Annotated in this window: 53 protein-coding genes and 2 pseudogenes (2 of these 55 only partly in view); 36 read left to right on the top strand and 19 right to left on the bottom strand. The window is 70.9% G+C overall.

Going from position 1 to position 56,635, the window contains the following annotated elements:
• The 3 genes from ACQEV1_RS37685 to ACQEV1_RS37675 all read left to right on the top strand — a co-directional run.
• Positions 1-863, top strand: partial view of an L-lactate permease gene (locus tag ACQEV1_RS37685; RefSeq protein WP_433400840.1) — the 3' portion only. The gene continues 763 nt to the left of window position 1, outside the view; 863 of the gene's 1,626 nt are visible here — the last part of the coding sequence; the start codon falls outside the window, past its left edge; its stop codon occupies positions 861-863.
• Positions 864-934: 71 nt separating this feature from the next.
• Entirely contained in the window at positions 935-2,164 is a 1,230-nt protein-coding gene (locus ACQEV1_RS37680; protein ID WP_433400837.1) for an amidohydrolase family protein, read from the top strand.
• A gap of 163 nt (positions 2,165-2,327) precedes the next feature.
• Positions 2,328-2,990, top strand: a complete 663-nt coding sequence (locus tag ACQEV1_RS37675; RefSeq protein WP_433400834.1) for a MaoC/PaaZ C-terminal domain-containing protein — start codon at positions 2,328-2,330, stop codon at positions 2,988-2,990.
• Here the strand turns inward: ACQEV1_RS37675 and ACQEV1_RS37670 are convergent.
• The 5 genes from ACQEV1_RS37670 to ACQEV1_RS37650 all read right to left on the bottom strand — a co-directional run bounded on the left by ACQEV1_RS37670 (position 2,923) and on the right by ACQEV1_RS37650 (position 7,341).
• Entirely contained in the window at positions 2,923-3,870 is a 948-nt protein-coding gene (locus tag ACQEV1_RS37670; protein WP_433400831.1) for a hypothetical protein, read from the bottom strand. The two genes, ACQEV1_RS37675 and ACQEV1_RS37670, sit on opposite strands and share 68 nt — an antisense overlap.
• 73 nt (positions 3,871-3,943) lie before the next feature.
• On the bottom strand, positions 3,944-4,636 hold the full coding sequence (locus tag ACQEV1_RS37665; RefSeq protein WP_433400828.1) for a GntR family transcriptional regulator: 693 nt from the start codon (positions 4,634-4,636) through the stop codon (positions 3,944-3,946).
• A complete protein-coding gene (locus ACQEV1_RS37660) occupies positions 4,633-5,337 on the bottom strand; it encodes an N-acetylmannosamine-6-phosphate 2-epimerase (RefSeq protein ID WP_433400825.1) in 705 nt (234 codons plus the stop codon). The genes ACQEV1_RS37665 and ACQEV1_RS37660 overlap by 4 nt, the downstream gene beginning before the upstream one ends.
• Entirely contained in the window at positions 5,334-6,248 is a 915-nt protein-coding gene (locus ACQEV1_RS37655; protein ID WP_433400822.1) for an N-acetylglucosamine kinase, read from the bottom strand. Before ACQEV1_RS37655 ends, ACQEV1_RS37660 begins: the two co-directional genes overlap by 4 nt.
• 655 nt (positions 6,249-6,903) lie before the next feature.
• The gene (locus ACQEV1_RS37650) at positions 6,904-7,341 is read right to left on the bottom strand and encodes a VOC family protein (RefSeq protein ID WP_433400819.1); all 438 of its coding nucleotides are present in this window, start codon (positions 7,339-7,341) and stop codon (positions 6,904-6,906) included.
• 307 nt (positions 7,342-7,648) lie between these two features.
• Here ACQEV1_RS37650 and ACQEV1_RS37645 point away from each other — a divergent pair, with 307 nt between their 5' ends.
• The gene (locus ACQEV1_RS37645) at positions 7,649-8,374 is read left to right on the top strand and encodes a GIDE domain-containing protein (protein ID WP_433400816.1); all 726 of its coding nucleotides are present in this window, start codon (positions 7,649-7,651) and stop codon (positions 8,372-8,374) included.
• A gap of 15 nt (positions 8,375-8,389) precedes the next feature.
• Here ACQEV1_RS37645 and ACQEV1_RS37640 read toward each other — a convergent pair whose 3' ends face one another.
• Genes ACQEV1_RS37640 through ACQEV1_RS37630 form a run of 3 tightly spaced genes read right to left on the bottom strand, consistent with a single transcriptional unit; the run spans position 8,390 to position 11,556 of the window.
• Positions 8,390-9,382, bottom strand: a complete 993-nt coding sequence (locus ACQEV1_RS37640; RefSeq protein ID WP_433400813.1) for a tetratricopeptide repeat protein — start codon at positions 9,380-9,382, stop codon at positions 8,390-8,392.
• A gap of 27 nt (positions 9,383-9,409) precedes the next feature.
• Positions 9,410-10,525: a M20 family metallopeptidase gene (locus ACQEV1_RS37635; protein WP_433400810.1), complete on the bottom strand. Its 1,116-nt coding sequence runs from the start codon at positions 10,523-10,525 to the stop codon at positions 9,410-9,412.
• Between the two features lie 11 nt (positions 10,526-10,536).
• Entirely contained in the window at positions 10,537-11,556 is a 1,020-nt protein-coding gene (locus tag ACQEV1_RS37630; protein ID WP_433400807.1) for a LacI family DNA-binding transcriptional regulator, read from the bottom strand.
• A 141-nt stretch (positions 11,557-11,697) separates the two neighbouring features.
• Here ACQEV1_RS37630 and ACQEV1_RS37625 point away from each other — a divergent pair, with 141 nt between their 5' ends.
• The 8 genes from ACQEV1_RS37625 to ACQEV1_RS37590 are packed head-to-tail and all read left to right on the top strand — an operon-like array spanning position 11,698 to position 18,757.
• Positions 11,698-12,585, top strand: a complete 888-nt coding sequence (locus tag ACQEV1_RS37625) for a BtpA/SgcQ family protein (protein ID WP_285636467.1) — start codon at positions 11,698-11,700, stop codon at positions 12,583-12,585.
• A complete protein-coding gene (locus ACQEV1_RS37620) occupies positions 12,582-13,502 on the top strand; it encodes a carbohydrate kinase family protein (RefSeq protein ID WP_433400803.1) in 921 nt (306 codons plus the stop codon). The genes ACQEV1_RS37625 and ACQEV1_RS37620 overlap by 4 nt, the downstream gene beginning before the upstream one ends.
• On the top strand, positions 13,502-14,512 hold the full coding sequence (locus ACQEV1_RS37615; RefSeq protein ID WP_285581919.1) for a substrate-binding domain-containing protein: 1,011 nt from the start codon (positions 13,502-13,504) through the stop codon (positions 14,510-14,512). Before ACQEV1_RS37620 ends, ACQEV1_RS37615 begins: the two co-directional genes overlap by 1 nt.
• Entirely contained in the window at positions 14,512-15,258 is a 747-nt protein-coding gene (locus ACQEV1_RS37610; protein WP_433400800.1) for an ATP-binding cassette domain-containing protein, read from the top strand. Before ACQEV1_RS37615 ends, ACQEV1_RS37610 begins: the two co-directional genes overlap by 1 nt.
• 1 nt (position 15,259) lies before the next feature.
• Positions 15,260-16,276, top strand: a complete 1,017-nt coding sequence (locus ACQEV1_RS37605; RefSeq protein WP_433400797.1) for an ABC transporter permease — start codon at positions 15,260-15,262, stop codon at positions 16,274-16,276.
• The gene (locus ACQEV1_RS37600; protein WP_433400794.1) at positions 16,273-17,319 is read left to right on the top strand and encodes a phosphotriesterase family protein; all 1,047 of its coding nucleotides are present in this window, start codon (positions 16,273-16,275) and stop codon (positions 17,317-17,319) included. The genes ACQEV1_RS37605 and ACQEV1_RS37600 overlap by 4 nt, the downstream gene beginning before the upstream one ends.
• 35 nt (positions 17,320-17,354) lie before the next feature.
• Entirely contained in the window at positions 17,355-18,101 is a 747-nt protein-coding gene (locus tag ACQEV1_RS37595) for a glutamine amidotransferase (RefSeq protein WP_433400792.1), read from the top strand.
• The gene (locus tag ACQEV1_RS37590; RefSeq protein WP_433400789.1) at positions 18,098-18,757 is read left to right on the top strand and encodes a TenA family protein; all 660 of its coding nucleotides are present in this window, start codon (positions 18,098-18,100) and stop codon (positions 18,755-18,757) included. Before ACQEV1_RS37595 ends, ACQEV1_RS37590 begins: the two co-directional genes overlap by 4 nt.
• A gap of 122 nt (positions 18,758-18,879) precedes the next feature.
• Here ACQEV1_RS37590 and ACQEV1_RS37585 read toward each other — a convergent pair.
• Positions 18,880-19,287, bottom strand: a pseudogene (locus tag ACQEV1_RS37585) (alpha/beta hydrolase fold domain-containing protein); the annotation flags it as partial.
• A 174-nt stretch (positions 19,288-19,461) separates the two neighbouring features.
• Here ACQEV1_RS37585 and ACQEV1_RS37580 point away from each other — a divergent pair.
• The 7 genes from ACQEV1_RS37580 to ACQEV1_RS37550 all read left to right on the top strand — a co-directional run bounded on the left by ACQEV1_RS37580 (position 19,462) and on the right by ACQEV1_RS37550 (position 30,141).
• Complete coding sequence (locus ACQEV1_RS37580) at positions 19,462-19,977, top strand: EF-hand domain-containing protein (protein ID WP_285636481.1); 516 nt, start codon at positions 19,462-19,464, stop codon at positions 19,975-19,977.
• Between the two features lie 104 nt (positions 19,978-20,081).
• Positions 20,082-20,963 (top strand): class I SAM-dependent methyltransferase, encoded by an 882-nt coding sequence (locus tag ACQEV1_RS37575; RefSeq protein WP_285636484.1) that lies wholly within the window; start codon positions 20,082-20,084, stop codon positions 20,961-20,963.
• Between the two features lie 260 nt (positions 20,964-21,223).
• Complete coding sequence (locus tag ACQEV1_RS37570; protein WP_285581938.1) at positions 21,224-22,234, top strand: LacI family DNA-binding transcriptional regulator; 1,011 nt, start codon at positions 21,224-21,226, stop codon at positions 22,232-22,234.
• Between the two features lie 40 nt (positions 22,235-22,274).
• Positions 22,275-25,196 (top strand): glycoside hydrolase family 48 protein, encoded by a 2,922-nt coding sequence (locus ACQEV1_RS37565; protein ID WP_433400784.1) that lies wholly within the window; start codon positions 22,275-22,277, stop codon positions 25,194-25,196.
• A 71-nt stretch (positions 25,197-25,267) separates the two neighbouring features.
• Complete coding sequence (locus ACQEV1_RS37560; RefSeq protein WP_433400781.1) at positions 25,268-26,365, top strand: GH12 family glycosyl hydrolase domain-containing protein; 1,098 nt, start codon at positions 25,268-25,270, stop codon at positions 26,363-26,365.
• A gap of 66 nt (positions 26,366-26,431) precedes the next feature.
• Positions 26,432-28,129: a glycoside hydrolase family 6 protein gene (locus ACQEV1_RS37555; RefSeq protein WP_433400778.1), complete on the top strand. Its 1,698-nt coding sequence runs from the start codon at positions 26,432-26,434 to the stop codon at positions 28,127-28,129.
• A 206-nt stretch (positions 28,130-28,335) separates the two neighbouring features.
• Entirely contained in the window at positions 28,336-30,141 is a 1,806-nt protein-coding gene (locus tag ACQEV1_RS37550; protein ID WP_433400775.1) for a serine/threonine protein kinase, read from the top strand.
• Positions 30,142-30,449: 308 nt separating this feature from the next.
• Here the strand turns inward: ACQEV1_RS37550 and ACQEV1_RS37545 are convergent, their stop codons facing one another.
• Positions 30,450-31,460 carry a LacI family DNA-binding transcriptional regulator gene (locus tag ACQEV1_RS37545; protein ID WP_285636537.1) on the bottom strand — a complete coding sequence of 337 codons (1,011 nt, stop codon included), beginning with the start codon at positions 31,458-31,460 and terminating at the stop codon, positions 30,450-30,452.
• 302 nt (positions 31,461-31,762) lie between these two features.
• Here ACQEV1_RS37545 and ACQEV1_RS37540 point away from each other — a divergent pair, with 302 nt between their 5' ends.
• From ACQEV1_RS37540 to ACQEV1_RS37505, 8 genes are all read left to right on the top strand, one after another.
• Positions 31,763-32,623: an ABC transporter permease gene (locus ACQEV1_RS37540; RefSeq protein WP_285584029.1), complete on the top strand. Its 861-nt coding sequence runs from the start codon at positions 31,763-31,765 to the stop codon at positions 32,621-32,623.
• 62 nt (positions 32,624-32,685) lie between these two features.
• Positions 32,686-33,702 carry an ABC transporter substrate-binding protein gene (locus ACQEV1_RS37535; protein WP_433400772.1) on the top strand — a complete coding sequence of 339 codons (1,017 nt, stop codon included), beginning with the start codon at positions 32,686-32,688 and terminating at the stop codon, positions 33,700-33,702.
• 56 nt (positions 33,703-33,758) lie between these two features.
• Entirely contained in the window at positions 33,759-34,571 is an 813-nt protein-coding gene (locus ACQEV1_RS37530) for an ABC transporter ATP-binding protein (protein WP_433400769.1), read from the top strand.
• A gap of 54 nt (positions 34,572-34,625) precedes the next feature.
• Complete coding sequence (locus ACQEV1_RS37525) at positions 34,626-35,777, top strand: Gfo/Idh/MocA family protein (RefSeq protein ID WP_285636502.1); 1,152 nt, start codon at positions 34,626-34,628, stop codon at positions 35,775-35,777.
• Positions 35,774-36,916, top strand: coding sequence for a dihydrodipicolinate synthase family protein (locus tag ACQEV1_RS37520; RefSeq protein WP_433400765.1), 1,143 nt, complete (start codon positions 35,774-35,776; stop codon positions 36,914-36,916). Before ACQEV1_RS37525 ends, ACQEV1_RS37520 begins: the two co-directional genes overlap by 4 nt.
• Positions 36,913-37,722 (top strand): sugar phosphate isomerase/epimerase family protein, encoded by an 810-nt coding sequence (locus ACQEV1_RS37515; protein WP_433400762.1) that lies wholly within the window; start codon positions 36,913-36,915, stop codon positions 37,720-37,722. Before ACQEV1_RS37520 ends, ACQEV1_RS37515 begins: the two co-directional genes overlap by 4 nt.
• 155 nt (positions 37,723-37,877) lie before the next feature.
• Entirely contained in the window at positions 37,878-39,950 is a 2,073-nt protein-coding gene (locus ACQEV1_RS37510; protein WP_433400759.1) for a PQQ-dependent sugar dehydrogenase, read from the top strand.
• Between the two features lie 104 nt (positions 39,951-40,054).
• Positions 40,055-41,059: a LamG-like jellyroll fold domain-containing protein gene (locus tag ACQEV1_RS37505; protein WP_433400756.1), complete on the top strand. Its 1,005-nt coding sequence runs from the start codon at positions 40,055-40,057 to the stop codon at positions 41,057-41,059.
• A gap of 216 nt (positions 41,060-41,275) precedes the next feature.
• Here the strand turns inward: ACQEV1_RS37505 and ACQEV1_RS37500 are convergent, their stop codons facing one another.
• From ACQEV1_RS37500 to ACQEV1_RS37485, 4 genes and pseudogenes are all read right to left on the bottom strand, one after another.
• The gene (locus ACQEV1_RS37500; RefSeq protein WP_433400753.1) at positions 41,276-42,124 is read right to left on the bottom strand and encodes an LLM class F420-dependent oxidoreductase; all 849 of its coding nucleotides are present in this window, start codon (positions 42,122-42,124) and stop codon (positions 41,276-41,278) included.
• Positions 42,125-42,213: 89 nt separating this feature from the next.
• Positions 42,214-42,474 carry a helix-turn-helix domain-containing protein gene (locus ACQEV1_RS37495; RefSeq protein ID WP_433406047.1) on the bottom strand — a complete coding sequence of 87 codons (261 nt, stop codon included), beginning with the start codon at positions 42,472-42,474 and terminating at the stop codon, positions 42,214-42,216.
• Positions 42,423-42,566, bottom strand: a pseudogene (locus ACQEV1_RS37490) (hypothetical protein); the annotation flags it as partial. The pseudogene ACQEV1_RS37490 and the gene ACQEV1_RS37495, both read right to left, overlap by 52 nt.
• 53 nt (positions 42,567-42,619) lie before the next feature.
• Positions 42,620-43,129: an ATP-binding protein gene (locus tag ACQEV1_RS37485; protein WP_433400750.1), complete on the bottom strand. Its 510-nt coding sequence runs from the start codon at positions 43,127-43,129 to the stop codon at positions 42,620-42,622.
• Between the two features lie 106 nt (positions 43,130-43,235).
• Between ACQEV1_RS37485 and ACQEV1_RS37480 the strand changes: the two genes are divergently transcribed.
• Positions 43,236-44,048: a helix-turn-helix domain-containing protein gene (locus tag ACQEV1_RS37480; protein WP_433400747.1), complete on the top strand. Its 813-nt coding sequence runs from the start codon at positions 43,236-43,238 to the stop codon at positions 44,046-44,048.
• Complete coding sequence (locus ACQEV1_RS37475) at positions 44,045-44,170, top strand: DUF397 domain-containing protein (protein ID WP_432705682.1); 126 nt, start codon at positions 44,045-44,047, stop codon at positions 44,168-44,170. The genes ACQEV1_RS37480 and ACQEV1_RS37475 overlap by 4 nt, the downstream gene beginning before the upstream one ends.
• Positions 44,171-44,211: 41 nt before the next feature.
• Here the strand turns inward: ACQEV1_RS37475 and ACQEV1_RS37470 are convergent, their stop codons facing one another.
• The 5 genes from ACQEV1_RS37470 to ACQEV1_RS37450 form a co-directional block, all read right to left on the bottom strand.
• Positions 44,212-45,639: a rhamnulokinase gene (locus tag ACQEV1_RS37470; protein ID WP_285636526.1), complete on the bottom strand. Its 1,428-nt coding sequence runs from the start codon at positions 45,637-45,639 to the stop codon at positions 44,212-44,214.
• 74 nt (positions 45,640-45,713) lie between these two features.
• A complete protein-coding gene (locus tag ACQEV1_RS37465; RefSeq protein WP_433400743.1) occupies positions 45,714-46,304 on the bottom strand; it encodes a LutC/YkgG family protein in 591 nt (196 codons plus the stop codon).
• Entirely contained in the window at positions 46,301-47,674 is a 1,374-nt protein-coding gene (locus ACQEV1_RS37460) for a lactate utilization protein B (RefSeq protein WP_433406045.1), read from the bottom strand. Before ACQEV1_RS37460 ends, ACQEV1_RS37465 begins: the two co-directional genes overlap by 4 nt.
• A 98-nt stretch (positions 47,675-47,772) precedes the next feature.
• Positions 47,773-48,501, bottom strand: coding sequence for a (Fe-S)-binding protein (locus ACQEV1_RS37455; RefSeq protein ID WP_285584019.1), 729 nt, complete (start codon positions 48,499-48,501; stop codon positions 47,773-47,775).
• A 1-nt stretch (position 48,502) separates the two neighbouring features.
• Positions 48,503-49,501, bottom strand: coding sequence for a LacI family DNA-binding transcriptional regulator (locus ACQEV1_RS37450; protein WP_433400739.1), 999 nt, complete (start codon positions 49,499-49,501; stop codon positions 48,503-48,505).
• A 274-nt stretch (positions 49,502-49,775) separates the two neighbouring features.
• Here ACQEV1_RS37450 and ACQEV1_RS37445 point away from each other — a divergent pair, with 274 nt between their 5' ends.
• The 7 genes in view from ACQEV1_RS37445 to ACQEV1_RS37415 are tightly spaced (at most 56 nt apart) and all read left to right on the top strand, a layout consistent with a single transcriptional unit that may run on beyond the window.
• Positions 49,776-51,287 carry a sugar ABC transporter ATP-binding protein gene (locus tag ACQEV1_RS37445; RefSeq protein ID WP_433400736.1) on the top strand — a complete coding sequence of 504 codons (1,512 nt, stop codon included), beginning with the start codon at positions 49,776-49,778 and terminating at the stop codon, positions 51,285-51,287.
• Entirely contained in the window at positions 51,287-52,306 is a 1,020-nt protein-coding gene (locus tag ACQEV1_RS37440) for an ABC transporter permease (RefSeq protein WP_433400734.1), read from the top strand. The genes ACQEV1_RS37445 and ACQEV1_RS37440 overlap by 1 nt, the downstream gene beginning before the upstream one ends.
• The gene (locus ACQEV1_RS37435) at positions 52,296-53,336 is read left to right on the top strand and encodes an ABC transporter permease (RefSeq protein ID WP_285584013.1); all 1,041 of its coding nucleotides are present in this window, start codon (positions 52,296-52,298) and stop codon (positions 53,334-53,336) included. The genes ACQEV1_RS37440 and ACQEV1_RS37435 overlap by 11 nt, the downstream gene beginning before the upstream one ends.
• 27 nt (positions 53,337-53,363) lie before the next feature.
• A complete protein-coding gene (rhaS, locus tag ACQEV1_RS37430) occupies positions 53,364-54,437 on the top strand; it encodes a rhamnose ABC transporter substrate-binding protein (protein ID WP_433400730.1) in 1,074 nt (357 codons plus the stop codon).
• Positions 54,438-54,493: 56 nt separating this feature from the next.
• A complete protein-coding gene (locus tag ACQEV1_RS37425) occupies positions 54,494-54,814 on the top strand; it encodes an L-rhamnose mutarotase (protein WP_285635758.1) in 321 nt (106 codons plus the stop codon).
• 20 nt (positions 54,815-54,834) lie between these two features.
• Positions 54,835-55,998: an L-rhamnose isomerase gene (rhaI, locus tag ACQEV1_RS37420; protein ID WP_433400727.1), complete on the top strand. Its 1,164-nt coding sequence runs from the start codon at positions 54,835-54,837 to the stop codon at positions 55,996-55,998.
• A gap of 2 nt (positions 55,999-56,000) precedes the next feature.
• Positions 56,001-56,635 carry the 5' portion of a bifunctional aldolase/short-chain dehydrogenase gene (locus tag ACQEV1_RS37415; protein ID WP_433400724.1) on the top strand. It continues 1,405 nt past the right edge of the window, so the window shows 635 of its 2,040 coding nt (coding positions 1-635); it begins with the start codon at positions 56,001-56,003; its stop codon lies beyond the right edge, outside the window.

Below are 56,635 nucleotides of genomic sequence, written 5' to 3'. Positions count from 1 at the left end.
TGCTGGCCACCCTGGCGGCCGCCGTCCTGCTGTGGCGGTGGTCGCCCGCCGAGCCCGCGACGCCTCCCGGCTCCGGGCCGGGCCCCGGCGCACGCGCCGTCGAGGCGCCCACGCGGCACCCGCTCGCGACGAGAGTGCGGGCGTTCGTCCCGTACCTGGTGCTGGTCGTGCTCCTCGCGGCGGTCTCGGTCCACGGTCCGGCGGCGCGGTTCGCGACCGGCCTGGGAGTGCGGTTCTCCTGGCCGGGCGTGCCGGTCTCCGGCGTCAACGGCACGCCGCCGGGCCTGCACGTCTTCCGGTTCGACTGGCTGAGCGCCACCGGCACGGTGCTGCTCGTGACCGGCCTCCTCTCGCTGCCGGTGCTGCGGCTGCCGGTGCGCACCGCGCTGCGCGAGTACGGCGCGGCGGCGGCGCGGACCCGCCGTGCCGCGGTCACCGTGGTCCTGGTGCTCGGCCTGGCGTACCTGATGAACTACTCGGGCCAGGCGGTCGCCATCGGCGCCTGGCTGGCCGGCGCGGGCGGCGCGTTCGTCCTGCTGTCGCCGGCGCTCGGCTGGCTCGGCGTGGCCGCGACCGGCTCCGACACGTCGGCGAACGCGCTCTTCGGCGCCGTGCAGGTGGCGGCGGCGGGCCGGATCGGGGTGAGCCCGGTGCTGCTCGCGGCGACCAACAGCGAGGCGGGCGTGCTGGGCAAGCTGGTCAGCACGCAGAACCTCGCCATGGTCGCGGCGGTCGTGGGAATGGCGGGCCGGGAGGGGACCCTCTTCCGGCGCACCTTCCCGTGGAGCGCCGGCTGCCTCGCCGGGTTCACCGTCCTGGTGTACCTGATGGCGTACGGCCCGCTGTCCTGGATGGTCCCGTGACGGCCCCGCGGCAGACCCGAGATGATCGTCGTGCCGACGCCCGACCCGACGTCCACCGAGGAGAACCCACGATGCCCCACCGCGGATCGCTGACGATCCGGCGTGCCTCACTCGTCGATCCCGATGCCGAGAACGTCCGGGAGAACACGCGCATCCGCGTCGAGGACGGGATCGTCGTCGAGGTCGGCCCGGACCCCGGCGGTCCGGTCTCCTCCGCCGAGGTGGACGCGGCCGGGCTGTACGCACTGCCGGGCCTGATCGACTGTCACGTGCACGTCATCGCGCACACCGTCGACGAGTACGCGCTCACCATGGAGCCGCCGTCGTACGTCACCGCCCGCGCGGCCGTCGAGCTGCGGGCGATGCTCGGGCGCGGATTCACGACCGTACGCGACATGGCCGGCGCGGACCACGGCCTCGTCCGCGCGGTGGCCGAGGGAGTGCTGCCGGGTCCCCGGCTGTTCGCCGGCGGAAAGGCGCTCTCGCAGACGGGCGGCCACGGCGACCTGCGTCCGGCCGGGCAGAACGTGCACGACACCCACTACTGGACGCCCGGCCTGGGCCGGGTCTGCGACGGGGTGACGGAGGTACGGCGGGCGGTGCGCGACGAGATCCGCCGGGGCGCCGCCCACATCAAGCTGATGCTGTCCGGCGGATGCTCCAGCCCCACCGACCGGATCGGGTCGCTCCAGTTCTCCGAAGAGGAGATCGCCGCCGCCGTCGAGGAGGCGGCCGCGGCGGGCGTCTACTGCGCCGCGCACGCCTACACCTCCGCGGCGGTCGAGCGCGCGCTGCGGCTCGGCGTCCGCACCATCGAGCACGGCAACCTGATCGACGAGTCCGTGCCGGCGCTCTTCGCCGAGCACGACGCCTTCTACGTGCCCACCCTGATCACCTACACCGCCCTCGCCGAGGACGGCGCGGCGCACGGCCTGTCGCCCGAGAGCCGCGCGAAGACCCTGGAGGTGCTCGACGGCGGCCTGCACGCCCTCGAACTCGCCGACCGGGCCGGCGCGCCGATCGCGTTCGGCACCGACCTGCTGGGCCCGCTGCGGACACGCCAGTCCGAGGAGTTCCGCGTACGCGCCCAGGTGCAGACCTCCGGTGCGATCCTGCGCTCGGCGACGACGGTCGCCGCCCGCCTGCTCGGCCAGGAGGGCCGGCTGGGCGTGATCGCTCCGCAGGCGCACGCCGACATCGTTCTGACCAGGCACGATCCGCTGTCCGACATCACCCGCCTCGCCGAGCCGGCCGAGGAGATCGCCCTCGTCATCCAGTCCGGTACGCCCACCTCACGATGACGCGGGACCCTTCACGGCCGGAGCCTCTACGGGCGGCTGTCTGCCGGGGCTGCTCGCTCCGCCGGGGTTCGCCTTCGTCGTCGCCTACCCGCTGAGCGAGGCCGTACTGCGCCGCGCGGGCATCCTGCCCCAGGCCATCACGCACGTCGCCGAGACGCACCGGATGGTGCGGGCGATCACCTCGGGAGACGTCCTGGAGAGCACCGCGATCAACAAGCGGTTCCACACGTCCGCCGGCGGCCGGACGTTCCTGTCGTGGGACGTCGAGCTCACGGATGCCGGCGGTCATCTGGTGGGGACCACGTCCAGCACGGTGCTGCTGCGCGCCGGCGAGCGGTGGCCGGAACGCTCACCGGCCGGGCCCGTCGCGCCGGTCTGGGACGACCTGCGGCACCGCGCCCGCTACCACGTCACCCGCGGCCACGTGGCGAGGTACTGCGGCGTCAGCGGGGACGTGCACCCGGTGCACTGGTCGGACGCGGCGGCGCGTCGCTCCGGGCTGCCCGGAGTGATCATGCATGGCAGCCTGCTGTTCGCGGTCGTGGCACGAGCGGCGTCCTGCGCGTGCGGAGGACCGGCGAGCGTGGCCGAGCTGGGCGCGCGCTTCGCGGCACCGGTCGAGGTCCCGGACGACGAGGGCACCGTCGTGGAGGTGGCGGCCGGCGATCCGGACGCGGACGGAACGGTGGCCCTGGACGCCCGGGTCGGCGGCCGGCCCGTACTGACCTCCGCATGGGCCAGGCCGAAGGCGCCGTCGGCTACGAGACGAGCGGTGAGGTGCGCGGACGAGCGCGGCGGTGCAGCCAGGCCAGGCCCACGGCCGTGAGCACGGCGCCGGCGGTGAGGTCGTAGCGCCCGCCGAGTCCGACGAACGCGTCGAGGACGGCGAAGAAGCCGAGGATCCCGGTGACCACGCACAGCCCGTCGCGGCCGAACGGGCCCGTGGTGGCCCAGCGCCGGACGGCCAGGACACCGGCCAGGAGCGGTGCCAGGGTCAGGGCGACTCCGGCCGGCCACGGCAGGCCCGTCGACGGGACCGCGTAGACGAGCACGAAGTGCGCGCCGGTACAGGCGAAGGCCGTGACCACGAGCAGCCGCGGCCGAGGGCGGCGTGACGGAGCGCGGGCCGGGCGCGGCAGGTGCCGGGAGAGGTACGCGCCCACCACGAACAGGACGCCGATCCCGAGCGCCACGAGCGCCGGACCGAGCGGTGGCCGCACGTAGCTCTCGTAGGTGAGGAACAGGACCAGCGGCATCCCGGCCGCGGCGACGAGCAGGCCGCGCGGGCGGACCCAGGCGCGGTCGCGGTCGCCGGGGAACAGCCGGGTGACGATGATGACCGACGAGCAGACGCTCACCGCGGCGTGGAAGGCCGTGAGATGCGTGGCGAGCAACAGGTTCGTGTGCCAGATTCGGGCGTAGTCGCCGACGCCGCTGTGCCGCGCGTACGCCGGGTCGAACCAGAACCGGTCGACCAGCGCCTCCTCGTAGACCCCGTACGCCATGCCGAGCAGGATCAGCCCGGGCAGGCCGAGCCCCCACCGGTGCGCCAGCTCGCGGCACAGCAGCGCCCCGCAGCCGTACAGCGCGACGAACAGCGCGAGGTTCCACGGCAGCAACAGATCGAGTGGAGGGGTCGCGGTCGAGAGCACTTCACCCAGGTATGGGGCCGACAGCAGCAGCACGAGGACGGGACGCCAGGCCATGCACCGATCCTGGGCCCGGCCAGGTGGCGTCCACTACCGACTTGGGTAGCCGTGCGCGTGACCGAAGTTCACGTCAGCGGTGGACGGTCATCTCGAAGTCGTAGCGGTCGGCCCGGTACAGCGACCGGGCGAACTCCACGACCCGTCCGCGCGCGTCGATGCCGCGCCGGCGTACGTAGAGGGCGGGGGAGCGGAGGGGCACGCCCAGCAGGTCCGCGTGGCGGCGGTTCAGCGTCGTCGCGGAGAAGCGCTGTTCGGCGTTGGCGAGGACCGTCCGGTAGCGCCCGGCGAGCAGCTGGTAGAGCGAGCCCTCCAGGTCCTGGTCCAGCAGCCGGGGGAACGGCGCGGCCGGGAGGTCGACCCGCTCGAAGCACATGGGGAAGCCGTCGGCGAGCCGCAGCCGTTCGAGGTGGAAGACGGGGTCCCCGGGCTTGATCTCCAGGGTGCGGGCGAGCTCGGGTTCGGCGTCCCGCCGCTCGGCGGTCAGCAGCCGTGAGCCCGGCTCGAGGTCGCGGGCGCGCATGTCGTCGCTGAAGGACGTCAGGGTCGGCCCCTTCGAGATCCGTCCCCGGGAGACGAACGTGCCCCGGCCGCGCACCGAGTAGATGAGGCCTTCATCGATGAGCGACTGCAGCGCCTGCCGGACGGTGGTGCGGCTGACCCCGAACGTCTCCGCCAGTTCGCGTTCCTGGGGAAGGACGTCGTCCGGGCGCATGTCCCGGATCCGGGCCAGGAGCCGTTCCCGTACCTCAAGGTGCTTGATCACGTTGCCCCCTCGGGGAGGTCGAGCGCGGTCACGAACCGGCGGGTGATCTCCATCGGGTTCGTGATCGCCGTGCCCACGACGACGGCGAACGCGCCGGCCGCGAAGGCCGCGCGGGCCTCCTCGGGGGTGCGGATCCGGCCCTCGGCGACGACGGGCAGCGGGGTGGCGGCGACGAGCGCGGCCACCAGCGCGATGTCGGGCGCGTCGGGGACGGCGCCCGGCCCGGTGTAGCCGGAGAGCGTCGAGGCCAGCAGATCCGCCCCGCACTCGTAGGCGTACCGGCCCGCCTCGACGCTGTCGACGTCGGCCATGACGGGTACGCCGAGGCGGTCGTGCACCTGCTCGATGAGGGTGGCCAGGTCACCGCCGTCCGGCCGTGGACGTGCCGTGCCGTCGGTCGCGACGATCGAGGCACCGGCGGCGACGATCGACTCCGCGTCCGCGTACGTCGGTGTGATGAAGACGCCCGGGTCGCCGGTCTTGCGGATGCCGATCACCGGCAGCCCGGTGGCCGCCTTCACGGCGGCGACGTCGTCGGCGCCCTCCGCCCGTATCCCGGTCGCGCCCGCCGCCGCGGCGGCCTGCGCCATGGCGGCCATGTGGTGCGGCCCGCGCAGCGGGTTGCCCGCGGCGGCCTGGCACGACACCACCAGCCCGGACTCGATGGCGCGGAGGGCCGCGTCGACGGGGGTGCTCTTCACGTGGACGCCTCCGAGGTCAGGGCGGTCAGCGGATGCGAGGACGGGAGGTCGATGAGGAGACGCGCGCCGTCGAGCGGCGACGCGGCCGGCGGGACGAGGCGGCAGCGTGAGGGGAGCGCGGAGGCGAACGCGTCGCGCAGCGCCCGGCTCCCGGCGAGCACCGAGCCCGACCAGGAGGCGGTGATCGTCTCGTCGTCGCCGACGCGCGCCGCCGCCGTCATGACCGTGTCGGCGAGGTGACCGGCGGCGTCGACGGTGATCCGCCCGGCGTCCGGATCGCCGCGTTCGGCGAGCCCGAGCACCTGCCGGGCGAACCCGGCGATCCGGGCGACCCGGTCGGGGTCGCGCTGCAGCGTTCCGGCGAGCAGCGCGGGGTCGCCGAAGGCCTCGGCGGCGGCGTCCAGCAGGGCCGTCGCGGCGCCGCGTCCGTCGAACGCGCGCAGCGCGGTCTCCAGGCCGGCCCGCCCGATCCAGTACGCCCCGCCGCTGTCGCCGAGCAGCGGGCCCCACCCGTCGATGCGCGCCCAGCCGCCGCGCACGCCGGTGGCCAGCGCCACGACGCCGGTGCCGACGGAGACGACGACACCCGGGCGGTCGCCGAGGGCGGCGAGGTACGCGGTCACGGAGTCGTCGGCGAGGACCACCCGCCGCGTTCCGAACGCCGACCACTCCTCGAGCAGCGCCCGTGGACGACCGCGCGTCCCCTGCAGGCCGCTGAGCCCGGCGGCGACCTGGTCCACGGGCGACCCGTGCCGGCGGAGGGCGTCGGTGACGACGCGAGCCAGGTGACGCTCCGGATCCTCCGCGGCCCGTACGCCGCCGGCCGCGTCGTCGAGGTTGCCGCCCGAGGGCCGCGTGATCCGCACTCGCGTACCTGTCTGGCCGACGTCGACCAGCAGGTAGATCTGCATCGGAGCTCCCTCTCGACGACCGCGTCGCATCCCGCCGACCGGAGGGCCGACGGCGACTGAGCCTACAGCAGGTCCATACCTGCGGGACATAGGTTGTACCTGATCGGGCGCCGAGCCGTCACGCGTCCGGACGTAAGCGACATGCGGGGACCTAACTACCGCTTACTCGAAATTGGTGACGGCCAGGCTCAACTGACGCCTGTAGCCAGTGCGCGGATAGTCCTGCTCTTCGTGTTCTCGCCGGACAGTCGCGGGACGACGTCCGAGACTCGGCGGAACTGTTCCGCGTTGCTCTCGATGAACTTGGCATCGATCTTCCCGACGCCGACAGCGCGCGATGGAACCTGGCCAGGCGAGCCGCAGGCGACATTGTGGGCCGGACGAATCGGCCTTCGTTCCGACCTCGCTCGGTGGGACGCGTATTTCGCTGCCACGTTGTCGGATTGGCCCGCGGCGGGTGGATTCGATTCCGAACACGACGTCGAGAGGTTCGTAGCCGCTGGACAGCAACTCGTCTCGCAGCTTCAAGACGAACTCGGCGCGAGCTACCACGTGGAGTACATGCCAGAGCCCATCCGCCCGCCGGGGGTGAAGCTGCGCAGCCGCCGCCGACCGTCCCACGACTGCTTGACGCAGCTCGCGAGCGACTGAGGGCTCAGACCACGCAGAACTCGTTCCCCTCCGGGTCGGCCATCACCACGTGGTCGAGCGGTCCCTCGAACTCATGTTCTGTGAGCACGCTGCCGCCCGCGGTGACGAGCCGCTCTACCGTGTCTCGGATCCGTCGCTCACGGAGATCCCATGGCTGGTGGCGTCCGCCGGCGACCTGGACGTCGATGTGCAGCCGATTCTTTGCGACCTTGGCCTCGGGAACCTTGAGGAAGGAGATGTTCGGACCGACGCCGTCCGGGTCGGTCAGCGCCGCACCGTCGTCCCACTCCTCATCCGGCACCTTGAAATGCGTCAGCCACTGCTCCCACGTGTCGAATCCCTCCGGTGGAGGAGCCTCGACGTACCCCAGAGCGACCTTCCAGAAGGACGCCATCCGAGGCGGGTCTGCGCAATCGAAGGTCAGGGTCCAGGGAGTAGCCACAGACGAAGACTAGTAATCCGGGACCGGGCAATCGCCGCAGGACGCTCCCGGCCGAGAAAAGGTGACGGTGTCCTCGTGTAGGCCGCCCGAGCCTCCGACACGACAACGGCGTTGCTCCCACAACTCGACACGAGTCATGGACAGCAACGCCGTGAACAAGATGGCCCCTCCTCCGACGACAACCCGCGGGGGGCTGTGGGGGGCGGAGCCCCTCACAGCGGGGGGTTCCGGGGGGTCGTCCCCCCGGGCCAGCACGAGTGGAGGAGGCGGGATAATCCCCGGGTCGCCGCGTACCCCGGAGGATGCATTGATCGCCCCCCTGATCGTCTTCATCGTCGGCCTCGCCGTCCTCGGTTGGGGGTTCCTCCAGCAGCGCAAGCGCGACGCGATGGCCGCGACGCCCACGCTCACGTGCGCCGAGATCGGCTCGGGCGCGGGGCCGGTCACCTGCGAGGTCAAGGGCGCGGCCACTCCCGGGCCGCACGGCCCGGTCACGGCGCCCTTCTCCGGCCGGGAGTGCGTCTGGTACCACGCGAAGGTCTCGGTCCGGTACGAACACCACGAGTACCGCGACGGCCGGCGGCGGACGACCACGCGGGAGAGGACCGTGCACGACGAGACCTGCCCGGTTCCGTTCGGCGTCAAGGACGCGACCGGCCAGATCCTCGTCCGGCACGAGGGCGCCTCGGTCGACGGCGCCCATCAGTCGGTGCAGCGCTTCGAGCCCGCCGGCCAGAACGTCAACCTGTTCGGGCTGAACATCCGCGTCAACTTCAGCGACGTCAAGGGTCACCGCTACGAGGAGTGGATCGTCCCGCCGGGCCAGCCGATGTACGTCCTGGGCGCGGCGGGCGTGGAGAACCGGCAGCTCACCATGCGCAGCCCGGACGGCTCGCCGTTCATCATCTCGACCAGGAGCGAGGAGCAGCTGTCGGGCCGGCTCCGGACCTCCATGTACGTCGGCTACACCGGCGGTGGCGTCGTCATCCTGGGCAGCCTGGTCTGGCTGGCGGTCAAGGCGTTCGGCGGGTGACGGACCGCGTCCCCGTCAGCCTCGTCCGGCCTGCCGGGAGCGGCGGGCCGCGGCCACGAGCTCGGCGGGCAGGCCCGGACCGGCACACGCGTGGTCGATCAGCAGCCGAAGGTAGGAGTCGTCCGGCAACTGGGGCGCCAGCTCGATGAGCTCGCTCAGGTCGGCCGGCGAGCCGGTGAGCCGCGCCCGGTAGGCGGCCCCGGCCGCGCGAAGCGTGGTCTCGGCCGGCTCATGGCGCAGGCCCTGGTCGACCAGCCGTACGGCGGCGGCGAAGTCGCCCTGCTCGGCCCGCAGGTCGGCCAGGTCGAGATACAGGGACCAGTTGGCCGGGTCCAGGGCCAGCGCGCGCTCGAACGCCGCCGCGGCCTGCTCCGGATCACCCAGCCGGCGCCAGGTGCCCGCCCGTACGACCTCCGTCAGCATGATCCGCTCAATGGAGTCGGCCCGGTCGCAGAGGGCGAACGAGTCGTCGATGAGGCCGCACGCCCGCAGCAGGATCGCCATCCTGGCCAGCGCCTCCGGCAGCGGCGACCGGGCGGTGACCACGTCGATGGCGTGGAACCAGGGCCGGAACCGTTCGCGCATGGCGTCGGTGTCCAGCTCGTGGCCGTGGTCCATCGTCCGCATCGCGGCGTCGGCCAGCGCGCCGGCGCTCACGGTGCCGAGAAACCGTTCGTCGCCGAACCACGGGGCCGTGGCCCAGGCGGTCTGGGGCCGCGCGCCCGTGACCGCCCCGATCGCCAGCGCCGCGCCGTCCATGTCGCCCTCGAGGAAGCAGATGTACGACCGCGCCAGCACCGTGCTCAGGGAGTTCGCGTCGTGAACGACCCCGGCCAGCTCCGACCGCCGGTCCTGCCACAGCTCGGCGAGCACCGCGTAGGGCTCGGGCTCCTGGGGCGCGGAGGCGACGGCGCCCGCGAGATGGCGCAAGGCATCCTCCGGCCTACCGCCGCAGTGCGCCAGCACCCGGGCAAGGCCGAGTCCTGCCGACACCTCTCGATTCGACATCGTCCGAGCGTAGCCGGACGACGATCGCTACCGGCCGGCTCGGGTGCGGAGCAGGTGGTGGTACGCGGCGGCCGATGTGGCGATGGTGGGGACCGGGCAGGTCTCGTCGGTGACGTGGGCCTGCTCCGGGTCGCCGGGGCCGTACACGATGACCGCGGGGTCGCCGAGCTTGGCGGTGAGCACGGAGGCGTCGGTGAAGTAGGTCGCGTACTCCGGTGGCCGTGTCGAGGAGCCCGGGGCGAGGAGCTCCATGACCTCGGTGACGTCCGCCGGGTCGGTGGCGACTCCCGGCAGGTCGACCAGCCGTTCGATGTCGATGCCCTCGCCGCACAGCCGGGCGATCTCCGCGACCGCGTCGTCGGAGCCGAAGCCCGGGATGGTGCGGATGTCCAGGCGCATCTCGGCGTGGTCGGGTACGAGGTTGGGCTGGGTGCCCGCGTGGAAGGTGCCGACGTTCACCGTCGCGGGGCCGTACGCCGGGCTCGCGGGCCAGTCACGGTGTTCGTGGATCCGGGACGCGGCGCCGGCGAGTGCGGCGATCGCGTTGCGGCCCAGTTCCGGACGGGAGCCGTGCGCGGAGATCCCGTGGGCGGTCACCCTGAGCCAGAGCGTGCCCTTGTGGCCCAGAACGGGCCGGTTGCTCGTCGGCTCGGCGACCAGCAGCAGGTCGGTGGGGACCAGCGACGCGGCGTCGATCAGGGCGGCGCCGTCGCAGCCGGTCTCCTCACCGAAGGTGAACACCAGCTGCACCGCCGTGTCGCCGGGACGCTCCCGCGCGGCGCGTACGGCCGCCTCGACCTGGCAGGCGACGCCCGCCTTCATGTCGCTGCCGCCGCGGCCGAGCAGGCGTCCGTCGCGGACCTCGCCGCTCATCGGGTCGAACGACCAGCCGGACTCGTCGGCGGGCACGGTGTCCAGGTGGCCGGTGAACGTGACCGGCGTCCGCGGCGTCTCGGGCCCGAAGCGCGCGACGACGTTGGCCCGGCCCGGCAGCGGTTCGTCGACGCGGACGTCGAACCCCGCGTCGTCGAGCACGTCCGCGACCAGGTCAGCGGCCGGGCGCTCGCCGCCGCCCCTGGTGTCGATGCGCACCAGCCGCCGCGCCAGCGCGAGCGCTCCGCGCTCTTCCGCCGATCCCGTCATCTCCCGCCTCCTCACGAACCGGCCCGCGTGCTGTCGCGCACCACCAGCGTCGGCACGAGCGCGATGTGGGCGGACGGGCCCCGGTCGGTCTCCTTGGTACGGCTCGCCGCGGCCAGCAGCCGTACCGCCTCCTCGGCGATACGGTCACGGGGCTGGTCCACCGTGGTCAGCGCGGGCTCGCCCAGCCGCGAGAACTCGATGTTGTCGTACCCGGTCACCTGCACCCGGCCGGGGACCTCGACGCCGTGCGCGCGGCACGCGCGCGTGACCCCCAGGGCGATCAGGTCGTCGGCGCACACGATGGCGTCCGGCAAGTCCCCGGTGTCGACGAGGCGCGCCGCGGCGGCCTCGCCCCAGTCGACGCTGTAGTCGCCGAGGAGCACCTGGTCGGGGTCGACGCTCATGCCCAGCTCCTCGGCGCGGCGCCGGAACCCGGCGAACCGCTGCTCGGTCGAGGAGTTGGTCAGCAGTGAGCCGACGAACGCCGCCGAACGCGCTCCGCCTTCGTGGAGGTGGTCCACGACCAGGCGCATCGCGGCCACGTCGTCCACGCCCACCCAGTCGGTGTTGGTGCCGCCGACGAACCGGTCGAGCTGCACCAGCGGCAGGCGGTCGGCCGTCTCCTGCACCGCGGGGCCGCTCTCGGTGCCGTGGCTCGGGCTGACGATGATGCCGTCGACGTTGCGCGCGGCCAGCGAGGCGAGCCGCCGGGCCTCGATCGCGGGGTCGGAGCGGGCGTCGGACAGGAACAGCTCCTTGCCCTCGCGTTCGAGCACGTGCTCGACGCTCTCCACCAGCGAGGTGAAGAAGGGGTTGGAGATGCTCGGCACGACCATGCCGACGGTGTCGGTCCGGCTGTTGCGCAGGGCTCGCGCGATGGTGTTGACCTGGTAGCCCAGCTCCTCGGCCGCCTGCCGCACCCGGCGCTGCACCGCGGCCGAGACCGGCCCACGGCCGGAGAGCACCCGCGACACCGTGGCGGTGGAGACCCCGGCGCGCTCGGAGACCTGGGCGATCGTGACGCGCTGCAATCGTTTACCTTTCCGAAACGCCCGGAAACAAGAGCGTTACCCGTCACCAGCGAATGAGTCGAGTCTAGACCCTTGACGGCCTGCGGTTACACCCCTACGGTTCAACGCAACTTCACTGCAATCGATTACACAGGAGGCGACATGGTGAGGGCTGCCGGGAGCGAGCAGACGCTGGGCGTGTTCCCTCCCAAGCCGAACGCGATCGAAGAGCTGTTCGGCACTTCGAAGGTCGTCATCGGCGTGATCCACCTGCCGCCGCTGCCCGGCAGCCCGAACTACGAGGGCACCCCGCTCGACGAGATCTCGGTCTTCGCGGTCGAGGAGGCGCGGGCGTACCTGGAGGGCGGCTGCCACGGGCTCATCGTGGAGAACCACTGGGACATCCCGTTCCTCAAGCCGGGGGAGCACGGCTACGAGACCGCGGCGGCGATGGCCGTGGTGACCGACCGGGTACGGCACGCGCTGCCGGCCAACGCCGGAGGCCGGCTGGGCGTCAGCGTCCTGTCCAACGCCGCCGAGTGCTCGATCGCCTCCGCCTGGTCCGGCGGCGCCGGCTTCGTCCGGGTCAACCAGTGGGCCAACGCCTACGTCGCCAATGAGGGCATCATCGAGGGTCAGGCGGCGCACGCCACCCGCTACCGCAGCCGGATCGGCGCGGGTCCGGTCAAGGTCTTCGCCGACGTGCACGTCAAGCACGGCTCGCACTCGATCGTCGCCGACCGCACGCTGGCCGAGCAGACCGAGGACGCCGAGTTCTTCGCCGCCGACGTGCTGATCGCCACCGGGTCGCGGACCGGCGACGCCGCCGCGCTGGACGAGGTCGAGGGCATCGCCGCGCACACCACGCTCCCCGTCGTGATCGGCTCCGGCATCACCGCCGGCAACATCGGCGGCCTGCTGCCCGCCTGCGACGGCGTGATCGTGGCGTCCTCGGTGAAGGACAACGGCCGCTGGTGGGGACGTGTCGACACGGCCAAGGTCCGTGAGCTGACCGCCGCGGCGGCCAGGGCGGGCGTGGTCCTTCCGTGATCGTCTTCTGTGGCTACGCCAACACCGACCTGACCGTACGGATCCCAGTGCTGCCGGGGCCCGGCGCCCGGGTGCAGGCCACCGGCGTCCAGTACGGCGAGGGCGGGATGGCGGCCAACGCGTCGGTGGCCGCGGTTCGGATGGGCGCCGACGCGCGGTTCGCGGGCGTGGTCGGCTCCGACGCGCTGAGCACGGCGTTCCTCGGCACGCTCGCGGCCGAGGGGGTCGGAACGGACTGGACCGCCCGCGACGCCGAGCTCACCACGGCCGTCGTCCTGCTCACCCCGGACGGCGAGCGCTCCATCATCAGCCAGGACGACGCGGTGGACACCGGCCACATCGCCGGGGTGCTGCGGGCCGCGCGCGAGGCGGGCGCGGACTGGCTCTACCTCGACGGCTACCGCTTCCCCGCGGCGGCCGCCGTGCTGGCCTCCCAGCCGGACCGGCCCCGCGTGGTCGTGGACCTCGACGGCTGCGACGGGCCGGGGGCGACGCGCGCCGCCCTGTCGGCCGCCGACCACGCGATCGGCGGCCGCGCGCAGCTCACCGAGTTCGTCGGCGACGACAACGCGCTGGTCAGAGCGGCCGTCGAACACCGGGTATACCTGGTGGTCACCGACGGTCCCCGCGGCTGGACCCTGCTGACGCCCGCCGGCGAACGCCACGACGGCGAGGCGATCACGGTGGACACCGTGGACGCCACGGGTGCCGGCGACTGCTTCGCCGGCACCTACTGCGCGGAGCTGGACCGGGGCACCGCACCGCTGGAGGCGGCGCGCTTCGCCGCCGTCGCGGCCGGCCTGTCGTGCACCCGGCCCGGCGCCCGCGACGGAATGCCCCGGCGCGATGCCGTCACCGCCTACCTCCAGGCCCGGTCGGGCCCCCAGCCAGCCCACTCCCAGGGAGAGGAGAGATGATGCGACGTACGGTGACGGCCGTGGTCTCGCTCGGCCTGCTGCTGACGACCATCGGCTGTGACACGGCGGCCAGGCGGGAGATCGCCGCGGAGAAGAGGGCCACCGAACAGGGACCGCCCCCACCCGCCAAGGTCGCCCAGTCGTGCCAGGTCCAGGGCCACCAGCCCAAGATCGGGATTATTCCGATCAACCTTCAGGCGCTGTTCTTCAACCAGATCAACACCGGCGCGCAGACCGTGGCGCGCAAGGCCGGCGCGCAGGTGCAGATCGTCAACGGCAACGACGACTCCAGCACCCAGGCCAACGCGATCGACGACCTGGTGGCCAACCACTACGACGCGATCATCGTGGACGCGATCGACACCGAGGGCATCAAGCCCGCGATCCGGCGGGCGAAGGCGGCCGGCGTGCCGGTCGTCGCCGTGGACGCCACCGTCGACGACCCGGCGGTCGCCGCCCAGGTCGGCACGGCCAACGCGCAGGGCGGAAAGCAACTCGGCGACGCGCTGCTCAAGATCACTGGCGGCCGGGGCGACATCGGCGTGGTCGGCGCGCTCAACAGCACCATCCAGAACGAGCGGCAGAAGGGCTTCACCGACGAGGTCACCGCCAAGGGCATGAAGATCAAGAACGTGGTCGACGGGCGCAACATCCAGGAGAACGCCCAGACCGCCGCCGAGAACCTGCTCACCGGCGCCCCCGACCTGAAGTACGCCTACGCCACCGGTGAGCCCGCCCTCATCGGGCTGGCCGCCGCCGTCGTCAGCCAGCAGCGCACCAAGGACCTCAAGGTCGTCGGCTGGGACCTGTCCTCCCAGGCGGTGGACGGGCTGCGGGCCGGCTGGATCCTCGGCGTCGTGCAGCAGAACACCTTCCAGTTCGGCTACGAGGCGATGAACGCGGCGATCGGCCTGGCCTGCCACCGGACCGTGACCAAGGACATCCCGGTGCCGACCCAGATCGTCACCCCGGCCAACGTCAAGAACTACCTCTACTACCTGGAGAAGTGATGAGCGATACCTCGCTGGTCACCCTGAGAGGGATCACCAAGTCGTTCGGCGCGGTCCAGTCGCTGCGGGGCGTCGACCTCACGCTCGGCCCCGGAGAGGTGCTCGGCCTGGTCGGCGACAACGGCGCCGGGAAGTCGACCCTGATGAAGGTCCTGGCCGGGGCCATCCAGCACGACTCCGGCCAGATCACCATCGACGGCCGCGACGTACGCTTCGCCAGCCCCGCCGACGCGCGGCGCGAGCGCATCGGGATCGTCTACCAGGACCTCGCCCTCTGCGACACCCTCGACGTCGCGAGCAACCTGTTCCTGGGCCGTGAGCCGCGCAAAGGCCCGTTCATCGACCGGCGGGCGATGCACGCGAAGGCCGCCGAGACCCTGTCCGAGCTGCACGTCCGCGTGAAGTCGACGTACCAGGAGATCGGCCGGCTGTCCGGCGGGCAGCGGCAGGCCGTGGCGATCGCGCGGGCCGTGTCCTTCCAGCCGCGCGTACTGATCCTGGACGAACCGACCGCGGCGCTCGCGGTCGCCGAGGTCCGGCAGGTGCTCCGGATGATCCGCGACGTCGCCGCCCAGGGCGTCGGCGTCATCCTGATCACCCACCGCCTCCAGGACCTGTTCGAGGTCTGCGACCGGATCACCGTGATGTACGAGGGCCGCAGCGTCGAGGACGAGCCGGTGTCCGCGCTGGACATCGAACGCATCGTCGCCATGATCACCCGTTCGAACACCGAGGAGGCGGCCTGACATGACTGTTGAGACGGCAACGGCGCCCACGGTGCTCGCGGAGACGCCGAGCTGGTGGGAACGTGCCAACAAGGCGACCCTGGCCATGCTCGGCGTCACCGTCGTGCTGTTCCTCGTCTTCGGGATCGCCGCCCCCAACTTCCTGACCTTCGGCAACATCTCCAACCTGGGCACCCAGGTGGCGATCACCCTGATCGTCGCCGTCGCCATGACCTTCGTGATCACCACCGGCCAGATCGACCTGTCGGTGGGTTCCACGGTCGCGTTCGTGGCCACCGGCACCGCCGAGATGCTGCGCGCCGGGTGGGACTCCTCCATCGTGATCATCGCGGCGCTGGTGGCCGGGCTCCTCTGGGGCGCGATCAACGGCTGGCTGTCGGCGCACCAGAAGATCCCGCCGTTCATCGTCACCCTCGCCACCATGTCGGTGATCCGGGGCATCGCGCAGATGTGGACACAGGGCTTCTCCGTGCCGATCGACCGGCGGCTGTTCGTCGCCAAGATCGGTGACGCCAAGTTCCTCGGCTTCTCCGCACTGGCCTGGATCGCGCTGGTCGCGGTCGTGCTCGGCGCCGTGCTGCTGTCCAAGATGCGTTTCGGCAACTACGTCAACGGCATCGGCTCCCAGGAGGAGTCGGTCCGCCGCGCCGGGGTGAACACCGACCGGATCAAGATGATCACGCTGATGCTGACCGGCCTGGCCGCCGGGGTGGCCGGCCTGCTCACCGCGGCCCGGCTGGGCTCCGGCTCGGCCAACTCCGGGCAGGGCTTCGAGCTCACCGTGATCGCCGCGGTCGTGCTCGGCGGCACCGACCTGTTCGGCGGCCGGGGCACGATGGTCGGCACCATCATCGGCGCGGTCATCACCGGTGTGATCGCCAACGGCCTGACGCTGCTCGGCGTCAGCCCGTTCCTCACCCCGATCGTGACCGGCCTGGTGCTGCTCATCGCGATCTGGATCAACCTGCGGGGCCGTTCGCTCGCCGACCTGTTCTCCCACCTCACGCGCAGATCATGACCGAGGCCACGGTGACCACGGTGACCGGGCCGGCGCCCAGCACGGAACTCGGTCTCACCCTCACCCACGAGCACCTGCGCAACGACGTACGGAAGGCGGTCACCGAGCCGGACGACCCGCGGCTGGGCTTCCTCCGCGAGGCGCGCACCGCACCGGACCTGGCGTGGGTGCTGCGCGAGCAGCCGTACGCCTGCCTCGACCACTGCGTCCTGGACGACGCCGACGCGATGCTGGCCGACCTGCGTGCGTTCGCCGCGTCCGGCGGCGGCACGGTCGTCGACGTCACGCCGGGCGGGCTCGGCCGCGACCCGCGGGTGCTGCGTTCGCTCGCCGAGCGCAGCGGCCTGCGGATCGTCATGGGCTCCGGCTGGTACCTGGAGCGGTTCCATCCGGCGCACCTGTCGTCGGCCGGGGAACACGCCCTCGCCGCGGAGCTGGTGGCCGAGTTCACCGACGGCGTCGACGGCACCGGGATCCGCCCGGGCGTCATCGGCGAGATCGGGGTGTCGCCGGACTTCACCGAGGACGAGCACACGGGGTTGCGCGCCGCCGCGCGCGCCCAGCGCGAGACGGGCGTCCCGCTCTACGTCCACCTGCCCGGCTGGCAGCGCCGGGCGCACGAGGTCCTCGACATCGTGCTGGGCGAGTACGGGGTGCCGCCCGGCGCCGTGGTGCTCTGCCACATGGATCCCTCCCACGACGACCCCGCCTACCAGGAGGCGGTCGCCGACCGTGGCGTCTGGATCGAGTTCGACATGGTCGGGATGCCGTTCCGGTACCCGGGGGAGGGACAGTCCCCGGGCCCGCACGAGACCGCGCGGGCGGTCGCGCGGCTCATCGGCCGCGGCCACGCCGAACGCCTGCTGCTCAGCCACGACGTGTTCCTCAAGAGCATGCTCACCGCGTACGGCGGCAACGGCTTCCGGTACGTGCCCACGCTCTTCGTGCCCAGGCTGGTCGAGCTCGGCGTCGCCCCCGGCGTCGCCGAGGACCTCCTGCGGACCAACCCCGCCCGGCTGTTCGACCAGGCCGCCGCGGCCTGACCGAGCGCCCGAATGAGAAAGAGAAGGAGTACACAGTGAGCCGCGTCCTGATCGCAGGCGAGAGCTGGGTCACCCAGTCCACCCACTTCAAGGGGGTCGACTCGTTCACCACCAGCTCGTACGTCGTCGGCGTCGAACCGCTGCGCCGGGCGCTGGAGAGCCGCGGGCACGAGGTCGTGCACCTGCCCGCCCACCTGGTGCCGGCCGGGTTCCCCGGTGACGCCGCCGCGCTGGCCGAGTACGACGTGGTCGTGCTCTCCGACATCGGCGCGAACTCCCTGCAGCTCGCCCCCGAGGTGTTCGAGCAGGCGCGGCCGGGCACCGACCGGATCGCCGCGCTGCGCGGCTGGGTCGGCGACGGCGGCGGCCTGCTCATGATCGGCGGCTACCTCTCGTTCACCGGCTTCGAGGCCAAGGCCGCCTACCGCAACACCCTGCTGCACGAGGTGTTGCCGGTCGAGCTCCTGCCCGAGGACGACCGCGTCGAGCTGCCCGCGGGCGCGCAGGCGGACGTCACCGGCCCGGACCATCCCGCGCTCGGCGGCGTCGACGCCGACTGGCCGCTGCTGCTGGGCTACAACCGCGTCCGGCCCCGTCCCGGCGCGGACGTCCTGGCCACGCTGAACGGCGACCCGCTGGTCGCCGTCGGCGGCCACGGCTCGGGACGCTCGGCGGTGTTCACCTCCGACTGCTCCCCGCACTGGGCGCCCACGCCGTTCTGCGAGGAGTGGAACGGCTACGCCAAGGTGTTCGGCGGCCTCGTCGAGTGGCTCGCCGGATGAGCGAGCGGGCCGAGGAGACGGCGCGTCCGGCGAGCCGGTCCGCGTGGCTGCTCGACGCGTGCGCCGCGACCATGGAACGGGCGCTCGGCATGCGGTTCGCCGAGGAGGTCACCGCCGGCACGATCGGGGACGCGGCCTACGCCGACTACCTGGCGATCGAGGAGTCCTTCGTCGAGACGGCCGCCCGCCTGCACGGCCTGGCCGTGTGGGACGCACCGGACCGTACGGCGCTGGAGCGCAACGCGCGGGCGGTCCACGCGCTGACGACCGAACAGGCGGACTACTTCCGCACGGCCCGCGCCGCCTGGCCCGTACCGGCCCGCCCGGACGCGGCCGGCCGGGCGGCCGTGCTGTCGGAGTTCGCGCTGGCCGCCGCGCGTGAGGGCGGTTACCGGGCGGTGATGACCGTGCTGTTCGCCGCGGAGAGCCTGTACTCCACCTGGTGCACCCGCGCGGACGAGCGGGGCGACGTCCCGGCCGGGCCGATCGCCGACTGGGTGTCCCTGCACGCCGGCGCGGAGTTCCGCGCGGGTGTGACCGCACTCGCGGCGCAGGTCGACGCGTTGCCGGCCGACATCCCGGATGAACACCTCATCCGCTGGTTCAGCGGAATGCTCGAAGCCGAGATCGCCTTCCACGACGCCGTGTACCGCTGAGTCGCGGAGCGGCCGGTCAGCGTTCGGTCTCGTCGCCGTCCAGGGCCGCCGCGAGCGCGTTGAACATGGCCTGCTGGAACGCGCGCATGGACGGAACGGTGGCCTGCAGCCGGACCTCCGGGGAAGGGGTGTTCGGGGGCCAGCCGGTAGCGCGTGCTGACCACGACGACGCCCACGTCGCGGGCGATGCGGGCGCACAGCTCGTGGTCCGCCTCGGGCCGGCCGATGATGGTGCCGCCCCCGTGGATCCACAGCAGCGCCGCGCCGGGGCGCCGCCGTTCCGGCGGTTCGTAGACGAAGACGTCCCGGCCGCCGGGGACGTCGTGCCGGGACACGGTGACCCCGGGGACCGGTTCGGTCGGGCGGTCGTACCAGCGGCGTGCGATCGTGACCGCGAGCCGGTTGCCGACGGCCAGCGGCAGCCACAGGCCGGGTGTGCGCAGGTCGGGGGCGACGGGCGCGAGGGTGCGGCGGCGGCGGACGACCGCGGTCGCCGCCGCGGTCAGCAGCCCGAGCCCGCCCACGGTCATGGCGTAGTGCTTCCCGGCCACCGGTCCGCCTCCCTCACCGAGTGTTCGCATCCTCTATACCGCCCCCGGCGCGTCTCGTGCAGGCCGCGTCCGGCCACACCTCTATCGGCGATCACCTGTCGTAGTTAGGGTGTTACCGTCCGCATCGCATACTCCTCGCCGGAGGTTCCCCCGATGGATGCACGTCTGGACCGGATCAAGGCCGCGTTCGACGCTCTCGACACCGACTCCAACGGCTACCTGGAGGCGGACGACTTCGACCGGCTCGGGCACCGGATCATCCAGGCTCTGGACGAGGCGGAGGACTCGCCCAAGGCACTGGCGATGCACGAGGGCTGCCGGCGCTACTGGGAGGGCCTGGTCGGCACCCTCGACCTGAACCACGACGGGAAGGTGTCCTGGGAGGAGTACGCCGGGGTGCACGAGCCCGCCGCGTACGAGGACAGCGTCCGCCCCTACGCCGACGCGCTGACCGCCATCTGCGACCGGGATGACGACGGCTTCGTCCAGCACGCCGATTTCGTACGGGGACTGCGGGCCGTGGGATTCCCCACGGAGAACATCGAGGCTCTCTTCCAGGCGTTCGACCCGAACGGGACCGGCCGGGTCTCCGCCCGCGAGTGGGGGACCGCCATCGAGGAGTACTTCCTCGCCCGTGGCGCCCACGCCGTCGGCGACACGCTGGTCTGACGCGCGTCCCGTAGGCCGAGGGCGGGCCGGTGTCCCACGCGGGCGCCGGCTCGGCGTTGTTCCCGTTCTGCCCGACCGTGGGGCGGGCCCGGAGAGGAGAGCCCATGGCCGGCGACACCGGCGTGGAAGAAGGCGTCGGGCTGACCGCCCTCATGGTCGCCGCGGCGCGGGCGATCGAGACGCACCGCCACGACGCCCTGGCACGCGACGTCTACGCCGAGCACTTCGTGCGCGCGGCCCGGGCGTCCGCGGACTGGCCGGTCCGCCCGCACCAGGTTCCCGACGGCGACGCCGATCCGCTGTGGGGCCGGCTGGGGCGTTACTTCGGCCTGCGGACGAGGGTGCTGGACGACTTCATCCTGCGCCAGGTGAGCGCGGGGGCCCGGCAGGTGGTGCTGCTCGGGGCCGGCCTGGACACGCGTGCGTACCGGCTCGACTGGCCGCCCGGCTGCAGGGTCTTCGAACTCGACCAGGAGGAGGTCCTCGCCTTCAAGGGCCGCGTGCTCGGCGGGCTGCGTGCCGTGCCGAAGACCGAACGCGTCCCGATCGCGGCCGACCTGCGCCTCGCATGGGCCGGGGCGCTGACCGGTGCGGGCTTCGACCCGGCCGCGCCGACCGTGTGGCTCGCCGAGGGAGTGCTGCTCTACCTGCCCCATGCCGCCGAGCGCGCCATGATCGAGGCGGTGGACGCGCTGAGCGTGGCGGGGAGCGCTCTGGCGTACGAGATCAAGCTCGCCCCGGAGTCGGCGGCCGTCCAGGAGAGCCCCATCTACACGGTGGCCAGGCGCACCGGCATCGACCTTCTCGCGATGTTCCCCCTCGAACCACGCCCCGACTCCGCCGGGGACCTGACCGCGCGGGGCTGGCGCACGTCGGTTCACACCGCGTTCGATTTCACCCGCCGCCACGGGCGCGGCCCGGAGGCCCAGCCGGGGCGGCCCGACGCGCTGGCCGCCAACCGGTGGGTGTTCGCCGACCGGCCGTGAGGGTCGCGGCCGGTGCGCCGAACGCGGTCCTCACCTCGTAGCGGCATGCGCTCGTCCGCGTCGCTCGTTTTCACTGCCTTTCACGCGATGGTCATCCGCGAGCGGGCACGTTCGTCCTGCTCGCGCAGGTAGGTGACCTGGCGGGTTACACGCGGTTAACTCGCCCGAAATTTTTCTATTGACAAGGGACCCCTGGGCTTGGATGGTGTGGGAGCGCTCCCACCGCCAGTTGAGCCCCGTGCTTGAAGGGAGTTCCCGCCTTGACCCGGACGGAGACCGCCACACCCGCCGAGGTGGCCGGGACGCCGACGCTCGCCGACGTCGCCGCGCTCGCCGGCGTCTCGCCCGCCACCGTCTCGCGCGTCATCAACGGCAGCGCCCGTGTCAGCCAGCGCGCCCGAAAACAGGTCGAACTCGCCATCGACCGGCTCGGCTACGTCCGCAACCGCGTCGCGTCGCAGGGCCGGTCGATCGCCCTGGTCATCTGCGAGGACGACGGCCGGGTGTTCACCGACGACACCTACGCCCGCCTCGTCGGCGGCGTACGGCGCGCGCTCGGCGACGAGCGTGAACTGGTCGTGATGGTCGTCGGCCGGACCGCCCACTGGTCGACGGTGCCGCGATACCTACGCGGCGGCGGGGCCGACGGCGTCCTGCTGATCAGCGCGCACGACGCGCCCTGCGGATCGCTCCGGCAGGCCGGCGTCCCGGTGCTGCTGTGCGGCCGTCCCCTCGGGCTCACCCCGCTGCCGTACGTCGGCGTGGACGACCGCGGCGGCGCGCGGGCGGCGGTGGACTACCTCGTCCGGTCCGGCCGCCGGACGATCGGGACGATCGCCGGACCGCCCGACCGGGCCACGGGAATCGACCGGCTCGACGGCTACCGGGCGGCGATGGCCGAGATCGGCGTCGCGACACCCGGCCTGATCGCCTACGGGGACCTCCGTCAGGCGTCCGGCGAGCACGCGATGAACAAGCTGCTCGACCGGCGTCCGGACATCGACGCGGTGCTCGCCGCCTCGGACCAGATGGCCGTGGGCGCCCTGCGCGCGCTGCAACGCACCGGCCGCCGCATCCCCCACGACGTCGCGGTGGTCGGGTTCGACGACGCGCCGATCGCCGGCCGCGTACGGCCGAGGCTCACCACCGTCCGCCGGCCCCTCGAAGAACTCGGTGCCCGGCTGGCGCGGGAGCTCCTCGCCCGGATCGCCGGCGCTCCCGGCCGCAACGTCGTCCTCGACACCGAACTGATCATTCGCGATTCCGCGTGACCGGCTCCCGCCGATCGGCTCCCCCGCCAGGAGGAAACCTATGAGAAGACACCCTCGATGGCGATCGTTACTGGTCGCCCTGTCGCTCCTGTCCGGCACGCTCGTCGCCGGGCAGGCCGCCCATGCCGCCGACGTCCAGTGCAAGGTCGACTACACGGCCAACGACTGGGGGTCCGGCTTCACCGCGAACCTCACGCTGACCAACCTCGGCCCGGCGATCAACGGCTGGACGCTGAAGTACTCCTACGCCGGTAACCAGCAGCTCAGCCAGGGCTGGAGCGGCGACTGGTCCCAGTCCGGCAAGGACGTCACCGTCAAGAACCTCAGCTGGAACGGCACGCTCGCCACGAACGCGAGCATCAGCCTCGGCGCCAACTTCACCTACAGCGGCACGAACACCGCGCCGACGTCGTTCTCCCTCAACGGCACGACCTGCACCGGCGCGCACCAGGCGCCCACCGTGGCCCTGACCAGCCCCGCCGCCGGCGCGACGTACTCCGCGGGCGCCACGATCCCGCTGGCCGCCACCGCGACGGCCGCCGACGGCGCGTCGATCAGCAAGGTCGAGTTCTACGACGACACCACGCTGCTCGGCACCGACACCTCGGCGCCGTACGCGTTCGACTGGACGTCCGCGCCGGCCGGCGACCACTCGCTGTACGCCAAGGCGTACGACAGCCAGGGCGCCACGGCCGAGTCGACGCCCGTGGGCGTGCACGTCGTGAGCGGGCCCGCGGTCGTCGCGAGCCCGGCCGCCCTGGCGGTCCAGCAGGGCAAGACCGGGACGTTCGGCGTGAAGCTGTCCGGGCAGCCGTCCGGCAACGTCACGGTCACCGTCACCCGCACCAGCGGGAACACCGGGCTGACCGTCTCCGGCGGCGGCACGCTGACCTTCACCCCGTCGAACTGGTCCACCGCGCAGAACGTCACGGTCAGCGCCGACGCCTCCGGCACCGGCGCGGCGGTGTTCACCGCGAAGGCCACCGGCTACGACGCCGCCACGGTCACGGTCACCGAGACCAAGTCCAACGGGGCGTACGAGGACCGCTTCCTCACCCTCTACAACAAGATCACCGACCCGGCGAACGGCTACTTCAGCAAGGAGGGCATCCCGTACCACTCGGTCGAGACGCTGATGGTCGAGGCGCCGGACCAGGGTCATGAGACCACCTCCGAGGCGTACAGCTACCTGATCTGGATGCAGGCGGTGTACGGCAAGGTCACCGGCGACTGGAGCAAGTTCAACGCCGCGTGGGCGCTGATGGAGAAGTACATGATCCCCTCGCACGCGGACCAGCCGACCAACTCCTTCTACAACGCGAGCAAGCCCGCGACGTACGCCCCCGAGCACGACCTGCCCGACCAGTACCCCGCGCAGCTCGACTCCGGCGTGACCTCCGGCCAGGACCCCATCGCCGCGGAGCTGAAGTCCGCGTACGGCACCGACGACATCTACGGCATGCACTGGCTGGAGGACGTCGACAACGTCTACGGCTACGGCGACACCCCCGGCGGCGGCTGTGAGAACGGGCCGTCGACCAACGCGCCGTCCTTCATCAACACCTACCAGCGCGGAGCCCAGGAGTCGGTGTGGGAGACCATCCCGCAGCCGACCTGCGACAAGTTCGCCTACGGCGGCAAGAACGGCTACCTGGACCTGTTCGTGGGCGACTCCTCGTACGCCAAGCAGTGGAAGTACACCGACGCGCCGGACGCCGACGCGCGCGCCATCCAGGCGGCGTACTGGGCCGACACGTGGGCCAAGGCGCAGGGCAAGAGCGCGGACGTGTCCGCGACCGTGGCCAAGGCCGGGAAGATGGGCGACTACCTGCGCTACTCGTTCTTCGACAAGTACTTCAAGAAGATCGGGAACTGCACGAGCCCGAGCTGCCCGGCCGGCACCGGCAAGGACAGCGAGCACTACCTGCTCTCCTGGTACTACGCCTGGGGCGGCGCGACCGACACCAACGCCGGCTGGGCCTGGCGCATCGGCGACGGCGCGTCCCACTCGGGCTACCAGAACCCGCTCGCGGCGTACGCGCTGGCCAACGACACCGCGATGCAGCCGAAGTCGGCCACCGGCGTGGACGACTGGAAGAAGAGCCTGCAGCGCCAGCTGGAGTTCTACCGGTGGCTGCAGTCCTCCGAGGGCGCGATCGCCGGCGGCGCGACGAACAGCTGGGGCGGCGCGTACGGCACCCCGCCCTCCGGCGACTCCACCTTCTACGGCATGGCCTACGACTGGGAGCCGGTCTACCACGACCCGCCGAGCAACCAGTGGTTCGGCTTCCAGGCGTGGTCGATGGAGCGCGTCGCCGAGTACTACTACGTCACCGGCGACACGACGGCCAAGACGCTGCTGGACAAGTGGGTCGCGTGGGCCACGGCCAACACCACGCTGAACCCGGACGGGACCTTCCAGATCCCCTCCACCCTGCACTGGAGCGGCCAGCCGGACACCTGGAACGCGTCGAGCCCCGGCGCGAACGCCGGCCTGCACGTCACGATCGCCGACTACACGAACGACGTCGGCGTGGCCGCGGCGTACGCCAAGACGCTGTCCTACTACGGCGCCAAGTCCGGTGACGCGACGGCGAAGTCCACGGCCAAGACCCTCCTGGACGACATGTGGACGAACGACCAGGACGGGATCGGCATCTCGGTGCCGGAGACCAGGACCGACTACAACCGCTTCACGCAGGCCTACAGCACGTCCAACCCGAACCATGACGGCGTGTACGTGCCGCAGGGCTGGACCGGGACGATGCCGAACGGCGACCCGATCAACTCCAGCTCGACGTTCCTGTCCATCCGGTCCTGGTACAAGCAGGACCCCGCCTGGTCGAAGGTGCAGAGCTATCTGAACGGCGGGGCCGCCCCGACGTTCAACTACCACCGCTTCTGGGCCCAGTCCGACATCGCCATGGCGATGGCGACGTACGGGCAGCTCTTCGACCAGTGACAAGCCGGTCCCGGGGACGCGAGGGAGCGCTTCCCGCGTCCCCGGGGCCCCCACCTCCGCGAGGTGCCACCATGGAATCCGCCCGAACCCGTGCCGCCCTCACCGTCTTAGGCGCGCTGTTCCTCCTGTTCGCCCTCGTGCCGGTCGCCCGTCCCGCCCGCGCCGCCACGCAGCTCTGCGGCGCGACGCAGACCGTCGCGGTGAACGGCGGAGAGTACATCGCGCAGAACAACGTGTGGGGAGCGAGCACCCCGCAGTGCATCAGCGTCTCCGGCACGTCGTTCACCGTCGACTCCTCCGGCCACGCCAACCCGACCAACGGCGCACCCGCGTCGTACCCGTCCCTCTTCAAGGGCTGCCACTGGGGCCTGTGCACCACCGGCAGCGGCCTGCCGGTCCAGGTCGGCTCGATGCCCGCGGTGACGAGCGACTGGAGCACCGTCCAGCCGGCCTCCGGCACGTACGACGTGGCGTACGACCTCTGGTACGACACCAAGCCGGCCACGACCACCGACCCGGACGGCGCCGAGGTGATGATCTGGCTGAACAGCCGCGGCGGTGTGCAGCCCGCCGGGTCCCGCATCGCGAGCGGCGTGTCCATCGGCGGCGCCACCTGGGACGTCTGGTACTCCCGCATGAACTGGAACTACATCGCGTACGTCCGTACCTCCGGCACCACGTCGGTGAGCGGCCTGGACCTGCGCGCGTTCACCCGTGACGCGGTGACCCGCGGCTACATCCAGAACTCCTGGTACCTCATCGACGCCGAGGCCGGGTTCGAGATCTGGCAGGGCGGGGCCGGGCTGGCCACCGGGTCCTTCGCCGTGACGGTGGGCGGTGGGGGAGAGACGCCGCCGCCCACGTCCGGCGCCGCGTGCGCCGCGAACCTGCGCGTCGACAACGCCTGGTCCGGCGGCTTCACCGCCACGGTGACCGTCACGAACACCGGCGATCGCGCGCTGGCCGGCTGGTCCGCGGACTGGACGCTCCCCGCCGACCAGAACGTGGCGAACGCCTGGAACGCCACCGTCACCCAGAGCGGCCGGTCGGCGCACGCGGTCAACGCCTCCTACAACGGAGCCCTCGCCCCGGGCGCGGCCACGACGTTCGGCTTCCAGGGCACCGGGTCCGCCGCCGGCGCCACCTCGCTCACCTGCACACCCGCCTGAACCCCCGTCCCGGGGGAGCCACCCCCGGGAGCGCGTCCGCCAGAGTCCCGAGGAGGACATATCCGCATGAATGTCAACGTCCATCGTCCGCGCGCGGGCCGATCGGCAGCGGTGGCGCTGGCCGCCCTGCTGCTCGGTCTCGTCTCGGCGCTCGTCGCCGCCGGGTCGGCGCACGCGGCGACCGGCTGCAAGGTCACCTACACCACCAACGACTGGGGCAGCGGTTTCACCGCCAACCTCGGCATCACCAACCTCGGCGATCCGCTCACCTCCTGGACCCTGGAGTGGGACTTCGCCGGCAACCAGCAGGTCACCCAGGGCTGGAGCGGCACCTTCACCCAGAACGCGAAGCACGTCACGGTCAAGAACGCCTCCTACAACGGCGGTCTGGCCACGAACGCCTCGACGTCGCTGGGCTTCAACGGCTCCTACTCCGGCACGAACGCCGCGCCCACGACGTTCAAGCTGAACGGCGTGACCTGCGACGGCACCACCGGCGGCGGCGACGGCGGCAACCCGACCCCGCCCCCGGGCGACGGCTCCCACGCCGACAACCCGTTCACCGGCGGCAAGGGTTACGTGGACCCTGAGTGGTCCGCCCAGGCACAGGGCGACGGCGGCAGCGCGGTGGCGAACCAGCCCACCGCCGTGTGGCTCGACCGGATCGCGGCGATCAACGGGGCGAACGGCGGGATGGGCCTGCGCGCCCACCTCGACGCCGCGGTGTCCCAGGGCGCGAGCTACGCGCAGTTCGTCATCTACGACCTGCCCGGCCGGGACTGCGCGGCGCTGGCCTCCAACGGCGAGCTCGGCCCGACAGAGCTCAGCCGCTACCAGAGCGAATACATCGACCCGATCGCCTCGATCATGGCCGACTCGAAGTACGCGAACCTGAAGATCGTCACCTACATCGAGCCGGACTCGCTGCCCAACCTGGTCACCAACGTCAGCGGCAACACCGCGACCACCGCGTGCCAGACCATGCAGCAGAACGGCAACTACGTGAAGGGCGTCCAGTACGCCCTGAACAAGCTGCACGCGATCAGCAACGTCTACACCTACCTCGACGCAGGGCACCACGGCTGGCTCGGCTGGGACAGCAACTTCGGTCCCTCCGCGCAGCTGTTCGCCACCGTCGCCCGCGGCACGACCGCCGGGGTGAACAGCGTTGACGGCTTCGTCATCAACACCGCCAACTACTCGCCCACCACCGAGCCGTACCTGCCGGTCAACGACCAGACCCGCCAGTCGAAGTGGGTGGACTGGAACTACTACGTCGACGAGTCGAGCTTCGGCGCGGCGTTCCGCCAGCAGCTCATCTCCGACGGCTTCCCGTCCGGCATCGGCATGGTCATCGACACGTCCCGCAACGGCTGGGGCGGTTCGAGCCGCCCGACCGGCCCGAGCTCGGCCAGCGACATCAACACGCAGGTCAACGCCGAGCGTGTCGACCGCCGGCCGCACGTCGGCGACTGGTGCAACCAGTCCGGCGCGGGGCTCGGCGCGCGGCCGACCGCGGCTCCGGCCGCCGGCTTCGACGCGTACGCGTGGGTGAAGCCGCCGGGCGAGTCCGACGGTGCCAGCAAGTCCATCCCCAATGACGAGGGCAAGGGCTTCGACCAGATGTGCGACCCGAACTACGGCGGCAACGTCCGCAACGGCAACAGCCCGAGCGGCGCGCTGCCGGACGCCCCGCTGTCCGGGCACTGGTTCTCCGCCCAGTTCCACCAGCTGGTGCAGAACGCCTATCCGCCACTCTCCTGAGGCACGCGACGGGCGGGGACGACTGGAGGCGTCCCCGCCCGCCGCGCTTTCGTTTGCTTTCGGCGCGATTAATGCCGAGGAGGCGTCCGTAGGCGGATTATGGATGGCCAATACACCCTGCGAGAACAAGCGTTAGGCTCGGCGCCGTCAATGGTGGGCAAAGGCGGCCTCGGGGGAAAATCGTGACGGAACATCAGCAGGAACCGGTGCGCGCAGACGAAGCGGGCGCTTCGGCAGCGGGTCCGGAGGTATTCCAGCCGCTGACCGAGGACGACCCGCGTACCGTAGCCGGATACCTGCTCAGCGCCCGGCTCGGGGTCGGTGGCATGGGCAAGGTGTACCTCGCCTACACGCCCGGCGGACGGCCCGTGGCGATCAAGGTGATCCGCCCCGAGTTCGCCGAGAACCCGGAATTTCGCCGCCGGTTCCAGCAGGAGGTGCGGGCCGCGCAGCGTGTGCAGGGCCTCTACACCGCGCCGGTGATCGACAGCGATACCGAAGGTCCGCGGCCATGGCTGGCCACCGCTTACGTCCAGGGGCCCTCCCTGCACACAGCGGTCACCACACACGGCGCGATGCCGGTGGCGACCGTTCTGCGGCTCGTCGCTGGGATCGCCGAGGCGCTGCAGGCCATCCATCACGCGGGCATCGTCCACCGCGACCTCAAGCCGTCCAATGTGCTGCTCGCGGTCGACGGGCCGCGCGTTATCGACTTCGGTATCGCGCGGGCCGTCGACACCACCGCACTCACCGGCACCGGCGTCAGTGTCGGCACCCCGTCCTTCATGGCGCCCGAGCAGGCGGCCGGGACGAGTTGCACCGAGGCAACCGACATCTTCGCGCTCGGCCAGATCGCGGCCTTCGCCGCGACGGGCGTCCCCGCCTTCGGTGACGGGTCCTCGCACGCCGTCCTCTACCGGATCGTGCATCAGGACCCGGACCTGTCCCGGCTGCCGGACGAGCTGCGGGAGATCGTCGCCGGATGTCTCAGCAAGGACCCGGCGCTACGGCCGTCCACCGCCCGGATCATCGAAATGTGCGGCCAGGCGTCCCAGGACCCGGCGCTGCGTCGCCCCGACGGCTGGTTGCCGTCCTCCTACGCCGCCGATCTCACCCAGGCGGCCGCCCCGGCCCCACCGCCGCAGCCGACGCACCCGCCGACACAGGCGGCCACGGTCGCCTGGGGCCCCGGCCGCCATCCGAACCATCCGGGTCCCGCGACAGCCGGGGGTTACCCGCCGGGGGCGGTGCCGCCTCAGCCGACGCACCCGCCGACGCAGGCGGTCCCGCACACACCGCCGACGCACCCGCCGACACAGCCGGCCACGGTCGCCTGGAGCCCCGGCCGCCATCCGAACCATCCGGGTCCCGCGACAGCCGGGGGCTACCCGCCGGGGGCGGCGCCGCCGCAGCCGTCCCGCAAGCGGAACCGTGCCGGGCTGGTCGTCGCGGGACTGGCCGTTGCCGCGCTCATCGGTGGCGGCGCGTACCTGGTGGGGCACCAGGGGGCCGACAACGGCTCACAGAGCGCCCAGGGCGGGAAGAAGGGCGATGCGCCGCGGTCCGGCGGCGCGACTTCGGGCGGCACCAGCGGAGGGAACAAGGCCCCGGCGGCACCGAAGGGTGCCGTGTACAGGAATCTCAACATTCCTGCCGGTTACTCGGTGACCTTCGCCGACGATCCGCCGCGGCCGGAGCAAGCCGACGTGCACTACGAAGGAGACTTCGGTTACCTGAGCGGCATGACCGAAGCGCCCAACGTCGCCACCAACCTGACCAAGAACACCATGGCGCTGCTGGAGGCCGGTGAGCCGGGTACGCTGGCCGGCTGTCGCGCCGACACCCGATACACCACCTCCATCGAGAGGGACAAGCTCGGCAAGGGGTCCCGGATTTGCGTGAAGACCGGCTCCGGGCACTACGGCCTGGTCACCGTGCACGGTTTCTCGCCCGAGAAGTCACCGAGCCAGTTCGTCAGCGTGGACCTCACCGTCTGGCGCAACGTGGCCTGAAGGGTGTCATTACTCGGCTTGGCTTCGTGAACCGGGCCGATGCACTGTCGGACGTCGTGCGTCCTCGACGTTTGTGGGCCATTGGTCGCTGCTGGTCGCGGGGCCGCTTGTCGGACGCGTGGGTGCGGATCGCCCGGCAGGGGAGGTCCGTTCTCGGCGTTCTTACGTGAGCGGAATTCTCTGCTGTCAGAAGAACGCTGCGATCGAACATGGTCGGCACTCCGCGGTGCCACCGCCTGATCAGCCCAGCCGGACCGCGCGGTCGCATTGTGCGGACCGCTCGCCGGTTTCGACAACAGCGCCGTCTCCTACAGCTTCGGTGGGGCGGCGGTGGTGGCGCGGAGGACCACCTCGCCGGAGATGCGTTCGACGCGGCTGCGGCGGGCCGGGGCGCGGAGGGCCAGACTCATGACGCGCTCGCCCATCCCCTCCAGGGGGAGGGCGACCGTGGTCAGCGATGGGACGAGGTCGCGGACGATCGGGATGTCGTCGAAGCCGGCCAGCGACACCTGGCTCGGCACGTCGATGCCGTGGTGGCGAAAGGCGGACAGCGCACCGATCGCCATCACGTCGGTGAGGGCGAACACGCAGGTCGCCCGCGAACCGCGGCGGACCAGCTCGGTCGCGGCGGCGAATCCGCCGTCACGGCTGAACGACCCCTCGACGACCTGGTCGTCGGGCAGTGGCACCCCGGCCTCGGCCAGGGCGTCGCGGAACCCGCCGAGCCGGTCGACGACGGTGGTGAGCGCGCGCGGGCCGGTGAGCACCGCGAAGTCGCGATGGCCGAGGGCGAGCAGGTCGCGGGCGAGCGCGGCGGCGCCCTCGCGGTTCTCCGGCTGCACAGTGTCGACGCGCAGGCCGCGGTGGCGGCTGAGCACGGCGACCCTGCCGCCGGCCCGTACGTACGGGTCGAGCTCGGCGCTCATCGAGCGTTCCCATGCGCGGTCCTCGAACCCGGATCCGACGAGCAGGATCGCCCGGGCGCGCTGCGCGCGGAGCATCGCGACATAGTCGACCTCGCGCGTCGGGTCGCGGAACGTGCTGGCCAGCATGACCAGCAGGCCGTGCTCGGCGGCCGTGCGGGTGACGCCGCGGGCGATCGCCGCGAAGTACGGGTCGCTGACGTCGTGGCAGATCAGGCCGATGGCCTGGCTGGAGGCGCGGGCGAGCGCCTGGGCGTGCGCGTTGGGCGCGTACGCGAGCTCGGACGCGGCGGCCAGCACGCGTTCGCGCAGGTCGGGGCGGACCTGCGTGGTGCCGTTGAGTACGCGGGAGGCGGTCGCGAGGGAGACCTCCGCCCGCCGTGCGACGTCCTGCAGCGTGACGTGCGCACCGCCGCCGGCGTCATCCGGGCCGTCGGCGGCGTCCGGGCGGGCCGTCTTCGCCCGGGCGTGTACGGCCGGGCGTTCCGGTCGGTGTTCCTTCAAGTTCGCGTCCTCCTGGCTCCAGCATGCCGCGTCCGTGCGGCGAAGCGGAGCGGAGGGCGGGCCGTCCACGACGGAAGTCCGGACAGTTCGCCACATAACTCCTCTTGACCGCGCCGTACGCCATCCCTACGGTAACAGAAAGCGCTTTCAGAATGCGCTTTCTGGGAGCGCAGGGTCAGAGCACGGAGGAGCTCATGGTGAGTCAGAGCACCACATCCAGTGTTCCGGTGGCGGGAGTCGCCGAGCGCGACCGGCCGGGGGCCGGCGAGCAGGTTCTGGACGCGGTCGCGCGATCCTGGCGGCCCGTCGTGCTGCTCCTCGCCTGCCTCGTCCTCTGGTGGGTGATCACCGCAGCGGAGCTGGTCGAGGCCTACCTGGTGCCGTCACCCGCCAAGACCCTCCAGGTGATGAGCGACAAGGCGGGCTACATCTGGCACCACACCTGGATCACGACGTACGAGACGCTGCTGGGCTTCGTCATCGCGGCGATCGTCGGCGTCCTCGCCGCCGTCCTCATGGTGTACTCCTCCTCGATCGAGAGGACGCTCTACCCGGTGCTTCTGTTCGCGCAGGTCATCCCGAAGGTCGCGATCGCGCCGCTGCTCGTCGTCTGGCTCGGCTTCGGCCTCGCCCCGAAGGTCGTCGTCGCGGTGCTCATCGCCTTCTTCCCCGTCGTCATCTCGATGGTCACCGGCCTGAAGGCGGTGGACCCGGAGATGATCCAGCTGTCGGCGACGATGGGCGCTGGACCGCTCCAGACGTTCTCCAAGATCCGATTCCCGGCCTCACTGCCGCATCTGTTCTCCGGCCTGAAGGTCGCCGTGACACTCGCTGTCACGGGTGCCGTCGTGGGCGAGTTCGTCGGGGCAAACGAGGGACTCGGGTACGTGATCCAGCAGGCCAACGGCAACCTCGACACCCCCATGCTCTTCGCCGGTCTGCTCGTCATGTCCCTGATCGGCGTCGTCCTGTTCGTGCTCGTGGAGTTCGCCGAGAAGCTACTGCTGCCCTGGCACGCCAGCCGTCGCGGCGCCGCCGTGACCACCACTTACTGACGGACGGCGTACCCGTCCCGCCGACCTGCTGACGCGATTCTGACCTACCGACGGAGACGATCATGAAACTGCGCAGCCTCGTCCTCACCCTGGTCCCGATCGTGGCGATCGTCGCCGCGTGCGGGGGAGGAGGTGACAAGACCACCAGTGCCTCAGGCAAGAAGCTGGACAAGGTCACGCTGACTCTCAACTGGTACCCCTACGGCGAGCACGCACCGTTCTACTACGGCAAGAAACAGGGCATCTTCGAAAAACACGGCATCGACCTGGAGATCAAGGCGGGGCAGGGCTCGCAGAAGACCGTGCAGGCGACCGGGGCGGGCCAGACCGACTTCGGCTGGGCGGACACGCCGGCGCTGCTGGCGGGGGTCGCCCAGGGCCTGCCGGTCAAGAGCATCGGTGTCTACCTGCAGACGACGCCGGCCGCCGTGCAGTTCTTCTCCGACAAGGCGTTCAAGTCGCCGGCCGACCTGAAGGGCAAACGCATCGCGGCCACCGCGGGTGACGCGCCGTCGCGGACGTTCCCGGCGTTCCTCAAGAAGAACGGCCTGGTGGAGTCGGACGTCCAGCTCCAGAACACCGACCCGGCGGGCAAGATGGCCGCGGTCATCTCCGGCAAGACGGACGGCCTGATCGGCTACGCCAACGACCAGGGCCCGACGATGGCCGCCAAGGCCGGCAAGCAGGTGTCGTACCTGAAGTTCGCCGACTTCGGCCTGAACTACTACTCCAACGGCCTGCTCGTCGGCGACCGCAAGCTCAAGAGCGATGCGGACCTGGTCAAGCGCATGTCCGCCGCGACCAGCGAGGCGTGGGCGGCGGCCGAGAAGGACCCGGCGAACGCCGTCGCCGCCATGCAGGGTGCGTCCCAGCAGCTCCCGGCGCCGACCGTGCTGACCGACCAGTTCAAGACGACGCTGAGCCTCCTGCACACCGACGCCACCAAGGGCAAGGCCCCCGGCGTCAACACCGACGCCGACTGGCAGCAGACCATCAGCGTCTTCACACAGAGCGGCCTGATCTCCAAGGCGCAGCCGCCCTCGGGGTACTGGGACTCCTCCGCCGGCCCGCAGGGCTGACCGACCGGAAGGTGACGACGATGGCCGGACCCGGGAGCACACGGGAACGAGGACAAGTGATCGAGCGAAGCGAGGGAACCGGCAAGGAAGCGGGCCGTGGCGGGAGCGTCCGGCTGGAAGACGTGGCCGTGCGGTTCCGCACGAAGAAGAAGGACGTCACGGCGCTGCGGGACGTGTCGCTCGACGTGGCCGAGGGCGAGTTCGTGGCCATCGTCGGCCCGTCGGGCTGCGGCAAGTCGACGTTGCTCAAGCTGGTCGCGGGCCTGCTCAAGCCGTCCTCCGGGAGCGTGCGGCTGCGGGATGAGCCGGTGACCGGCCCGCGCAACGACATCGGGTACGTCTTCCAGCGGGCTGCGCTGCTGGAGTGGCGCAGCGCCCGGCGCAACATCCTGTTGCAGGCCGAGATGCGCCGGATGCCCGCCGACCGGTCCCGCCGGCGCACCGCGGATCTCATCGCGATGACCGGGCTCGCCGGATTCGAGGACGCGTACCCGCACGAGCTGTCCGGCGGCATGCAGCAGCGGGTGGCGCTCTGCCGGGCGCTGCTGCACGAGCCGCCGGTCCTGCTGATGGACGAGCCGTTCGGCGCGCTGGACGCGCTCACCCGCGAGCAGCTCAACATCGAACTGAACCGCATCTGGCGGGAGACGCGGACGACCGTCCTGCTGGTCACGCACTCGATCGCGGAGGCGGCCTACCTCGCCAACCGGATCGTCGTGATGACCGACCGGCCCGGCACCATCGCCGAGGTCATCGACGTCGACCTGCCCGACGAGCGCGACTACGCCACGACCATGGCGCGTCCGGAGTTCGCCCGTGCCACCGGCCGGATCCGCGACCTGCTCGGCGCGGCCTCGGCCGCGGACTGACCGACACCCGGCACAGAGCGACGACCGACCACCCGCAGAGAGGAACACACAGGGATGGCACGCAGGTCCATTGGGATCGTTTTGAACGGCGTGACCGGCCGGATGGGGTACCGCCAGCACCTCGTCCGCTCGATTCTGGCGATCCGCGACCAGGGTGGGCTGACGACCGCCGACGGCACCGTGCTGTGGCCGGAGCCCGTCCTGGTCGGCCGCAGCGAGGCCAAGCTGCGCGCCGTCGCCGAGCGGCACGGGCTCACCGAGTGGTCCACCGACCTGGACAAGGCGCTCGCCCGGCCCGACGTCGAGGTGTACTTCGACACCCAGATCACCGGCGCCCGGGCCCCGGCGGTCCGGGCGGCGATCGAGGCGGGCAAGCACATCTACACCGAGAAGCCGCTCGCCGAGGACCTGCAGGAGGCGCTCGAACTCGCCCGGCTCGCCGACGGCGCGGGCATCCGGCACGGCGTCGTGCAGGACAAGCTGTTCCTGCCGGGGCTGCTCAAGCTCAAGCGCCTGGTCGACGGCGGCTTCTTCGGGCGCGTCCTGTCCGTACGCGGCGAGTTCGGCTACTGGGTGTTCGAGGGCGACTGGCAGGAGGCGCAGCGCCCGAGCTGGAACTACCGAGTGGAGGACGGCGGCGGGATCATCGCCGACATGTTCTGCCACTGGCGGTACGTGCTCGACAACATCATCGCGCCGGTCCGCTCGGTGCAGGCCCTCGGCGCGATCCACATCCCCGAGCGGGTCGGTGAGGACGGCCGGCCGTACGCCGCGACGGCGGACGACGCCGCGTACGGGATCTTCGAGCTCGAGGGCGGCGTGATCGCACAGATCAACTCCTCCTGGACGACCCGGGTGTTCCGCGACGAACTCGTCGAGTTCCAGGTGGACGGCACCGAGGGCAGCGCGGTCGCGGGACTGCGCCGCTGCCGGGTGCAGCACCGGTCGATGACGCCCAAGCCCGTGTGGAACCCGGACCTGCCCGCCACCGAGGACTTCCGCGCCCAGTGGCAGGAGGTGCCGGACAACGCCGAGTTCGACAACGGGTTCAAGGCGCAGTGGGAACTGTTCCTGCGGCACGTCGCCGACGACGGCGAGTTCCCGTGGGACTTCTACGCGGGCGCGCGAGGCGTCCAGCTCGCCGAGCTGGGCCTGCGCTCGTGGAAGGAGGGCCGTCGCATCGAGGTCCCGGAGCTCGCCAAGTGAAGATCGACCTTCCCCGGGCGGACGGCTCGCTCGTCCCGTACACACTGGGCGAGCCGGGCGCGCATCCGCCGCCGGCGGCCCCGGCGACGTCGCGCGTCGCGTACGCCGCCGCGCACGTGGTCGTCGACCCGCTGGCCGACCCCGAGCGCCTCGACTGGGAGACCACTCTGGCCTTCCGCCGTCACCTGTGGTCGTACGGGCTGGGCGTCGCGGAGGCCATGGACACCGCCCAGCGCGGCATGGGCCTCGACTGGCCGACGACGCGCGAGCTGATCGAGCGAAGCGGGGCGGAGGCGCGGGCCTGCGGCGGCCGGATCGTCTGCGGCGCGGGCACCGACCAGCTCCCGCCCGGACCGGCGCCGCTGGACCGGATCGTCGCGGCGTACGAGGAGCAGCTCGCCGTCATCGAGGCGGCCGGCGGGACGCCCGTCATCATGGCGAGCCGCCAGCTCGCCGCCTCGGCCACCGGGCCGGACGACTACGCCGCGGTGTACGGGCGGCTGCTCGGCCAGGTCGCGCGGCCGGCCGTGCTGCACTGGCTCGGCCCGATGTTCGACCCGGCGCTGGAGGGCTACTGGGGCTCGGCCGACCTGGACGACGCCGCCCGCAGCGTCCTGGCGATCATCGTCGACCACGCCGGCGCGGTCGACGGCATCAAGGTGTCGCTGCTGGACGCCGGGCGGGAGATCGCGCTGCGCCGCGCCCTGCCCGCCGGCGTGCGGCTCTATACCGGCGACGACTTCAACTATCCCGAGCTCATCCGCGGCGACGACCAGGGCCACAGCGACGCGCTGCTCGGCGTGTTCGACCCGATCGCGCCCGCCGCGGCGGCCGCCCTCGGCGCGCTGGACGCGGGGGACCTGGCGGCGTACGAGCGGATCTTCGCCCCGACCGTGCCACTGGCCCGGCACATCTTCACCGTCCCGACGTACTACTACAAGACGGGCGTGGTGTTCGTCGCCTGGCTGGCCGGGCACCAGGCGCACTTCAGCATGGTCGGCGGTCTGGAGAGCGCCCGCTCGGTCCCGCACCTGGTCCGGCTCTTCGAGCTCGCGGACCAGGCCGGCCTGCTGCCCGACCCGGAGCTCGCGGTGGCCCGCATGCGCGCGTGGCTCACCGTTCAGGGAGTGGCCACATGAGCCTCGAACGATTCAGCCTGAACCAGTGGACGACGCGATACTGGCCCCTGCCGGACCTGGTCGCGGGCTGCGCCGAGGCCGGGGTGACCGGCGTCGGGCTCTGGCGTGAACCGGTGGCCGAGTACGGCCTGGCCCGTACGGCGAAGCTGGTCCGCGACGCCGGGCTCACCGTGACGTCGCTGTGCCGGGGCGGGTTCTTCCAGCAGCCGGACGCGATCGCGGAGAACCGCCGGGCGATCGAGGAGACCGCCGAGCTGGGCGCGCCGGCCCTGGCGTTGGTCAGCGGCGGGCTGCCCGAGGGCTCCCGCGACGTCGACGGCGCGCGGCAGCGGGTCGCCGACGCGCTCGCCGAGCTCGCGCCGTACGCCGGGCGGCACGGCGTACGGCTGGCGATCGAGCCGCTGCACCCGATGTACTGCTCCGACCGTTGCGTGGTCTCGACGCTCGACCAGGCGCTCGACCTGGCCGCGCCGCTCCCCGCCGCGCAGGTCGGCGTCATGGTCGACACCTACCACCTGTGGTGGGACCCGGGCGCGTACGCCGCCATCGCGCGTGCCGGGGCCGAGGACCGGATCGCGCTCTTCCAGGTGGCCGACTGGATCACTCCTCTGCCCGAGGGCGTCCTGACCGGGCGCGGGATGCTCGGCGACGGCTGCGTCGAGCTGCGCCGGTTCCGTACGGCCGTGGACGAGGTCGGCTACACGGGGCCGATCGAAGTCGAAATTTTCAACGACGACCTCTGGGCGATGCCGGGGGCGGAGGCGCTGTCGCTGTGCCTCGCCCGCTTCGCCGAGCACGTGACCTGATCCGAGCTGTCTGGAGCGCGTGAGCGCATCCTCCGCCGACCACGCCCCGAAGGAGGCCGCCGAAACCCTCTCTTGACCCTGTGATCGCCCTCGCCTACGTTCGGGAAAGCGTTTACAGAAAGCGCTTTCCGCCTATCGACCCCATGGGTGGCAGAATGACGAAGTTCAGATGGTGCCTTCTGATAACCGTCGCTCTACTCGCGGCTCTGTTCACGGTGCCCCAGCAGGCCGCGCTCGCCGACGAAACTCCCGTCACCGACCCGATCCCCGAACGACCGATCACCTCCGACCTGGGGCTGGTCCTCCAGGAGTACGCGCAATTCCCCAAGTCCGAGCCCGTTCCCGCGCCCGTCGACGCCCGCCTCATGCGCTGGGCGCGGATCAACTTCATCGGTGAGGTGCCGGACGGCTCCGGGCGGATGTACGTGCCGGACCTGAACGGCAACCTCTACGTCGTCCGGAACGGACAGCCGCACGTCTACCTCGACGTCAAGGCGCAGTTCGAGCCGTACTTCTTCTCCGGGCGCGGCCTCGGCCAGGGCTTCGGCATCGTCGCCTTCGACCCGGGCTTCCGGACGAACGGGAAGTTCTACACCATCCATACCGAGCTGGCTTCCAGCACGACCAAGGTTCCCGACCTGACGCCGCAGGCGGGCACCATCTACCACGGCGTCGTCGACGAGTGGACCGCCGACGATCCGAAGGCGGACACGTTCCACGGAACGCACCGGGAGATCCTCCGGCTCGGCTTCGGCGGACAGATCCACGGCATCCAGGAAATGGGTTTCAACCCGAACGCCAAGCCGGGCGACAAGGACTACGCCAAGCTCTACATCGCCGCCGGTGACGGCGGACAGGGCCAGGCCGCCGGCAACGACGACCCGCAGAACCTCGCGGTCCCGCAGGGCAAGCTCCTGCGGATCGACCCGCACGGGAACAACAGCGCGAACGGCAAGTACGGCATCCCGGCCGACAACCCGTTCGTCGGCAAGTCCGGCGCCCTCGGGGAGATCTTCGCCCTCGGCTTCCGCGACCCGCACCGCTTCAGCTGGGACACCGGCGGCAGCCATCAGTTGTTCCTCGGCCACATCGGCGAGCACGCCATCGAGGGCGTCTGGGACATCCGCGCCGGCGACAACGCCGGCTGGCCGAACCGCGAGGGCCCGTTCACCTTCGTGAAGAACGACCGCTGCGACCTGTACCCGCTGCCCGAGGACGACGCGAAGTACAACTACGACTACCCGGTGGCCGCCTACGACCACGACCCGCCGGCCGGCTGGAACTGCAGCTCGGACATCGGTAAGGCGATCTCCGGTGGCTACGTCTACCGCGGCCACAAGCTGCCCGAGCTGTACGGCAAGTACGTCTTCGGCGACCTGGTCGACGGCGCGGTCTACTACACCGAGCAGAGCCAGATGCGCCGCGGCGCCGCGCGGGCGCCGATCCACCAGCTCCAGACGTTCGACACGAACGGCAACCGGCTGACGATGCAGCAGTTCGCCGGCGACAAGCGCGTCGACCTGCGCTTCGGCCGTGACAGCAAGGGCGAGCTCTACCTGCTCTCCAAGGCGAACGGCAAGATCTGGAAGGTCGTCGGCACGCGGCACTTCGCCGCCGGATCGGTGGGCCACACCCATGTGGGCGGCACGGCGGGCGCGAAGAACTGGGCGCCGGTCACCCCGTCGAAGTGGAAGTTCGAGGGTGACCAGACGATCCTGGCCGAGGCCGGCACCGAGCGTCCCGGCCCGCGTCGCCCGTTCGAGTACGCGGTGCTCACCAAGGGGCCGAAGTTCGGCACCGAGCGGATCGACGCCGACGTGCGGATCGACACTCCGACGGACGTCACCAACCGAGATGTGATCATCGTGTTCGGCTACCAGTCGGACACGCAGTTCTACTACGCGCATCTGTCCCAGGACAATTCGATCTACCCGCACAACGGGATCTTCGTGGTGAACAACGCCGACCGGCTGCGGCTCGAGGACCAGTGGGACCCGCTACGGTCGCGCGGCGCCGAGCCGTCGATCACCGACATGAAGTGGCATCACGTGACGGTGATCCGGCACGTCGACACCGGTGAGATCGCGGTGTACCTCGACCACGCGAAGGACCCGCGGATGACGGCGGTCGACAAGACCCTGGGAGCCGGTCGCGTCGGCTTCGGGTCGTTCGACAACACCGGACGGGTCCGCAACTTCAAGGTCACCGGCACGGCGGCCGGCGCCTGACCGCGGGCTCGGGCCGCCGGTCCGGGGCCCGAGCCCCCGCGCAATTCCGGCGGTCACCGTCCCAGGGCGGTGACCGCCGGACCCCAGACGCACGTGGAGGGAACATGAGAGATCTCAGCGCGACCCTACGGTCCCGGCGCCTGCTGGCCGCCGCCGTGGCCACCCTGGTGTGCGGGCCGCTCGCGGCGACCGCGGCCCGGGCGGACACCGGCGCGGCCTCGGCCCAGGGCAACGGCGACCACGCCCTGTCGGCGGTGATGCCGAGCCTGCGGCCCAACCTGGTCTCCTACTACGACTTCGAGCACCCCGTACGGGGCAACCCCGGGCAGGAGAGCGACCGCGGGTTCTCCGGCACGACCATCGACCTGATCAATGGCGGAGCCGCCATGCGCGTACGGGACAGCGTGTCCCCGGGCGGCGGCCACGCGATCCAGACCCGGCAGGTGAACCCCGCGACCAAGGGCAACGACGACTGGAAGGCCGGAACGTACTCGGCGACCGGCGTACCGACCCTGCGCGCCTTCAACGCCGCCAAGGAAGCCTCGATCATGGGCTGGTTCAAGGTCACCGGCTCCAACCCGGGCCTCAACTCCGAGACGTCGAACCCGTCCGACTACTACAACGCGGTCGGCCTGGCGGGCCTGCTCAGCGGCGACTCCCAAGGCCACGACGTACGGGCGCTGCTCGAAGTGATCGACGTGTCGGGCACCCTGCGCGTCGTCGCGCTCGGCCGCCGCATCGACGGCGGCAAGTCGCAGACGTTCGCCGCGAACCAGGACTGGCAGAGCATCCTGACTCCCGGCACATGGGTCTTCCTCGCGGCGTCGTTCGACTACGACCACGGCACGATGCGGCTCTACAAGAACGGCCGGCCGCTGGACGGCTTCTACACGACGGCCGGCGACCCCTGGCAGATCGACACACCGGGCACACACCGCACCACGGCGACCGACCCGCGCGGCATCAAGATCGGTGGAAGCTTCCCCCAGAACACCGCCGAGAGGAACCCCTGCGACTGCCGGATGGACGACCTGATGTTCCTGAACCGGGCCGTGACCGACAAGGAGGTCTGGCAGCAGTATCACCGGACCGTGTCGGGCCGCCACTGACCGAGACCGTAGGGTGAGCCACCCCCCGGGCTCACCCTACGGCTCATCCCGGGAGCGGCGAGCCGTCGAACGCGGAGATCGCGCGTCGGCGGACCGCCCCGCTGTCCGGGCACTGGTTTCTCCGCCCGGTTCCACCAGCTGGTGCAGAACGCCTACCCGCCACCCTCCTGAGGTACGCGACGGGCGGGGACACCTCGGTGGCCCCGCCCACCGCGCTCACGTGGACTGCCGCCACTTGGACGCGAGCGGTGCCCACTCATCGAGTCGGGCGAGCATCTGCGACTCGGTTCCGGCCGGCAGCAACAGCAGGCACCGGTCGATGCCGGCGTCGGCGAGCGTGGCCAGCAGCCGGTCGTCCGGTGGGGTGTTGAACACTGTGATCGGGATCGTTCCCCGACCGGCGTCGGTGGCACGCCGGCGCAACGCCGCGGCACGCTCGCTCAGTTCGCCGGCGTCGGCAAGCCCGTCACATTGCGGGAGCCAGCCGTCGCCGAACGCGAGGACCCGATCCTCGGCGCCGGGGCCGTTACCGCCGACCAGGACTGGCGGATGCGGCCGCTGGTGCGGCTTGGGCCAGGACCAGATCGGCTCGAAGTCGACGTACTTTCCGTGGAACTCGGCCTCGTCGTCGGTCCAGATCCGGCGCATCGCCATCACCCGTTCGGCCAGCAGCGCCATCCGGGTGCGCGGGTCGGTGCCGTGGTTGGCCAGCTCCATGCGGTTCCAGCCGGCGCCGACGCCGAAGAGGAACCGACCGCCCGACAGCTGGTCAAGGCAGGCGACCTCTTTTGCCGTCACGATCGGGTCCCGCTGAGTCAGCAGGCACACTCCGGTGCCGAGCTTGAGCGTGCGGGTGACCGCGGCGCCCGCGGACAGCGCCACGAAGGGGTCGAAGGTTTCGGCGTAGTCCCGGGTCGACCCCCCGTCGTTCCGCCGGCTGTGCACGGGGATGTGGCTGTGTTCCGGAAAGAACAGTGACTCAAAGCCGCGTTCTTCTATCGCGTGGGCCAGCTCGTGCGGCGTCATGCCGTACGAGCCGGCGAAGGTAGTGATTCCGATGTCCACGCCAGGAACCTAATACCAGCAGCGGATCATCGCAGCGCGTTCGATCGTCCGCCATGGATGAACGTGGGCGAATGCGTTGTGCGGACCGCTCAGCGATTCTCATTCCATCCGCGGCTTCGGAGTTCAGTGTTGTTCATGAGAAGCCTGCGCATCGCTCCGTAGCTCACGCCGAACTCTTCGGCGACGCGGCGGATCGACCATCCCTGCTCGTACAGCCGTACGGCGTCTCGCGCGTTTCGCTGAGGATCGGGTGAACCGGCGGACTCCAGTTTCGCGGTGATGTCGGTCGGCGGTAGCGGCGGTGGCCGCCGGGCGTCGCGAGCGCGGTGAGGATCCCGTCGCGTGCCCATCGGGCGATGGTGGTGGTGCGGACGCCGAAGATCTCGGCGACTTCGCGTGGCCGGAGGAGGTCGTCGTCGGGAGACGGGCCGTGGTAAGGCACGAGGGAGCCGTTCTAACTCGATCTGTGGGGAGAGGGGATCATGCCGAGCCGGTCTAGGTATTCGTTCGTATCTCCGCCGGAATGCGGAAGCCTGCCCGGACGACCTTGATCACCTGACCTCCGACCTCGCGAACCTTGTACTCCCAGCCATCCGACAACGCCGCCACGAGCAACATGCCGCGTCCGGATTCGGTCATGGCATCGAGATCATCCGCAGAGTGCACCACGGGCGCGTCTGGTGAATGGTCCATCACGTCGACCCGCGCGAGGCCACGCGCGACCGATATGCGAACCGCGAACTGATCATCCTCACCACGAGCGGCGTGGCGCACGGCGTTGGTGGCCAGTTCTGAGACGACCTCTTGAACCCGGTCGATCAGGTGAAGCTGTGCGCAGAGCTGTGCATCGTCGCCCGCTTGGGGATTCGTAACGAGATAAAGCCATTTCACCGCAAATCGCCGCGCCTCGCGTACCTGCGCGGCATCGGCCGCGTAGACCCGGAGTCGCCCCGGCTCGATACCGGATGGTAGCCATTCATCGGCCGGTGCATTTAGTACATCCATGATGTGCCCGATCTGTGAGTCTGGGCTCTGTGACAGGCCCCATAGTGGCCCTCCCCGTGAAAGAATGGGATTTCACAGTGAACATTGAAAAACCCAGGAGTCGCCGATGGGCAGCGTGAAGAACGTCGATCCGATGACGTCTATGTGGGCGTGGTTAGCCTACGACCTGCGAAGATATCGCCTCGCGAGAGGAGAAACGCTCGCCACCGTCGGCCGGATCATGCGGGTGGGCACGTCAAGCGTCTCGAACTACGAGGCTGGAGAACGCCGTCCTGACCTCAAGGGTGTGAAATCGCTGGATGAAGCATGGGACACATCCGGGCATTTCACTCGTATCTTTATCTACGCCCAGACCGCCCATGTTCCCGATTGGTTCCGTGAACACCTGGTGTATGAACAGCGGGCGCACACGGTGCGGATCTTCGAACCGCTCGCAGTCCCCGGCCTGTTCCAGACACCGGAGTATGCGCGTACGGCGCTCACGGCCGGCGGCGTGCAAGAGATCGAGCAGGCACTGGCGGCGCGCCTTGACCGTCAGAAGATATTCACTCGGCCGAATCCCCCGCGTGCGTGGGTACTGCTCGACGAAGGGGTCATAGATCGCCCGGTCGGCGGCAAGGCCGTCATGCGTGAGCAACTCGCGCATCTTCTGGAAATGTCTCAGCTGCCCCACGTGGTGGTGAGGATCGTCCCGCGCGCCGTCGGCTATCACATGGGGCTGGATGGGGCGTTCAAGACCATGTCCGTAATGCCGGAGGGTGACGTGGCATACACCGAAGCCTCAGAAGGGGGCAGACTGGTGCTGGACGCCCAGGGGGTCGCCCGGTTTGCACTACGGTTCGAGCAGATCGGGGCGGACGCCCTAGGTAGAACCGCTAGCCGAGAGCGGATCGCTGAAGCATTGGAGTCCATGACATGAGTACGCCTGCCGAGACGTGCGGTCCCGTATGGCGGAAGTCCAGCAGGAGCGGATCACAGGCGCAGTCAGATTGCGTTGAAGTCGCGTCTGGCATGCGCGAGGACCTCAACGCCCAGGCTTAGCCAGCACCCTTCACCTCCACCGAAGGCCGGGGTGATCGGAGCTACGACAGGCCGACGCGTCGGGCGGCGGTGTCCCAGGCGGTCTCGTCGCCGCGTGGGTGGTAGACGGTGAGGTCCTGGGTCCGGCGTACGAGGTCGCGTGGGTCGGTGGTCAGGCCGTGGGCGCGGGCCTGGACCAGGGCGTTGCCGATGGCGGTCGCCTCGACCGGGCCCGCCACGACCGGCAGTCCGCAGGCGTCGGCGGTCAGCTGGCACAGCAGGGTGTTGCGTGCTCCGCCGCCGACCACGTGCACCACCTCGACGGACCGGCCGGACAGCCGGGCGGCGTCGCGGATGGCCGCGCGATGACCCAGGGCGAGGCTCTCCAGGACGCACCGTACGACCTCGGCCCGTCCGGCCGGAGGCCGCTGGCCGGTGCGCGCGCAGTACTCGGCGATCCGCGCGGGCATGTCGCCGGGCGGGATGAAGGACTGGTCGCCCGGGTCGACGAGCGCGGCGAACGGCGGCGCGTCCGCGGCGGCGGCGAGCAGGTCGGGCAGTGACGCCTCGGCGCGCCAGGTGCGCAGCGACTCCTGGAGCAGCCACAGGCCCATGACGTTGCGCAGGTACCGGATGGTGCCGCCGACGCCGACCTCGTTCGTGAACCCCGCGACGCGGCTCTCCTCCGTCAGCACCGGCGCGGTCAGCTCCACCCCGGCCAGCGACCACGTGCCGCACGAGACGTACCCGAAGCGGTCGTGCTCCGCGGGCACCGCGAACACGGCCGAGGCGGTGTCGTGCGAGCCGACCGCCGTGACCGGCAGCGACTTCGGCAGCCCGGTCTCGGCGGCGACGTCGGCCCGCAGGGTGCCGATGACCTCGCCCGGCCGCCGCAGCGGCGGCAGGATCGTCGCGGGCAGGCCGAGGCGGTCGATGAGGGGGTACGCCCAGTCGCCGGCGCGCACGTCGTACAGCCCGGTCGTGGAGGCGTTCGTGATCTCCGCGCCGGCCTCGCCGGTCAGCCAGTACGCGAGCAGGTCGGGCACCATCAGCAGCGTGCGCGCCGCCTCCGGGACCGGCCCGGACAGCAGCTGGTAGACGGTGTTGAACGGCAGGAACTGCAGTCCGCCGACGTCGTACAGGGCCTGCGCGCCCACCTTCGCGACGACGTCGTCCATGACGCCGTCGGCCCGGCCGTCACGGTAGTGGACGGGGTTGCCGAGCAGGGCGCCGGCGGAGTCGAGCAGCCCGTAGTCGACGGCCCACGAGTCGACCCCGATCGACGCGATCCCCTCCGCGGCCCGCAGGCCGTCCAGCGCGTGCCCGTACAGGCCGAGGACGTCCCAGTACAGCGTGCCCGCCGCGCGTACGGGGCGGTTGGGGAAGCGGCGCGCCTCGCGCAGGGCCAGTTCGTCCTCGCCCACCCGGGCGATCATCACACGCCCGCTGGAGGCGCCGAGGTCCACGGCGGCGAATGAACGCGGCTGCATGTCTCCCCTAATTCGGCTCGGTGGTGTACGGCTTGGTCGTCGACGACGGGACACGGGCGGGCGGCCCGCGTCCTTCAGGCGTCGACGATCAGGATCGACAGGCGGCGCGGGCCGTGCACGCCCTCGACGCGGGACAGTTCGATGTCGCTCGTGGCCGACGGGCCGGACACGAACGTGAGGGGCCGGTCCGGCGACAGCCGCTCGATCGCCTCGGGCACGTCCGCGACGATCTGGCCGGTCTCGACGACGACCAGGTGGAAGTCGGGGACCAGCGTGAGCGCCCGCCGTCCCTGCCCGGGGCCGTGGTCGAGCACGACCGTGCCGGTCTCGGCGATGGCGACCGCGCAGCCGGTGACCACGCCGTCGAGTGCGTCGAGGTCGGCGACGGAGAGCGGCGGGTCGTCCCGTACGGCGTCGACCTCGGCCGTCCACGCGTCGGGCAGCCCGGCCGGCACGGCGAGCCGGCCGTCCGGTTCGCCCAGGACCGCCGGCAGTTCGGCGCGGGCGATCCGCCGCACCTGTGCCCGGTAGTCGGCGGCGCGCTCGGCGAACAGGTCCACGACGTCGCCGTCGTGGTGCCGGCGCAGGTAGCGGCGAGGAATGGCGTCGTAGCCGGTCACGGGCGCGTCGCCGAGCCGGCGCAGGATCTCTTCACGGGCGCTCATCGGCGGTTCCACCAGTCGCGGAAGGTCTCGGTCGCGGGGACGGGCGCGTCGCGGGTGTCGGTCCAGCGCGCCATCGGGCCGGGCAGCCGCCCGATGAAGCCTCGCCGGCCGAGCACCCGCCCGGCCGTACCGGCCAGGCGCTGCCCGAACGCCAGCCGGGTGGGCGAGCGCAGCGTCCAGGCGGCGAACCGCATGGCGGCCCGCTCGGTACGCCCGTGCACGGCGCGCGACCGCAGGTGGACCAGCACCTCAGGGATGTCGATCGCGACCGGGCACGCCTCGAAGCAGGCGCCGCACAGCGTCGAGGCGTACGGCAGCGAGTCGTCCACCGGCGACCCGGCACCGCGCAGCTGAGGCGACAGGATCGCGCCGATCGGCCCGGGGTACGGCGATCCGTACGCGTGGCCGCCCGCCCGCTGGTAGACGGGGCAGACGTTCAGGCACGCGGAGCAGCGGATGCAGCGCAGCGCCTGGCGGCCCACCTCGTCGTCGCGCGTCGCGGTACGGCCGTTGTCGACCAGGACGAGGTGGAAGGTCTGTCCCTCCGTCGCGCCCGACCAGACCGAGGTGTAGGGGTTCATCCGCTCGGCGGTGGAGGAGCGCGGCAGGAGCTGCAGGAACACCTCCAGGTCGCGCCAGGTGGGCAGCACCTTCTCGATGCCCATCACCGAGATGAGCGTCTCCGGCAGTGTGAGGCACATCCGCCCGTTGCCCTCGGACTCCACGACGACGAGCGAGCCGGTCTCGGCCACCGCGAAGTTCGCCCCGGACACCGCCACCTTCGCGGCGAGGAACCGTTCGCGCAGGTGCTCGCGGGCGGCCGCGGCGAGACGCGCGGGGTCGTCGGTGAGGTCGTCGGGCGCGCCGGGCATCTCCCGGCGGAAGATCTCGCGGATCTCCGCCCGGTTCCGGTGGATCGCCGGAACCAGGATGTGGGAGGGGCGGTCGCCGCCGAGCTGCACGATCAGTTCGGCCAGGTCGGTCTCGTACGCGTGGATCCCGGCGGCGTCGAGGGCCTCGTTCAGGCCGATCTCCTGGGTGGCCATCGACTTGACCTTGACCACCTCGGTCTCGCCGGTGGCCTTGATCAGGTCGGTGACGACCTGGTTCGCCTCGGCCGCGTCGCGGGCCCAGTGCACGGTGCCGCCGCGGGCCGTCACCTGCTCCTCCAGCAGGCGCAGGTAGTGGCCCAGGTGCTCGATCGTGTGGTCCTTGATCTGTTTCCCGGTCTCCCGCAGCTCCGCCCAGTCCGCCAGCTCGCCGACGGCGGTGACACGCTTGGCACGGATCGTGGTGGTGGCGTGCGCGAGGTTGCGGCGCAACTGCGTGTCGCGCACGGCCGCCCGAGCGGCGTCCGGGAAGGCGGGCATCCCCACATACGTCGGCATGGCCGCCCCGGCGGTGTCGTGATGCCCCGGCACGGAGTCACCTTCCTGTCTGGCCTGTCTGGCTGGTCTCGTGCGCTCGTTCACTCGGTGGCCGCCAGGATCTCGGCCAGGTGCAGCGTCCGTACGCCCGTCCGCAGCCGCGACAGCAGGCCGCCGATGTGGGCGAGGCAGGAGTTGTCCGCCGCGCAGACCACCTCGGCTCCGGTCTGCCGGATCCGGGCGACCTTGTCGGCGCCCATCGCGGCCGACACGTCGGGGTTCTTCAGCGCGAACGTTCCGCCGAAGCCGCAGCACTCGGCGGCGTCCGGGAGCTCGACGAGGTCGATCCCGCGTACGGCGCGCAGCAGCCGCAGCGGCCGGTCGCCCACGCCGAGCGCCCGCAGGGAGTGGCAGGTCGGGTGGTAGGTCACCCGGTGCGGGAAGTACGCGCCGACGTCCTCGACGCCGAGCACGTCGACGAGCAACTCGGTCAGTTCGTGGACGCGGGGCCCGAGCCGGTCCGCCTCTTCGGCCAGACCGCGGTCGCCGACGGTACGGGCGACGCGCACGTGGTTCTCGCGGATCATCCCGGCGCAGGACGCCGACGGGACGACGATCGCGTCGAACGGTTGGAACGTTTTAACAAAATCCTTGACGAGGGGTCCGCACTCCCGGTCGTACCCGGTGTTGTAGTGCATCTGGCCACAGCAGGTCTGCTCGGCGGGGAAGACGACCTCGTGCCCGAGCCGCTCCAGGAGGGTGACCACGGCCTTGCCGGTGCCCGGGTAGAGGGTGTCGTTGAAACAGGTGACGAACAGGGCGATGCGCATGTCAACGGCTCGATTCGCGGACGACGAGTTCAGGCTGGAACATGATCTGCTGATGCGCGTGGCTCTCCGGGTCGTCGCACTCGTCCAGCAGCAGCTCGGTGGCGATCTTGCCGAGCTGGTAGGTCGGCTGCCGGATCGAGCTGAGCGGCACGGTGCCGGCCGCGGAGAACTCGATGTCGTCGTAGCCGATCAGCGCCACGTCGTCGGGCACGCTCACTCCCGCCTGGGAGAGCGCGCGAAGCACGCCCAGCGCGAGCATGTCGTTGGCGCAGAAGATCGCGTCGGGTAGTCCGCCGGCCAGCAGCTTCTCGGCGGCGAGACGGCCGCCGTTCGCGTTCATCTCCGGGACGGCCAGCTCCTCCAGCGCCCGCACCGGCAGGCCGGCGGTGCGCAGCGCGCGCCGCGCGCCCTTCCGCCGCTCGCCGCACTGCCGGATGCCCATCGGCCCGGACACGTACGCCAGCCGCTCGGCGCCCCGGCTCAGCAGGTGCGTCACGGCGAGATCGCCGCCGGCCACGTCGTCGACGGACACCGAGCACAGGTCACCGGGCGAGGAGTGGTCCACGAGCACGACGGCGACGCCGCGGTCGCGCAGCGCCTCCACGCTCGTGAGATCCTCGCCCGCCGGGGTGATGAGCACTCCCCGCACCCGCTGCTCGGCCAGGACCCGCAGGTTGCGGGCCTCCTTGTCGAAGGACTCGCCGGAGTTGCACAGGATCACGGCGTGGTCGCGGTCGCTGGCGACGTCCTCGACGCCGCGGGCGACCTCGACGAAGAACGGGTTGCCGACGTCGAGCACGACCAGGCCGACCGCGCGGTTCTGCCCGGCCCGCAGCGTCGCCGCCGAACCGTTGCGCACGAAGCCCAGATCGCCGATGGCCCGCTCGACGCGGTCGCGCGTCTCGGCCCGTACCCGCTCGGGGTGGTTCAGCACGTTCGAGACCGTGCCCGGCGAGACGCCCGCGAGCCTGGCGACCTCCTTGATCCCCACGGTGCCCATGCCCAACGCCGGTACCTCTTCTCCACGATCTGATGGCGTTCACTGTGAACGACCCGATTAAAACGTGTCAACTCGTTCCGGGGTGGCGGCTCGACGGGGTCGACGGTGACCTTCTCGTTATCTGAGTACCATCACCGCAGCTCAGAGGTGTAGTGAACGTTTCGTTTCGGGAAGATCACGACGATGTGACTCTTGACCGCGCCGCGCTCCCAGATCTACGGTCCCAGGTCAATCGCGTTAAAACGTTTTTATTCCGTTCACTTCCGGAGGAAGCATGAGCGAAGCTCCGCCGATCCTGGCCCTGTCGAATGTCAGCAAGGCATTCGGCGCGGTGCGGGCTCTGCAGGACGTCTCCCTGGAGCTGTGGGGCGGAGAGATCCACGCGCTCGCCGGCGAGAACGGGGCGGGCAAGTCCACGCTCGTCAAGACCCTGGCAGGCGTGCACCGCCCCGACCAGGGACAGGTGCTGCTGGACGGCCGCCCCGTCGAGTTCCACGGCCCCGGTGACGCGCAGCAGGCGGGTGTCGCGGTGATCTATCAGGAGCCGACGTTGTTCCCCGATCTGTCGGTCGCGGAGAACATCTTCATGGGCCGTCAGCCGCGGGCGAGTTTCGGCCGCATTGACCGTCGGGCGTTGCGTGCGGAGACGGCGAGGTTGTTCGAGCGGCTGGGCGTGGCGTTGGATCCGGACCGTCCCGCGCGTGGTTTGTCGATCGCGGACCAGCAGATCGTGGAGATCGCGAAGGCGATCTCGCGTGATGCCCGGGTGTTGATCATGGATGAGCCGACGGCGGCGCTGTCGGGTAATGAGGTCGCGCGGCTGTTCACGGTCTCCCGCACCCTTCAGGACCAGGGTTGTGCGCTGCTGTTCATCTCCCACCGGTTGGAGGAGATCTTCGAGATCTGCCAGCGGGTGACGACACTGCGCGACGGCCGCTACATCTCCACCGAGATGGTCGACGCGCTCACCGCCGACGACCTCGTCCAGCGGATGGTCGGCCGCGAACTCGACACCCTCTACCCGAAGCAGGAGACCACGCCGGGGGAGACGGTGCTGACGGTCTCCCGGCTGACCCGCGAGGGCGTCTTCACCGACGTGTCCTTCGAGGTGCGCGCCGGAGAGATCGTCGCGCTCGCCGGCCTGGTCGGCGCCGGGCGCAGTGAGGTGGCTCGCGCGATCTTCGGCATCGACCGCTACGACGCGGGCGGCGTCCAGGTCGGCGAGGTTCGGCTGCCGGGTGGCAGCCCGACCGCCGCGATGTCGGCCGGGCTCGCGCTGGTGCCGGAGGATCGGCGTCAGCAGGGGCTGGTCATGGACGGTTCGATCGAGCGCAACATCGGTCTGACCCAGTTGAGCTCCCTGCGTCGCGGACCGGTGATCTCCCGGAAGGTCGAACGGGATCGGGCGGCCGACTGGGCCATCCGGCTCCAGCTCAAGTACGCCCGCCTCAGCGACACCGTCGGCGTGCTGTCCGGCGGCAACCAGCAGAAGGTGGTCCTCGCCAAGTGGCTGTCCACCGAGCCGTCGGTGCTGATCATCGATGAGCCCACGCGCGGCATCGACGTGGGCACCAAGGCCGAGGTGCACCGGCTGCTGTCCGAACTGGCCGGCCAGGGCCTCGCGGTCTTGATGATCTCCTCGGATCTGCCGGAGGTGCTCGGGATGGCCGACCGGGTGCTCGTCATGCACGAAGGCCGGCTCACCGCCGAGATCCCACGGGACGAGGCGACCGAAGAGACCGTGATGGCCGCAGCGACCGGCCAGACCCGACAGGAGGCAGCCTGATGGCGGCCGTGACCGCTGACGCCGGCGGGCGCCGGCTCGTCGACATCGTCCTACGCGCGCGCGAACTGAGCATCGTCGCGGCACTGATCGTCCTGGTGGCCGTGACGACGGCGGCGAATTCCTCGTTCCTGTCGTCGCAGGGTGTCAAGGACATCTTCCTCAACGCCTCGATCCTGGCCTTGCTCGCGGTCGGGCAGACGATGGTGGTGGTGACCCGCAACATCGATCTGTCCGTGGGGTCGGTGGTGGGGCTCGTCGCGTTCGCGTCGGGCAAGTTCGTGCTCGGTCATGACCGGAACATCGTCTTGGTGCTGGTGTTGGGCATGGCGATCGGTGCGGTGTGCGGGCTGGTCAACGGGGTGCTGGTCAGTTTCTTCAAGGTGCCGGCGCTGGTGGTGACGCTCGGGACGCTGTATGTGATCCAGGGCCTGGATTACTACTGGGCGCACGGGCAGCAGATCAACGCCGCCGACGTGCCCTCCTCCCTGCTCGAACTCGGCAGCGGCAGTGTGCTGGGGATCCCGTACCTGCCGTTGATCACGCTCGTGGTGATGGTGGGTGTGGGGTACTACCTGCGTTCGTTCCCCTCGGGCCGGGAGTTCTACGCGATCGGCTCCAACCCCGACGCCGCGCGGCTGGCGGGAATCGCGATCCGCAAGCGGATCCTGACGGCCTATGTCGTCAGCGGTGTGCTGGCCGGGTTGGCCGGGGTGTTGTGGCTGGCGCGGTTCGGCACCGTGGTGGCGGACGCGGCGCACGGCTGGGAGCTGAAGGTGGTCTCGGCGGTCGTGGTCGGTGGTGTGGCGATCGTGGGCGGGCTGGGCAGTGTGTACGGCGCGGCGTTGGGTGCGTTGTTGCTGACCACGATCGGCAGTGTCCTGGTGGTGTTGAAGGTCAATTCCTTCTGGCAGGACGCCATCGCCGGCCTGCTGCTCCTCCTGGCCATCAGCGTGGACCGTCTGCTGTCCCTGCGCGTCACCCGCGCGCTGCGAAGGAGGAACGCCCGCCATGGCGCCTGAAGCTCCCGCGAAGGCCCCCGTCGCGCGACCGCGCGCCGAGGCACCCCGCCCGCTGACCCGGTTCGTCCGCTGGGACGTCATCGTGACCGCCCTGCTGATCGTCGTCTTCCTCGGCGGTGCGTTCGGCAGTTCCGACTTCGCCACGAGCGACAACCTCTCCTTCGCCCTCGATGACCTGTCCGAGATCGCGCTGATCGCGCTGCCCATGACCCTGCTGGTCGTGGCGGCCGAGGTGGACCTGTCCGTCGCGTCGGTGCTGGGTATGTCCAGCGCGGTGTTCGGCGCGCTGTGGGACGCCGGCTGGGCGATCGAGACCATCGTCCCGGTCCTCCTGGTGATCGGCGTCGTGGCCGGGCTGGTCAACGGGCTGCTCGTCACGCGGCTGGGGTTGCCGTCGCTGGCCGTCACGATCGGCACGATGACCCTCTACCGCGGGCTCGCCTACGTCGTACTCGGCACGAAGGCGGTCGCGGAGTTCCCGCAGAACTACGCGGACCTGGCCACCAAGACCGTGCCCGGCACCCCGATCCCGTACCCCTTCGCGCTGTTCATCGTGCTCGCGGTCGTCACCGCGATCGTCCTGCACGCCACCGGCCTGGGCCGCTCGCTGTTCGCGATCGGTGCGCAGGAGGAGGCCGCGTTCTTCGCCGGCATCCGCGTGAAGCGCATCAAGCTGCTGCTCTTCGTCGTCTCCGGCGTCGTCTCCGCGTTCGCCGGCGCCGTCTACACGCTCCGCTACGGCAGTGCCCGCGCCGACAACGGCCTGGGCATGGAGCTGGCCGTCATCGCGGCGGTGCTGCTGGGCGGGGTCGACTTCGACGGCGGCAAGGGCACCCTCGGCGGCGTCGTCGCCGGCGTCCTGCTGATCGGCCTGCTCCGCAACCTGCTCATGCTCCATGACGTCGCGACCGAGATCCAGTCGATCGTCACCGGACTCCTCCTCATCGTCTCCGTACTCACGCCGCGGATCGCGGCGAAGGTCCGTGAGACCCGACGACATCACCGCGGATCCCCGTCCGCCTCCTCCTGACCAGTGACCGAAGAAAAGGAACCCTTCATGATCAAGCGTCCCCTGGTGGCCGTGGCGCTCACCGCCGCGCTCGCCGTCGGCGCCGCCGCCTGCGGCGGTACGACCAAGAACTCCTCCGGAAGCGACAACAGCGGCAACGCCGCGACGAGCGGCAAGAAGGCCGACCCGAACGCCCCGCTGAAGAAGGGCCTGAAGCTGGCGTTCCTGCCGAAGCAGGTCAACAACCCGTACGAGACGATCGTCGACAACGCCGGCATCGCGGGGGCGAAGGAGTTCGGCGGCACCGCCAAGGAGGTCGGCCCGTCCGACGCGTCGGCGTCGTCGCAGATCTCCTACCTCAACACGCTGATCCAGCAGCGGCAGGACGCGATCCTCATCGCGGCCAACGACCCGAACGCCGTATGCGGGCCGTTGAAGCAGGCGATGTCTCGCAAGATCGCGGTCGTCGCCTACGACTCGGACGCCGCGAAGGAGTGCCGGGACGTCTTCATCAACCAGGCGAGTTCCGAGGAGATCGGGCGTAGTGAGATCAAGGTGATGTCGGACCTGATCGGCGGCAAGGGCAAGATCGCGATCTTGTCGGCGACCGCGAACGCGACGAACCAGAACACCTGGATCGAGTTCATGAAGGAGGAGCTGAAGAAGCCGGAGTACTCCGGCATCCAGCTCGTCAAGGTCGCCTACGGCGATGACGATGACCAGAAGTCGTTCCAGCAGACCCAGGGTCTGCTCCAGGCCTACCCGGACCTGAAGGGCATCATCGCGCCGACCACCGTCGGCATCGCCGCCGCGGCCCGCTACATCGACAGCTCCAAGTACAAGGGCAAGGTCGCCGTGTCCGGCCTGGGCACGCCGAACCAGATGCGCAAGTTCGTCAAGGACGGCACCGTCAAGAAGTTCGAGCTGTGGGACCCGGCGAACCTCGGCTACCTCGCCTCGTACGCCGCGGCCGCCATCGCCTCCGGCCAGATCACCGGCGCCGAGGGGGAGACGTTCAAGGCCGGCAAGCTCGGCTCGCGCACGATCGGCAAGGACGGCGAGGTCATCCTCGGCCCGCCGACCGTCTTCGACAGCAGCAACATCGACAACTACCACTTCTAGGACGCTCGGCGCGGGGCCGCCGGACGCGGCCCCGCGCCGTCGCGGGAGGAGCCTCCATGGAGCGCGTGTGTTTCCTGCTGCAGGTCCGTAGGGATCGGCTGCAGGAGTACCGCGAACGGCACAAGGCGGTCTGGTCGGACATGCTGACCGCCCTCCGTGCGGCGGGCTGGCGGAACTACAGCATCTTCGTGCGCGAGGACGGCCTGCTCGTCGGCTACCTGGAGACCGACGACTTCGAGGCCGCGCGCGCGGCCATGGAGGGCACCGAGGTGAACGCCCGCTGGCAGGCCGAGATGGCGCCGTTCTTCGAGGACCTCGAGGGACAGCGCCCCGACGAGGGCCTGCTGCGTCTGGACGAAGTGTTCCATCTCGACTGACGGATCGGGGACCACGAACGATGACAACGGACATAGCCCAGGTCAAGGCGGCGCTGCGCGCCCAGCACATCGAGACGCCGTCGTGGGCGTACGGGAACTCGGGCACGCGTTTCAAGGTGTTCGCCCAGGAGGGTGTGCCGCGTACGCCGCAGGAGAAGATCGATGATGCGGCGCAGGTGCATCGGTTCACGGGTGTGGCGCCGACGGTGGCGTTGCACATCCCGTGGGATCGGGTGGAGGACTACGCCGCGCTGGCCACCTACGCCCGTGACCGTGGTGTGCGGGTGGGGGCGATCAACTCGAACGTCTTCCAGGACAACGACTACATGCTGGGCAGTGTCACCAACCCGGATCCGGCCGTACGTAAGAAGGCGTTGAACCATCTGCTGGATTGCGTCGACATCATGGACGCGACCGGGTCGCGGGACTTGAAGCTGTGGTTCTCCGACGGCACGAACTATCCGGGTCAGGACGACATCCGGGCCCGGCAGGACCGGCTCGCCGAGGCCTTGGCCGCCGTCTATGAGCGGCTGGGAGACGACCAGCGGTTCCTGTTGGAGTACAAGCTGTTCGAGCCGGCGTTCTACAGCACCGATGTGCCGGACTGGGGCACCTCGTATGCGCACTGCCTCAAGCTCGGACCCAAGGCGCAGGTGGTCGTCGACACCGGGCATCACGCGCCGGGGACGAACATCGAGTTCATCGTGGCGTTCTTGTTGCGGGAGGGGAAGCTCGGCGGGTTCGACTTCAACTCCCGGTTCTACGCCGATGATGACCTGATGGTCGGTGCGGCCGATCCGTTCCAGTTGTTCCGGATCATGCACGAGGTCATCCAGGGCGGCGGGTTCAGCGACGAGGTCGCGTTCATGCTCGATCAGTGTCACAACATCGAGCCGAAGATCCCTGGTCAGATCCGTTCGGTGATGAACGTTCAGGAGGCCACGGCCAAGGCGCTGCTGGTCGATGGGGAGGCGTTGGGTTCGGCGCAGCGGGCCGGGGATGTGCTGGGCGCCAACGCGGTGTTCATGGACGCCTACAACACCGACGTCCGCCCGCTCCTCGCGGAGTTGCGTGAGGAGATGGGCCTGGACCCGGACCCGATGGCGGCCTACGCCCGGTCCGGCTACTTCGAAAAGATCCGCGACGAACGCAAGGACGGCCAGGCGGCCGGTTGGGGGGCCTGAGAGTGGGAATCGTCGACGACCTGCTGAAACGCTGTCACGAGCTGGGTTCCGACCCGCGCAACACGAACTACGCGGGCGGCAACGCCTCCGCCAAGGGTGTCGCCGCGGACCCGGTGACCGGCGGCGACGTCGAGCTGATGTGGGTGAAGGGTTCCGGCGGTGACCTCGGCACGCTGAAGGAGTCCGGTCTGGCCGTGCTGCGGCTGGACCGGCTGCGCGCCCTGGTGAACGTCTACCCGGGTGTCGAGCGCGAGGACGAGATGGTCGCCGCGTTCGACCACTGCGGGTTCGGCAAGGGCGGTGCGGCCCCGTCGATCGACACGGCCATGCACGGCCTCGTCGACGCCGCGCACGTCGACCACCTGCACCCGGACTCGGGCATCGCGATCGCGACCGCGGCCGACGGTGAGGAGCTCACCCGGACGATCTTCGGCGACCGGGTGGTGTGGGTGCCCTGGCGCCGGCCCGGTTTCCAGCTCGGCCTCGACATCGCGGCGATCAAGAAGGACAACCCGCAGGCCATCGGCTGCGTCCTCGGCGGCCACGGCATCACCGCGTGGGGTGAGACCAGCGAGGAGTGCCAGGCCAACTCGCTGGACATCATCCGCACCGCCGAGGCCTACATCGCCGAGCACGG

Source organism: Actinoallomurus sp. CA-142502 (assembly GCF_050936355.1).
GTDB lineage: Bacteria > Actinomycetota > Actinomycetes > Streptosporangiales > Streptosporangiaceae > Actinoallomurus > Actinoallomurus iriomotensis.
Note: the sequence above shows the minus strand (reverse complement) of the source record. Positions and strands in the feature narration are given on the sequence as shown.

Excerpts from the sequence above, each read along its gene's own strand:
- ACQEV1_RS37635 (WP_433400810.1), bottom strand. The coding sequence starts at position 10,525 with ATGACGGGATCGGCGGAAGAGCGCGGAGCGCTCGCGCTGGCGCGGCGG.
- ACQEV1_RS37445 (WP_433400736.1), top strand. The coding sequence starts at position 49,776 with ATGAGCGAAGCTCCGCCGATCCTGGCCCTGTCGAATGTCAGCAAGGCA.
- ACQEV1_RS37680 (WP_433400837.1), top strand. The coding sequence starts at position 935 with ATGCCCCACCGCGGATCGCTGACGATCCGGCGTGCCTCACTCGTCGAT.
- rhaI (WP_433400727.1), top strand. The coding sequence starts at position 54,835 with ATGACAACGGACATAGCCCAGGTCAAGGCGGCGCTGCGCGCCCAGCAC.
- ACQEV1_RS37505 (WP_433400756.1), top strand. The coding sequence starts at position 40,055 with ATGAGAGATCTCAGCGCGACCCTACGGTCCCGGCGCCTGCTGGCCGCC.
- ACQEV1_RS37675 (WP_433400834.1), top strand. The coding sequence starts at position 2,328 with ATGGTGCGGGCGATCACCTCGGGAGACGTCCTGGAGAGCACCGCGATC.
- ACQEV1_RS37525 (WP_285636502.1), top strand. The coding sequence starts at position 34,626 with ATGGCACGCAGGTCCATTGGGATCGTTTTGAACGGCGTGACCGGCCGG.
- ACQEV1_RS37440 (WP_433400734.1), top strand. The coding sequence starts at position 51,287 with ATGGCGGCCGTGACCGCTGACGCCGGCGGGCGCCGGCTCGTCGACATC.
- ACQEV1_RS37670 (WP_433400831.1), bottom strand. The coding sequence starts at position 3,870 with ATGGCCTGGCGTCCCGTCCTCGTGCTGCTGCTGTCGGCCCCATACCTG.
- ACQEV1_RS37435 (WP_285584013.1), top strand. The coding sequence starts at position 52,296 with ATGGCGCCTGAAGCTCCCGCGAAGGCCCCCGTCGCGCGACCGCGCGCC.
- ACQEV1_RS37425 (WP_285635758.1), top strand. The coding sequence starts at position 54,494 with ATGGAGCGCGTGTGTTTCCTGCTGCAGGTCCGTAGGGATCGGCTGCAG.
- ACQEV1_RS37555 (WP_433400778.1), top strand. The coding sequence starts at position 26,432 with ATGAATGTCAACGTCCATCGTCCGCGCGCGGGCCGATCGGCAGCGGTG.
- ACQEV1_RS37475 (WP_432705682.1), top strand. The coding sequence starts at position 44,045 with ATGAGTACGCCTGCCGAGACGTGCGGTCCCGTATGGCGGAAGTCCAGC.
- ACQEV1_RS37470 (WP_285636526.1), bottom strand. The coding sequence starts at position 45,639 with ATGCAGCCGCGTTCATTCGCCGCCGTGGACCTCGGCGCCTCCAGCGGG.
- ACQEV1_RS37485 (WP_433400750.1), bottom strand. The coding sequence starts at position 43,129 with ATGGATGTACTAAATGCACCGGCCGATGAATGGCTACCATCCGGTATC.
- ACQEV1_RS37610 (WP_433400800.1), top strand. The coding sequence starts at position 14,512 with ATGAGCGATACCTCGCTGGTCACCCTGAGAGGGATCACCAAGTCGTTC.
- ACQEV1_RS37655 (WP_433400822.1), bottom strand. The coding sequence starts at position 6,248 with ATGCAGATCTACCTGCTGGTCGACGTCGGCCAGACAGGTACGCGAGTG.
- ACQEV1_RS37615 (WP_285581919.1), top strand. The coding sequence starts at position 13,502 with ATGCGACGTACGGTGACGGCCGTGGTCTCGCTCGGCCTGCTGCTGACG.
- ACQEV1_RS37565 (WP_433400784.1), top strand. The coding sequence starts at position 22,275 with ATGAGAAGACACCCTCGATGGCGATCGTTACTGGTCGCCCTGTCGCTC.
- ACQEV1_RS37480 (WP_433400747.1), top strand. The coding sequence starts at position 43,236 with ATGGGCAGCGTGAAGAACGTCGATCCGATGACGTCTATGTGGGCGTGG.
- ACQEV1_RS37600 (WP_433400794.1), top strand. The coding sequence starts at position 16,273 with ATGACCGAGGCCACGGTGACCACGGTGACCGGGCCGGCGCCCAGCACG.
- rhaS (WP_433400730.1), top strand. The coding sequence starts at position 53,364 with ATGATCAAGCGTCCCCTGGTGGCCGTGGCGCTCACCGCCGCGCTCGCC.
- ACQEV1_RS37495 (WP_433406047.1), bottom strand. The coding sequence starts at position 42,474 with ATGGGCACGCGACGGGATCCTCACCGCGCTCGCGACGCCCGGCGGCCA.
- ACQEV1_RS37460 (WP_433406045.1), bottom strand. The coding sequence starts at position 47,674 with ATGCCCGCCTTCCCGGACGCCGCTCGGGCGGCCGTGCGCGACACGCAG.
- ACQEV1_RS37465 (WP_433400743.1), bottom strand. The coding sequence starts at position 46,304 with ATGAGCGCCCGTGAAGAGATCCTGCGCCGGCTCGGCGACGCGCCCGTG.
- ACQEV1_RS37535 (WP_433400772.1), top strand. The coding sequence starts at position 32,686 with ATGAAACTGCGCAGCCTCGTCCTCACCCTGGTCCCGATCGTGGCGATC.
- ACQEV1_RS37540 (WP_285584029.1), top strand. The coding sequence starts at position 31,763 with ATGGTGAGTCAGAGCACCACATCCAGTGTTCCGGTGGCGGGAGTCGCC.
- ACQEV1_RS37625 (WP_285636467.1), top strand. The coding sequence starts at position 11,698 with ATGGTGAGGGCTGCCGGGAGCGAGCAGACGCTGGGCGTGTTCCCTCCC.
- ACQEV1_RS37455 (WP_285584019.1), bottom strand. The coding sequence starts at position 48,501 with ATGCGCATCGCCCTGTTCGTCACCTGTTTCAACGACACCCTCTACCCG.
- ACQEV1_RS37580 (WP_285636481.1), top strand. The coding sequence starts at position 19,462 with ATGGATGCACGTCTGGACCGGATCAAGGCCGCGTTCGACGCTCTCGAC.
- ACQEV1_RS37640 (WP_433400813.1), bottom strand. The coding sequence starts at position 9,382 with ATGTCGAATCGAGAGGTGTCGGCAGGACTCGGCCTTGCCCGGGTGCTG.
- ACQEV1_RS37575 (WP_285636484.1), top strand. The coding sequence starts at position 20,082 with ATGGCCGGCGACACCGGCGTGGAAGAAGGCGTCGGGCTGACCGCCCTC.
- ACQEV1_RS37515 (WP_433400762.1), top strand. The coding sequence starts at position 36,913 with ATGAGCCTCGAACGATTCAGCCTGAACCAGTGGACGACGCGATACTGG.
- ACQEV1_RS37560 (WP_433400781.1), top strand. The coding sequence starts at position 25,268 with ATGGAATCCGCCCGAACCCGTGCCGCCCTCACCGTCTTAGGCGCGCTG.
- ACQEV1_RS37605 (WP_433400797.1), top strand. The coding sequence starts at position 15,260 with ATGACTGTTGAGACGGCAACGGCGCCCACGGTGCTCGCGGAGACGCCG.
- ACQEV1_RS37590 (WP_433400789.1), top strand. The coding sequence starts at position 18,098 with ATGAGCGAGCGGGCCGAGGAGACGGCGCGTCCGGCGAGCCGGTCCGCG.
- ACQEV1_RS37450 (WP_433400739.1), bottom strand. The coding sequence starts at position 49,501 with ATGGGCACCGTGGGGATCAAGGAGGTCGCCAGGCTCGCGGGCGTCTCG.
- ACQEV1_RS37510 (WP_433400759.1), top strand. The coding sequence starts at position 37,878 with ATGACGAAGTTCAGATGGTGCCTTCTGATAACCGTCGCTCTACTCGCG.